The organism is Pseudoalteromonas sp. APAL1 (genome assembly GCF_021532475.1).
GTDB lineage: Bacteria > Pseudomonadota > Gammaproteobacteria > Enterobacterales > Alteromonadaceae > Pseudoalteromonas > Pseudoalteromonas lipolytica_C.
On record NZ_JAKGAW010000004.1, the window covers coordinates 113,456 to 166,387 of the forward strand.

The 52,932-nt window shown below is 41.0% G+C and carries 52 protein-coding genes and 1 rRNA gene (1 of these 53 running past the window's edge); 33 read left to right on the forward strand and 20 right to left on the reverse strand.

Annotated elements, in window-relative coordinates; all coding sequences use genetic code 11:
- Window positions 1-652 carry the 5' portion of a mechanosensitive ion channel family protein gene (locus L1264_RS03620; protein WP_199526645.1) on the reverse strand. The gene continues 422 nt to the left of window position 1, outside the view, so the window shows 652 of its 1,074 coding nt (coding positions 1-652); the start codon lies at window positions 650-652; the stop codon falls past the left edge of the window.
- Window positions 653-774: 122 nt separating this feature from the next.
- On the opposite strand from L1264_RS03620, the gene L1264_RS03625 reads away from it, so the two are divergent.
- The 4 genes from L1264_RS03625 to L1264_RS03640 all read left to right on the forward strand — a co-directional run bounded on the left by L1264_RS03625 (window position 775) and on the right by L1264_RS03640 (window position 5,527).
- On the forward strand, window positions 775-1,740 hold the full coding sequence (locus L1264_RS03625; protein ID WP_138556747.1) for a YihY/virulence factor BrkB family protein: 966 nt from the start codon (window positions 775-777) through the stop codon (window positions 1,738-1,740).
- Window positions 1,741-1,957: 217 nt separating this feature from the next.
- A complete protein-coding gene (locus L1264_RS03630) occupies window positions 1,958-3,577 on the forward strand; it encodes a sensor histidine kinase (protein ID WP_199526644.1) in 1,620 nt (539 codons plus the stop codon).
- A 126-nt stretch (window positions 3,578-3,703) separates the two neighbouring features.
- The gene (locus L1264_RS03635) at window positions 3,704-4,546 is read left to right on the forward strand and encodes a pirin family protein (protein ID WP_199526643.1); all 843 of its coding nucleotides are present in this window, start codon (window positions 3,704-3,706) and stop codon (window positions 4,544-4,546) included.
- Window positions 4,547-4,555: 9 nt separating this feature from the next.
- Window positions 4,556-5,527 carry a glutathione S-transferase family protein gene (locus L1264_RS03640; protein ID WP_199526642.1) on the forward strand — a complete coding sequence of 324 codons (972 nt, stop codon included), beginning with the start codon at window positions 4,556-4,558 and terminating at the stop codon, window positions 5,525-5,527.
- Between the two features lie 41 nt (window positions 5,528-5,568).
- Here the strand turns inward: L1264_RS03640 and L1264_RS03645 are convergent, their stop codons facing one another.
- The 4 genes from L1264_RS03645 to L1264_RS03660 form a co-directional block, all read right to left on the reverse strand.
- Entirely contained in the window at window positions 5,569-6,144 is a 576-nt protein-coding gene (locus L1264_RS03645) for an AAA family ATPase (RefSeq protein ID WP_199526641.1), read from the reverse strand.
- 89 nt (window positions 6,145-6,233) lie between these two features.
- Window positions 6,234-6,491: a hypothetical protein gene (locus L1264_RS03650; protein ID WP_138556744.1), complete on the reverse strand. Its 258-nt coding sequence runs from the start codon at window positions 6,489-6,491 to the stop codon at window positions 6,234-6,236.
- The gene (locus tag L1264_RS03655) at window positions 6,491-6,937 is read right to left on the reverse strand and encodes a hypothetical protein (protein ID WP_135923484.1); all 447 of its coding nucleotides are present in this window, start codon (window positions 6,935-6,937) and stop codon (window positions 6,491-6,493) included. Before L1264_RS03655 ends, L1264_RS03650 begins: the two co-directional genes overlap by 1 nt.
- A 1-nt stretch (window position 6,938) precedes the next feature.
- Complete coding sequence (locus tag L1264_RS03660) at window positions 6,939-7,277, reverse strand: DUF883 C-terminal domain-containing protein (protein WP_135923485.1); 339 nt, start codon at window positions 7,275-7,277, stop codon at window positions 6,939-6,941.
- A gap of 466 nt (window positions 7,278-7,743) precedes the next feature.
- Here L1264_RS03660 and mraZ point away from each other — a divergent pair, with 466 nt between their 5' ends.
- From mraZ to lpxC, 16 genes are all read left to right on the forward strand, one after another.
- Window positions 7,744-8,202: a division/cell wall cluster transcriptional repressor MraZ gene (gene mraZ, locus L1264_RS03665; RefSeq protein ID WP_135923486.1), complete on the forward strand. Its 459-nt coding sequence runs from the start codon at window positions 7,744-7,746 to the stop codon at window positions 8,200-8,202.
- Window positions 8,203-8,232: 30 nt separating this feature from the next.
- Entirely contained in the window at window positions 8,233-9,168 is a 936-nt protein-coding gene (gene rsmH, locus L1264_RS03670; protein ID WP_135923487.1) for a 16S rRNA (cytosine(1402)-N(4))-methyltransferase RsmH, read from the forward strand.
- Window positions 9,168-9,494, forward strand: a complete 327-nt coding sequence (ftsL, locus tag L1264_RS03675; RefSeq protein WP_135923488.1) for a cell division protein FtsL — start codon at window positions 9,168-9,170, stop codon at window positions 9,492-9,494. Before rsmH ends, ftsL begins: the two co-directional genes overlap by 1 nt.
- Entirely contained in the window at window positions 9,491-11,308 is a 1,818-nt protein-coding gene (locus L1264_RS03680; protein WP_135923489.1) for a penicillin-binding transpeptidase domain-containing protein, read from the forward strand. Before ftsL ends, L1264_RS03680 begins: the two co-directional genes overlap by 4 nt.
- On the forward strand, window positions 11,301-12,779 hold the full coding sequence (murE, locus tag L1264_RS03685; RefSeq protein WP_199526640.1) for a UDP-N-acetylmuramoyl-L-alanyl-D-glutamate--2,6-diaminopimelate ligase: 1,479 nt from the start codon (window positions 11,301-11,303) through the stop codon (window positions 12,777-12,779). The genes L1264_RS03680 and murE overlap by 8 nt, the downstream gene beginning before the upstream one ends.
- Window positions 12,776-14,164, forward strand: a complete 1,389-nt coding sequence (locus L1264_RS03690) for a UDP-N-acetylmuramoyl-tripeptide--D-alanyl-D-alanine ligase (RefSeq protein WP_199526639.1) — start codon at window positions 12,776-12,778, stop codon at window positions 14,162-14,164. Before murE ends, L1264_RS03690 begins: the two co-directional genes overlap by 4 nt.
- Window positions 14,158-15,240, forward strand: a complete 1,083-nt coding sequence (mraY, locus tag L1264_RS03695; RefSeq protein WP_135923492.1) for a phospho-N-acetylmuramoyl-pentapeptide-transferase — start codon at window positions 14,158-14,160, stop codon at window positions 15,238-15,240. Before L1264_RS03690 ends, mraY begins: the two co-directional genes overlap by 7 nt.
- Entirely contained in the window at window positions 15,241-16,566 is a 1,326-nt protein-coding gene (murD, locus tag L1264_RS03700) for a UDP-N-acetylmuramoyl-L-alanine--D-glutamate ligase (protein WP_138556738.1), read from the forward strand.
- Complete coding sequence (gene ftsW, locus L1264_RS03705; protein ID WP_199526638.1) at window positions 16,563-17,738, forward strand: cell division protein FtsW; 1,176 nt, start codon at window positions 16,563-16,565, stop codon at window positions 17,736-17,738. The genes murD and ftsW overlap by 4 nt, the downstream gene beginning before the upstream one ends.
- Window positions 17,735-18,808 (forward strand): undecaprenyldiphospho-muramoylpentapeptide beta-N-acetylglucosaminyltransferase, encoded by a 1,074-nt coding sequence (gene murG / locus L1264_RS03710; RefSeq protein ID WP_199526637.1) that lies wholly within the window; start codon window positions 17,735-17,737, stop codon window positions 18,806-18,808. Before ftsW ends, murG begins: the two co-directional genes overlap by 4 nt.
- A gap of 44 nt (window positions 18,809-18,852) precedes the next feature.
- Window positions 18,853-20,262 (forward strand): UDP-N-acetylmuramate--L-alanine ligase, encoded by a 1,410-nt coding sequence (murC, locus tag L1264_RS03715; RefSeq protein WP_206769127.1) that lies wholly within the window; start codon window positions 18,853-18,855, stop codon window positions 20,260-20,262.
- Window positions 20,259-21,179 carry a D-alanine--D-alanine ligase gene (locus L1264_RS03720; protein ID WP_199526636.1) on the forward strand — a complete coding sequence of 307 codons (921 nt, stop codon included), beginning with the start codon at window positions 20,259-20,261 and terminating at the stop codon, window positions 21,177-21,179. The genes murC and L1264_RS03720 overlap by 4 nt, the downstream gene beginning before the upstream one ends.
- A 1-nt stretch (window position 21,180) precedes the next feature.
- Window positions 21,181-21,960: a cell division protein FtsQ/DivIB gene (locus tag L1264_RS03725; protein ID WP_135923498.1), complete on the forward strand. Its 780-nt coding sequence runs from the start codon at window positions 21,181-21,183 to the stop codon at window positions 21,958-21,960.
- Window positions 21,957-23,189, forward strand: coding sequence for a cell division protein FtsA (ftsA, locus tag L1264_RS03730; protein ID WP_235403656.1), 1,233 nt, complete (start codon window positions 21,957-21,959; stop codon window positions 23,187-23,189). The genes L1264_RS03725 and ftsA overlap by 4 nt, the downstream gene beginning before the upstream one ends.
- 21 nt (window positions 23,190-23,210) lie before the next feature.
- Window positions 23,211-24,458: a cell division protein FtsZ gene (gene ftsZ / locus L1264_RS03735; RefSeq protein ID WP_135923499.1), complete on the forward strand. Its 1,248-nt coding sequence runs from the start codon at window positions 23,211-23,213 to the stop codon at window positions 24,456-24,458.
- 104 nt (window positions 24,459-24,562) lie between these two features.
- Window positions 24,563-25,474 (forward strand): UDP-3-O-acyl-N-acetylglucosamine deacetylase, encoded by a 912-nt coding sequence (gene lpxC / locus L1264_RS03740; RefSeq protein ID WP_135923500.1) that lies wholly within the window; start codon window positions 24,563-24,565, stop codon window positions 25,472-25,474.
- A 60-nt stretch (window positions 25,475-25,534) separates the two neighbouring features.
- On the opposite strand, the gene yjjG is transcribed toward lpxC, so the two are convergent.
- The 3 genes from yjjG to L1264_RS03755 are packed head-to-tail and all read right to left on the reverse strand — an operon-like array spanning window position 25,535 to window position 27,708.
- Entirely contained in the window at window positions 25,535-26,209 is a 675-nt protein-coding gene (gene yjjG / locus L1264_RS03745; protein WP_199526635.1) for a pyrimidine 5'-nucleotidase, read from the reverse strand.
- 11 nt (window positions 26,210-26,220) lie between these two features.
- Complete coding sequence (yjjX, locus tag L1264_RS03750) at window positions 26,221-26,760, reverse strand: inosine/xanthosine triphosphatase (RefSeq protein ID WP_199526634.1); 540 nt, start codon at window positions 26,758-26,760, stop codon at window positions 26,221-26,223.
- Window positions 26,761-26,808: 48 nt separating this feature from the next.
- The gene (locus L1264_RS03755; protein WP_135923503.1) at window positions 26,809-27,708 is read right to left on the reverse strand and encodes a phosphoribulokinase; all 900 of its coding nucleotides are present in this window, start codon (window positions 27,706-27,708) and stop codon (window positions 26,809-26,811) included.
- A gap of 228 nt (window positions 27,709-27,936) precedes the next feature.
- On the opposite strand from L1264_RS03755, the gene L1264_RS03760 reads away from it, so the two are divergent.
- Together L1264_RS03760 and L1264_RS03765 are read left to right on the forward strand one after the other, a co-directional pair.
- Window positions 27,937-28,806, forward strand: a complete 870-nt coding sequence (locus L1264_RS03760; RefSeq protein WP_199526633.1) for a hypothetical protein — start codon at window positions 27,937-27,939, stop codon at window positions 28,804-28,806.
- Window positions 28,807-28,870: 64 nt separating this feature from the next.
- Entirely contained in the window at window positions 28,871-29,236 is a 366-nt protein-coding gene (locus L1264_RS03765) for a hypothetical protein (RefSeq protein ID WP_235403657.1), read from the forward strand.
- A gap of 38 nt (window positions 29,237-29,274) precedes the next feature.
- Here the strand turns inward: L1264_RS03765 and L1264_RS03770 are convergent, their stop codons facing one another.
- From L1264_RS03770 to L1264_RS03795, 6 genes are all read right to left on the reverse strand, one after another.
- Window positions 29,275-31,845 (reverse strand): M1 family metallopeptidase, encoded by a 2,571-nt coding sequence (locus tag L1264_RS03770; RefSeq protein ID WP_199526631.1) that lies wholly within the window; start codon window positions 31,843-31,845, stop codon window positions 29,275-29,277.
- A gap of 112 nt (window positions 31,846-31,957) precedes the next feature.
- Window positions 31,958-32,635, reverse strand: a complete 678-nt coding sequence (locus L1264_RS03775; RefSeq protein WP_135923507.1) for a hypothetical protein — start codon at window positions 32,633-32,635, stop codon at window positions 31,958-31,960.
- Between the two features lie 117 nt (window positions 32,636-32,752).
- Window positions 32,753-33,103 carry a DUF2750 domain-containing protein gene (locus L1264_RS03780; RefSeq protein ID WP_054552718.1) on the reverse strand — a complete coding sequence of 117 codons (351 nt, stop codon included), beginning with the start codon at window positions 33,101-33,103 and terminating at the stop codon, window positions 32,753-32,755.
- Between the two features lie 17 nt (window positions 33,104-33,120).
- Entirely contained in the window at window positions 33,121-33,699 is a 579-nt protein-coding gene (locus L1264_RS03785) for a glutathione S-transferase family protein (protein WP_199526630.1), read from the reverse strand.
- A 60-nt stretch (window positions 33,700-33,759) separates the two neighbouring features.
- Complete coding sequence (locus tag L1264_RS03790; RefSeq protein ID WP_054552716.1) at window positions 33,760-34,041, reverse strand: peptidylprolyl isomerase; 282 nt, start codon at window positions 34,039-34,041, stop codon at window positions 33,760-33,762.
- A gap of 73 nt (window positions 34,042-34,114) precedes the next feature.
- The gene (locus tag L1264_RS03795; RefSeq protein ID WP_135923509.1) at window positions 34,115-34,690 is read right to left on the reverse strand and encodes a glutathione peroxidase; all 576 of its coding nucleotides are present in this window, start codon (window positions 34,688-34,690) and stop codon (window positions 34,115-34,117) included.
- 75 nt (window positions 34,691-34,765) lie between these two features.
- Between L1264_RS03795 and L1264_RS03800 the strand changes: the two genes are divergently transcribed.
- The 3 genes from L1264_RS03800 to L1264_RS03810 all read left to right on the forward strand — a co-directional run bounded on the left by L1264_RS03800 (window position 34,766) and on the right by L1264_RS03810 (window position 38,497).
- Entirely contained in the window at window positions 34,766-35,257 is a 492-nt protein-coding gene (locus L1264_RS03800; protein ID WP_199526629.1) for a GNAT family N-acetyltransferase, read from the forward strand.
- 144 nt (window positions 35,258-35,401) lie between these two features.
- A complete protein-coding gene (locus tag L1264_RS03805) occupies window positions 35,402-37,354 on the forward strand; it encodes a sensor histidine kinase (protein WP_199526673.1) in 1,953 nt (650 codons plus the stop codon).
- Between the two features lie 15 nt (window positions 37,355-37,369).
- Window positions 37,370-38,497, forward strand: coding sequence for a response regulator (locus L1264_RS03810; RefSeq protein WP_138556729.1), 1,128 nt, complete (start codon window positions 37,370-37,372; stop codon window positions 38,495-38,497).
- 1 nt (window position 38,498) lies between these two features.
- Here the strand turns inward: L1264_RS03810 and queG are convergent, their stop codons facing one another.
- The 5 genes from queG to L1264_RS03835 all read right to left on the reverse strand — a co-directional run bounded on the left by queG (window position 38,499) and on the right by L1264_RS03835 (window position 43,582).
- Complete coding sequence (gene queG / locus L1264_RS03815; protein ID WP_421967612.1) at window positions 38,499-39,653, reverse strand: tRNA epoxyqueuosine(34) reductase QueG; 1,155 nt, start codon at window positions 39,651-39,653, stop codon at window positions 38,499-38,501.
- A gap of 49 nt (window positions 39,654-39,702) precedes the next feature.
- Window positions 39,703-40,908 (reverse strand): methyl-accepting chemotaxis protein, encoded by a 1,206-nt coding sequence (locus tag L1264_RS03820; RefSeq protein ID WP_135923512.1) that lies wholly within the window; start codon window positions 40,906-40,908, stop codon window positions 39,703-39,705.
- A gap of 96 nt (window positions 40,909-41,004) precedes the next feature.
- Window positions 41,005-41,703 carry a glycerophosphodiester phosphodiesterase gene (locus L1264_RS03825; protein ID WP_135923513.1) on the reverse strand — a complete coding sequence of 233 codons (699 nt, stop codon included), beginning with the start codon at window positions 41,701-41,703 and terminating at the stop codon, window positions 41,005-41,007.
- Window positions 41,700-42,566: a DMT family transporter gene (locus L1264_RS03830; RefSeq protein ID WP_199526628.1), complete on the reverse strand. Its 867-nt coding sequence runs from the start codon at window positions 42,564-42,566 to the stop codon at window positions 41,700-41,702. Before L1264_RS03830 ends, L1264_RS03825 begins: the two co-directional genes overlap by 4 nt.
- A 107-nt stretch (window positions 42,567-42,673) precedes the next feature.
- Entirely contained in the window at window positions 42,674-43,582 is a 909-nt protein-coding gene (locus tag L1264_RS03835; protein WP_235403658.1) for a DUF350 domain-containing protein, read from the reverse strand.
- Between the two features lie 183 nt (window positions 43,583-43,765).
- Here L1264_RS03835 and L1264_RS03840 point away from each other — a divergent pair, with 183 nt between their 5' ends.
- From L1264_RS03840 to rlmB, 5 genes are all read left to right on the forward strand, one after another.
- The gene (locus tag L1264_RS03840) at window positions 43,766-44,470 is read left to right on the forward strand and encodes a tetratricopeptide repeat protein (RefSeq protein WP_171040380.1); all 705 of its coding nucleotides are present in this window, start codon (window positions 43,766-43,768) and stop codon (window positions 44,468-44,470) included.
- 74 nt (window positions 44,471-44,544) lie between these two features.
- Window positions 44,545-45,630 carry a sensor histidine kinase gene (locus L1264_RS03845; RefSeq protein ID WP_199526627.1) on the forward strand — a complete coding sequence of 362 codons (1,086 nt, stop codon included), beginning with the start codon at window positions 44,545-44,547 and terminating at the stop codon, window positions 45,628-45,630.
- Window positions 45,627-46,229 carry a response regulator transcription factor gene (locus L1264_RS03850; protein ID WP_054561025.1) on the forward strand — a complete coding sequence of 201 codons (603 nt, stop codon included), beginning with the start codon at window positions 45,627-45,629 and terminating at the stop codon, window positions 46,227-46,229. Before L1264_RS03845 ends, L1264_RS03850 begins: the two co-directional genes overlap by 4 nt.
- A 145-nt stretch (window positions 46,230-46,374) precedes the next feature.
- Window positions 46,375-48,858, forward strand: a complete 2,484-nt coding sequence (gene rnr, locus L1264_RS03855; protein ID WP_235403659.1) for a ribonuclease R — start codon at window positions 46,375-46,377, stop codon at window positions 48,856-48,858.
- Window positions 48,855-49,601 (forward strand): 23S rRNA (guanosine(2251)-2'-O)-methyltransferase RlmB, encoded by a 747-nt coding sequence (gene rlmB, locus L1264_RS03860; protein ID WP_135923516.1) that lies wholly within the window; start codon window positions 48,855-48,857, stop codon window positions 49,599-49,601. The genes rnr and rlmB overlap by 4 nt, the downstream gene beginning before the upstream one ends.
- A gap of 76 nt (window positions 49,602-49,677) precedes the next feature.
- Here rlmB and L1264_RS03865 read toward each other — a convergent pair whose 3' ends face one another.
- Window positions 49,678-50,538, reverse strand: a complete 861-nt coding sequence (locus L1264_RS03865; RefSeq protein WP_199526625.1) for a YicC/YloC family endoribonuclease — start codon at window positions 50,536-50,538, stop codon at window positions 49,678-49,680.
- A gap of 179 nt (window positions 50,539-50,717) precedes the next feature.
- Here L1264_RS03865 and rph point away from each other — a divergent pair, with 179 nt between their 5' ends.
- From rph to L1264_RS03880, 3 genes are all read left to right on the forward strand, one after another.
- Window positions 50,718-51,431, forward strand: coding sequence for a ribonuclease PH (gene rph / locus L1264_RS03870; protein WP_054554228.1), 714 nt, complete (start codon window positions 50,718-50,720; stop codon window positions 51,429-51,431).
- Window positions 51,432-51,453: 22 nt separating this feature from the next.
- Window positions 51,454-52,098, forward strand: coding sequence for an orotate phosphoribosyltransferase (pyrE, locus tag L1264_RS03875; protein WP_199526624.1), 645 nt, complete (start codon window positions 51,454-51,456; stop codon window positions 52,096-52,098).
- A gap of 609 nt (window positions 52,099-52,707) precedes the next feature.
- Window positions 52,708-52,932 (forward strand): 16S ribosomal RNA (locus L1264_RS03880); the annotation flags it as partial.

Sequence of the window (52,932 nt, forward strand, 5' to 3'; positions counted from 1 at the left end):
AACCAATGCCAACGTTAAAGTGACCTCGCATTTTAGGATTTGCGGTGAGGTTTTTTATGACATTTTTATACACAGTCGCATTCGGTATTTGAATGTGATTACCATCAAAATCAACTAAAGTTGTGGCGCGAGCCGTCACTTTTTTAACCACCCCTAAACGACCATCAACTTCTATCACATCGTCAATACGAAAAGGGCGCTGGACACTGAGCAGCATGCTTGAGATAAAGTTTTCGGCAATATCTCGAAAAGCAAAACCTAAAATAAGACCCACTAATCCAGTACCACTCATAATAGCTACAGCAAAATCGGTAAGCCCTGCAAGGCGCAAAAATAAGTACACCCCAAACAAAATGATAATGATGCTAAAAAATCGTCGTGTTACAACATGTAATAGCTTGCTTTCACTTACAAAACCAAGCGGCTTTATCAAGATATATGACAAAGGGCGTGCTAATAAATAGCAAATAATAACAGCTACGAGGCCCAACGTAAGGGCTGGTAACATTTGCCAAGTAGTGTGTAAAAACTGCGTAACTTGTAGGTTTAAGTCTTGCCAAGCAATGCTGTCGGTGGGTGTCTGTGTGGTAACAAATAATTTAGGTGAAACCAAACTAGCTAATTGATTTTTATATAATAAATATAGACTCATTGCACCACTCCATGGATGGTTGTTTTGTTACAGTAAGCTTAGCTTAGTGCAATTCAAGCGCCATTATTAATGGCAAGCTGTTTGCAGCTGTAAAATTAATAAAGCAATGTATTAGGTCAGATATGGCTCAAGATAAGCGCGGATTTCAGGCACATTCACCGTTGGAGATCCCAGTTAGAGGCTGGTGGGATATTATCAAACGCGTGTATCACAATTTATCACAAGACAATTTATCGTTTGTGGCGGCTGGGGTGGCATTTTATGCTTTGCTTGCGATCTTTCCTGCATTAGCCGCGACAGTCTCTGTTTACGCTTATTTTGCGTCCCCGACCGATATCCATGAGCAACTTGATAAAGTCACTGCTATTTTACCAACAAGTAGTCGAGACATTATTTTGCTACAGGTTGCAGAGGTGACTCAGCAATCGCAAAAGGTGTTAAGTGTTAGTGCCATAGGGACTTTATTGTTAACGATTTGGAGTAGCAGCAAGGGCTGTCAGGCGCTAATAACAGCCTGTAATATCACTTATCATCAGCATAACAAAAGACAATTTTTTATGGCGTTACTGGTGCGCTTTTTATTTTCGCTAGGTGCCATTGTTGTTGCGCTGGTTGCCTTGTTGATCATCGGTATTTTACCGATTGTGCTTAACCTAGTTGGTTTAACAGAGCTGATTGATTTGTTGATCAAGCTTATTACTTGGCCATTGCTTGCGATTATTTTTAATTGCGCGTTGGCATTCTTATATCGCTATGCGCCACATCGAACAGCAGCAAAATGGCGCTGGATCACACCAGGTTCAATACTGGCTACTTTGCTATGGATTATCGCATCAATTGGTTTTTCATATTATGTCTCACAATTTGCAAGTTATAACGAAACGTATGGCTCATTAGGTGGTGTAGTGATTATGTTGATGTGGCTCTATATCAGCGCATACATCATTATTTTTGGTGCTGCGATTAATGCCAGCATAGAACAACAAACTTTAGTCGATAGTACTGTGGGCCCCGTGAAAGACGTTGGAGAGCGAGGAGCAACAGTGGCTGATAGATTAACCGAAAAACAGCAACAGCAGAAAAAGTAACTTTAGCATGCCATCATTGCGCTTGTTGAGTGCCAATAAATTTTAGGCAAACGTAAGTCATAAATTGACTTTATTAGAATTGACTTCTAATTAGTTAGTTAATCCTAAAGTTTTACTTTTTGTTTGCCGTGGTTAGCGATGTGATTCTTATGCATCTATAAATCAGAAAGTTAAATTTTTTGAACAAAGCTAATAATCATAATTTCTAGGTTTTAGAATGCAAAAAGAGCTCCAGTCAAATATCAAAAGTTTGTCATTACTCAATTTGGTCGCTGTAATATTAGCAGGATTAACTGCTTTATCGGTTTACTTCATGTACGACAGTTTAAAAACCATAGAGTCTGAAACTAAAATGAGGTATCGATCTTATATTTTGGCGGAGCAAGTAAGGCAAAGTTCAGATCAGTTAAGTTTAATGGCACGAGCATATACGGTAACGGGTAATTCAAAATTCTTAGATTTTTTTAATCAAATTCTAGCTATTCGAAACGGCGAAGCTCCTCGGCCAGAAAATTATCACCGTGTTTATTGGGATATGCTAATGCCACAAAGTGGTAAGGCTCCATTTCCGGATGGTGAAAAAAAAGCACTCAAAGACATGTTGAGCTCAATAGGTATCACTCATGAAGAAATGCAACAAATTAAGCTTGCTGAAAAAGCATCAAATGATTTAACAAAAATTGAATATGCAGCTTTTCAAGCCGTTGAAAATGAAGCTGAACTTTCTCTAACGAATGAGCGGGTAGCAGCGATATTAAGTTTATACAGTGACGAGTATTTTACGGCTAAATCAGAAATTATGAGTCACATAAATAACTTTTTATTTATGCTAGATTATCGAACAGAGCAGCGCCTCAATTCTGTGACCCGCGAGCATTATTTAATATCGCTGTTTTCTTTTTGCTGCTTTATCACAATCTTAATAGTGCTGTTTTTTATCAGCCGACTTCGAAAATCACTTAATTATTTATATGTCTCCTCACTTGAAGCTGAAGTAGCAGAAAAAACAGCTTCCTTAACAGAGAAAAATCTACAGCTCGAAGAATCTATGGATTTGATGGCAAAAACTCAGAAGTACTTGATGGAAGCTGAAAAAACAGCCGCTTTAGGTCGACTTGTTGTGGGGGTCGCACATGAGGTAAATACACCAGTCGGAATTTGTATTACCGCTGTTAGTTACCTTGAAGATGAAAATAAGAGAATGGGAAAAGTGTTAGCTGACAAACGGGTAAGTAAGGGGTCGCTCGAAAAATACGTACATACCTCTGAAGAAATTAGCTTATTACTTCATTCAAACTTAGATCGTTTAGCTGAGTTGATCACAAGCTTTAAACAAATAGCTGCCGATCAGCATTGTGATGAACTAAGAGTTATTAAATTAGATGACCATTTAAATGATATTGTTAAGTCATTAAAGAGCGAGTCTAAACACAAAAACATAGAGGTGGTTTCTGCTATTCCTGAAGGCCTGCAAGTACAGAGCTTTCCGGGGACGCTTTGCCAAGTCATGACTAATTTATTATCAAATGCAATTTTTCATGCCTTTGATGGAGACTTTGACGAGCCTCGAATAGAGATCTCAGCTAAAAGCGAAGGATCAGCAGTGCTTATTACTGTAAAAGATAATGGCAGTGGCATTGCTGAAGATATTCAAGATAAAATTTTTGACCCTTTCTTTACGACTAAACGCGTGCAAAAAAATACTGGTTTAGGTCTTTACGCAGTCATGAACCTAGTGACCCAAAAGCTAAAAGGAACAATTACTTTCGAATCCAGTGAACAGCTAGGTACTACTTTTTATTTAACTTTGCCTAATCTAAATGATGAGCAAGTTTAATAACGTGATAATAGAAACGAACAGCTAAACATTCTTTTTTATAGAACGATTGACGCTAATTTTACTCATGGTTGTTAGTTAAATTAGCGCCTACAATCATTTCATACAATTTACGGGAGTAAAGTTATGAAAGTGATTCAACAATTAAATAGCCATGCTACACAAGATGGTGATGGTGTAAACATCAGCCGCATTCCCGGCTTTGACGGTAAGTATTTAGACCCTTTTTTAATGATCGACGAGCTTAAATCAGATGATCACAGTGATTTTATGGGCGGTTTTCCTGCGCATCCTCACCGTGGTATCGAAACCTTTACGTATATTATTAAAGGTGGCTTTGAGCACCAAGATCAAATGGGCAACAAAAAAGCGATTCGTGCAGGTGACGTGCAGTGGATGAGTACCGGCTTTGGTGTGATCCATAGTGAAATGCCATTAGCAGATGCGAAAGAAGGCATGCATGGTTTTCAGATTTGGCTCAATATGCCAAGTTCCGAGAAGCTCAGAGCACCACGTTACCAAGATACCACTGATGCCCCTGCGCCGACGACACGAAATGAACAGGGTGTTGAGCTTAAAGCATTAGCTGGAAGCTGGCAGTTTGCCGGTGAAGAGCAGGTATCAAGCCTTCAAGATCTTGCAGCTAATGGCATGCTGGCTGATGTGACCTTACCTGCAGGAACTGTATTTAACCATGCGCCTTTAGCGCAAACCAAAGTGATGCTTTATGTTCATACTGGTGAAATACACACAGAGCAAGGTGGTCCTGTAAAAGCGGGTAGCTTACTCATTCTTGAGCCTGGTAGTGACATTGAATTTAACTCACAAACAGGGGCTGGAGTTTTAATCCTTGCTGGAGAACCACTCAATCAGCCAATCGCGCACATGGGTCCGTTTGTGATGACTACCCAAGCTGAGTTACAGCAAGCGGTTCGAGATTATCAGTTAGGAAAATTTGGCACACTATAGGAGGTTATTGTGGGATTACTTGTAAACGGTCAATGGCAAGATAAATGGTACGACACCGATAACAACCAAGGTGAATTTAAACGTGAGGCGGCCCAGTTACGAAACTGGGTTACCGCTGATGGTAGCGCAGGTCCAAGTGGTGAGGCAGGCTTTAAAGCTGAAAAAGATCGCTATCACCTTTATGTATCTTTAGCCTGTCCTTGGGCTCATCGCACCTTGATATTTCGCCACTTAAAGGGGTTAGAAGATTATATCAGCGTGTCGGTTGTAAGCCCTGACATGCTAGAGCATGGTTGGACGTTTGATAAAGATAATCACAGCACCGGTGATGCTCTTTTCAATAGCGACTTTATGCATCAAATTTATACGCGTAATAAAGCTGATTATTCAGGCCGTGTTACGGTGCCTGTGCTTTGGGATAAAAAAACGCAGCGTATTGTTAGCAATGAATCTGCTGAAATTATCAGAATGTTCAATAGCGCGTTTAATGCACTCACAGGTAATGAGCGCGACTTTTATCCTACAGCATTACATGCTGAAATTGACGAAATTAATGAGTTTGTTTATCACAACATCAACAACGGTGTATACCGTGCAGGCTTTGCGACAACGCAAGAAGCTTATACAGAAGCCTTTGATGATCTATTTGCAGCGCTTGATAAAATTGAACAACGTTTAACAGAAAACCGTTATTTAGTAGGCGATACACTCACAGAAGCTGATTGGCGTTTATTTACTACTTTAATTCGCTTCGACAGTGTTTATGTGGGCCACTTTAAATGTAATTTGCGTACTATCGAGAGCTATCCGGCGATCAGCAACTATTTGCGTGAGTTATATCAAGTTGAAGGTGTAAGTAAGACGGTTGATTTTTATCATATAAAACGTCATTACTATTTTAGCCACACCATGATCAACCCAACTCAAGTTGTGCCAAAAGGGCCTGACATAGACTACGCTCGACCACATAACCGTGGTTAATAGACAATGATAACTAACAGTTTAATGACTTGATTAAACTGTTAGTTATAACTATCCATCACTTTGCGGATAGTGTCGATGCCAAACATTACCTTCTGAATAAATGATTTTGAGCTTTTCACTAAATTAAAATTAGGGTGTTGAGACCAAACAGCTTGTAGTTTGTCATCAAGTAATATGGCTTGTTGGTCAGACTCATTTCTTACTGGGTTATTAGAATGAATACTTTGTCCAGATTTAGCTGCAGTTTCAAAAAAGATCACTGCATCATATTGGTTAAGTTCGGTTTGTAGGTTGGTATTTAAGCATTGAAAAAATTCATCTTGCTCACCAGGCCAATAGGCTAGTCCATCTAAGCTACCACGATCGCAAAGCATTAAACGATCTGGATGCATGGTTCGCTGAATATGCTCTAAGTGTTTTTGTAGGTTATAAATAGCCTGTTGGTGAGCCTTGATAAGGTGAGGTTCGGTGCTACGTTCAATTCCTCCGCCAAATAACATGGTGGCAGATTCAGGAACGACAACAATTTGTTTTGAAAACTCGCGTCTTAGTAAATCGATGGCTGTAGTTTTACCACCTCCGGGGCCGCCAGTTAATACTATCCGTTTTTTCACTAATAATTCCCGAAATTAATTTCTGATACTTTAAGGTAGTGAAATTGCGACTTAATGAGAAGTAAAAACTCTGATTTTACTGATAAAGATCATAATAATCTAAGAAGCCAACTAAACTGACTAACTTGTTTTAATTTGCTTTTAGATTGGTCATTGCTTTGTAAAGCTTGATAACCCATCCCTGCGGTGAAGGCGCTAGCAAGGCCGACTTTAGTGACGGCGAATCGTTTTAAACGATAGTTGAATGCTTGGTGATGCTGACGTTTAAGTTCATCTTGCATGTCCATACTATGACTAAGATCAGTGACTTTTTTCAGTGGTTCGCGAATAAAGTAGTTAATTAACATTATTTTTCCTTATCAATGTTGAATAATTGGCGGGCACTTTTAACCGTTCGATCAAAACCAATTTTACTACTGATATAGCCAATATTTTTCCAAAGCCAAAACAAACAAAGCAGTTGCAAAACGATCAGCGATAGAGCGCAAAGAGCGACTGATCCACTTAAACTGAATATGGCAATACCTATTGTGGCTAACAAACCAGCCCAAAGTAAAACTAAACCACCTGCAAAGCAGACCAGCATGATGATAGTTAATGCCAAAGAGCGTGTCGATAATCGCCACTCAGCTGCAGCTACCTGTTTACACAACCCAGCTTGGGTACGGTAGTCTACGTAAAGTTGTTCAGCATATTGCGACAACTTGGCAAGGTGATCTTGCCACTGATCAGCATGCAAAGGCTGATCAGTGGCTGCTTGCGACTTCTCTTGTGAATGTTGAGAGTGCGGCATATTATTTACGGCGAATAAGTGCGCTAACTAACATACCTGCAGCAAACGCAATACCTGCTGTTGCAAGCGGATTCTCAGAGGCAAGCTGACGTGTTTTGCTACTGTACTCACCTAGTTTCTCGCGAGCTTGAGCTTGTTTCTCTGAAATAGTTTGTGCTGAATTTGATGCGCCTTCACGAACTGAATGCTCAGCTGATGCAGCACGAGTTGACAGCGCGTCAACTGCATGATGAGCTGCCTCAGTTGCTTTTTCCGTAAATGGCGCCTCTACTTCAGTTGGTTTCGGATTTGTTTTGCTGTTTGCAGTACTTGAATTCGATTTCGACGTTGCTGTAGCCATGATCATTCCTTAAAAATTGCCATTATTGGTATTCAATAACTCGCAACCTTTATACCAATTATTAAATCATTTAATTTCAGGGTGTTATATTTTTAGACTCTGAGATCAACATAATTTCTAGTAACTATTGCACAGTAGTTAAGTAAAAATTACAGGCTAAGAAAGATGTACGATTCATTTGTAACTATTCATTGGTTATTCATTAATCATTTTTCCCCAATTCGTCGCCAATAAAATAGTAAAAAAAATTTTTTTATTTGTTTTCCACTTTTTCCCACGTAATTCAGTGGCTTTGCTTGAAGCCTTATTTTTTCTGGCTTTAGAAGCCTATTATGATGATCAGCTTACTTGACAAAAAGCCTTGTCAAGCCCTAAACTGGAGCACTGTGGTAAAAAGTGGTTTTTAGTGGATCAAATTGGATCGGAAATAATCATTAACAATTTATAACCTATTTTAAGGCTAATTATGTTTAGGGGTGCAAGCTCGCTGAGTTTGGATGATAAAGGACGCTTTGCGGTACCAACCAAGTACCGAGACGCGATCTTGTCTGAAGATCAGGGAACGGTTATTTGCACAGTCGCACTGAATGAGCCTTGTTTGTGGTTATACCCACTAGCCGAATGGCTAGAAATTGAAGAACGATTATTAAAGATCTCTAACATGAATCCACGAGCACGCCGAATGCAACGTATGTTGCTTGGCAATGCTACAGAGTATCAACTAGATAAAAATGGCCGGATTTTGCTTGCTCCTTCTTTACGAGCTCACGCGGAACTTGGAAAAAAAATCATGTTGGTTGGCTTGATGAATAAGTTTGAAATTTGGGATGAAGATCGTTGGCATGAACAAATGCGCCAAGATACTGAAATTGAACGCTTAGGTGAGTTTGAGGCAAATCCCGAATTCGATAACTTCTCGCTCTAACCACAATAATAAAAAGGCAAAAAATAGCTAATGACAGCGCAATTTGAACATGTCTCTGTACTGATGGACGAAACCATAGACGCTTTGGATATTAAACCCGAAGGCATTTATATGGATGGCACGTTTGGTCGCGGCGGACATTCAGGACAAATTCTTGCGCGCTTAAATGAGCATGGTCGTTTACAAGCAATTGACCAAGATCCACAAGCTATTAAAGCTGCTGAAAAGTTTGCAGATGATGCACGTTTTTCGATTGCCCATACCCGTTTTTCCAACCTTAAAACAGTCGCTGAAGACAACGATTTAATTGGCAAAGTAGACGGAATTTTATTAGATATTGGCGTGTCATCACCGCAGCTAGATGATGCTGAGCGCGGCTTTAGCTTCATGAAAGATGGCCCGCTAGATATGCGTATGGACCCAACCAGCGGCCGCAGTGCAGCACAATGGCTAGCTGAAGCTGAACTTGAAGATATCACTCATGTTATTAAAACCTATGGTGAAGAAAAGTTTGGCCGCCGTATCGCTCATAAAATCATTGAGACTCGAGAGCATACTCCAATCACTAGTACAAAGCAGCTTGCTGATTTAGTTGATGAAGCTGTACCAGTAAAAGATAAATATAAACACCCAGCAACACGTACATTCCAAGCGATCCGAATTTATATCAACAGCGAGTTAGAAGAAATTCAAACGGCACTACAAGCTGCTGTTGAAGTGCTTAAGCCCGGTGGTCGATTAGTGGTTATTTCGTTTCACTCGTTAGAAGATCGCATTGTTAAGCAGTTTATTAAAAAACAGAGTAAGGGAGAGGCGATACCCAGAGGTCTGCCTTTAACTGATGCACAAATAAATAAAAACCTGACGTTAAAGGCAGTGGGTAAAGCCATTAAGCCAAGTAAGGCGGAAATTGATGCAAATCCTCGTTCACGCAGTTCTGTGTTAAGGGTTGCTAAGAGGTTGTAATGAAAGCAAAAGCGACGAATCGCCAACCTAATTTATTTGTTGAAGTGTTTAAAGGTCTTGCTGCTAATAAGCTGACCTTAGCCTTGTTGGTTGTGATTCTCGCGTCGAGTTTAAGTGTTGTGCAGGTGACGCATTTAGCGCGTCAGCAGTTGATAACACAAGATGAGTTATTGCAAGAACGTGATGAGCTTGATCTCGAGTGGCGTTACTTGCTTGTAGAAGAAGAGTTTTATTCGCAGCATGCGCGCATTGAAGAAATCGCGACCATGCAATTAGAAATGAAACGGCCGACTAGCCAAGACGAACAGGTGGTAGTACTGCAATGAGAAGCAGAGGGAAAAAGCCAACTAATACCTTGATCACATGGCGCTTTATGCTTGTGTGCTCTGTGCTGCTTTTAGTCTTTATGACACTGGTTGCACGTGCCGCATTTTTGCAGGTTATTGAGCCCGATAAAGCACGTTCTGAAAGCGATAAACGTACCGTTCGCGTTGAAAAACAACATGTACAGCGCGGAATGATATTTGACCGTAACGGCAAAGAGCTTGCGGTGAGTGTGCCTGTTGTAAGTGTGTATGCTGATCCCAAGGCACTGCATAAATCATTAACGAGCAAGGTGCTGCGTCAAGCGCGTAAGAATGGTGAAGATCAAAATGCACTTGCTGAAAATACGGCTGAACTAAATAAGCGCATCGCTACTTATTATAACAATGACATTCGTTGGCGTGAGCTTGCGGATGTATTACGCATTGAACCAAGTAAAATCAACTCCCGTCTTCGTGATAATCCCAAACGCCGTTTTGTTTATTTAAAACGTCAAGTAACACCTGCAGTTGCAAACTATATTGGTGATTTACGTTTACCGGGTATCCATCTGCTGGATGAGTCTAAACGTTACTATCCGGCAGGAGAAGTGACTGCACATGTGATTGGTTTCACAAATATCGATGGTCATGGTATCGAAGGTATTGAAAAGTTATACGAAAAATCGTTAACCGGTGTTGAAGGACAAAGAACAATCCGTAAAGACGCTCAAGGCCGAGAGGTCGAAGTGCTTGATGAGCGTGAACGTGTTGAACCAGAAAATATCCATTTAAGTATCGATCAACGTATTCAAGCGATTGCCTACAAGGCGATAAAATCGGCTGTGCTGACATATAAAGCGACCTCGGGCTCAGCTATGGTCGTGGATGTAAAAACAGGCGAAGTATTGGCTATGGTAAATAGCCCGTCGTTTAATCCTAATAATCTTAATGATGCTGCTCCACATAAGCGTCGAAATCGAGCAATAACTGATTTGTTTGAACCAGGCTCGACTGTTAAGCCGCTAGCCATTTTGGCTGGTTTAGACTACGGCTCAATTCAACCGGATTCAATTGTTGATACTTACCCTGGCTGGATGCGTGTTGGTGGCAGCCTTGTCCAAGATACGCGTAACCATGGTGAAATGACATTAAGAGAAATCTTAAAATACTCAAGTAACATGGGTGTGACTAAAGTTAGCCAAGACTTACCAAAAGACTATTTTGTCGGGCTTTATCAAAAAGTCGGATTTGGTAGTGATAGTGGAACAGGCATGGTCGGTGAAAGTAGCGGCTTGTTTTACCCTAATCGTCGTTGGTCAGATCACGAAATAGCGGCATTATCATTTGGCTATAACTTAGCTGTGAGCACCGCACAAATGGCACGTTTTTATGCCATGTTAGGTTCTGGTGGCGTGATGCGTCCTCTTACTGTACTTAAGCAAGAGTCAGTGCCTGAAGGTGAGCGCATTTTTCAGCAAAAAGATGTTGAAGCCGTCGTCCATATGATGGAAAGCGTGTTCGAAAAAGGCGGCACGGCACAAAAAGTTCACGTCGATGGTTATCGCGCAGCTGGCAAAACAGGTACCTCTAAAAAAGCCGCTGTAGGTGGTTATGGTGATGAGTATGTCGGCTACTTTGCTGGTGTTGCACCGGCAAGCAATCCACGTTTAGCGGTAGTAGTGTTGATCAATGAGCCGGGTGGAGATGTTTATTATGGCGGTGCGACGGCAGGCCCTGCATTTGCAGAGATTGTCTCCAATGCCTTAAGAATTTTAAACGTCGCACCGGATAAAGATGCGGTTGCGTACGTAGAAGGCAAAGATAACGATGCGTGATTTAAAACCAATTCTGAGTCAAATTGAAGTTGAGGCCACTAGTTTGCTGGTTAATCAACTACGTCTTGATAGCCGAGACGTAAAAACAGGCGATGTTTTTGTAGCTGTTAAAGGCCATCAACTAGATGGCGGACAATTTATAGATAAAGCCATAGAAAATGGCGCTGTAGCAATTATTGCTGATAGGTTATGCGAATTTGAAAGTGATTTTGAATCGCTTTACTTGGTCACAGACCTAGCGAAAAAACTACCTGCTTTAGCTGCTGCGTTTTATCATCAGCCATCAAAACAATTAGATCTGGTTGGCGTTACTGGAACAAATGGTAAATCAACCACAACTGCGATGATCGCGCATTTAGCACAGCAATGTCATAAATCAGCAGCGGTCGTGGGGACGCTTGGCTATGGGCATCCAGAGCAATTAACTCCATTAGTTAATACCACACCATCAAGTGTTGATTTGCAGCGAATTTTGTTTGAATTACATGAACAGCACACCGATGTTGTTGCAATGGAAGTTTCATCACATGGCCTTGTGCAACAGCGTGTTGACCATTGTCAGTTTAAAGCAGCCGTTTTTACTAATTTATCTCGCGACCATTTAGATTATCATGGCACTATGGATGCTTATGGTGATGCAAAGCTGATGTTGATGCGTGATCACAATCCTGAGATTGTAGTTCTCAATCAAGATGATACACAAGTTGAGCAGTGGTTAGAAAAATACGACTTTAACAACTTAATTTGCTACGGCCATAAAAACTTAGCACCAGAAGGTGCGCGCTATGTTTACTTTAGCGATGTTGTTTATAGCAACACCGGGATTTCGGTAACATTCGAAACAAGCTGGGGTCAAGCACAGGTGCAGTCTGCATTATTTGGTGAGTTTAACTTGTATAATCTGGCTGCGGCGATGGCCACTCTACTTGGTATGGGGTATCCGCTGGCACAGTTAGTTGCTGCCTGCAAAGCACTGCAACCAGTGGCTGGTCGTATGCAAGCGTTTAGCGTACCAGGGCAGCCAACCTGTATTGTTGATTACGCGCATACACCCGATGCGTTGGCATTAGCATTACAGGCTTTACAAAAGCATGTACCTGGAGGCGTAAGCTGTGTGTTTGGCTGTGGTGGTGACCGTGATAAAGGCAAGCGCCCAATGATGGCAAAAGCCGCTGAAGGCAACGCAGACCGTATTATTATTACTAGCGATAATCCGCGCAGTGAAGACCCTAATGTCATTATTGCTGATGTGGTGGCAGGTCTTGAGCATGCTGAAAAAGCCCATTGTGAAGCTGATCGCGCTAAAGCAATTAGTTATGCAATAGAGCAGGCCGGTGCTGATGATGTGGTTTTAATTGCCGGTAAAGGCCATGAAGATTATCAAATTATTGGCGATACACGAATCGACTTCTGCGATCGCCAATATGTACAACAACAATTAAAAGAAAAATCGCAAGGGGCGCAGTTATGATCCCTATGGATTTTGATTGGCTAGCAAAAGTTCTAGCAACTGATTACCAAGGTGGTAATCAAACGGTAAAAAATATTAACACCGACACCCGTACTCTGTGCGAGGGTGAAGTGTTTTTAGCGCTACAAGGGCCTAACTTTGATGGTCATAAATTTGTTGCGCAAGCAAAAGAGAAAGGGGCGATTGCAGCTATTGTAGCGCGTCCTGTTAATGTTGATATTGTGCAGTTTGTGGTGAGTGACACACGTATAGCGCTAGGCCAAATTGGCGCAGCTGTGATGGCACAGGTTGCACCAAAAACAATCGCTATTACAGGTAGTGTGGGTAAAACCACAGTAAAAGAAATGTGCGCGGCGATTTTATCAGGTCATGGTGAAGTACTGGCAACCAAAGGTAACTTTAATAATGACATTGGTGTACCTCTGACCTTGTTACGTCTTGAGCCACAGCATCAATATGCGGTAATTGAATTAGGCGCCAATCACATTGGTGAAATAGCTTACACAGTCGCGATGACTAAACCTGATGTTGCTGTGGTTTGTAATGTGGCTGAATCTCATTTAGAGGGATTTGGATCATTACAAGGTGTGGCTACCGCAAAAGGCGAAATCTACGACGGCCTGAAACCTGACGGTGTTGCAATCGTTAACAGCGATAGTGATTTTGCAGATTACTGGCTCGAAAAACTAACTGATCGTAATGTAAAACGTTTTTCTACTCAGCAAAAACTAGATTACTGGGCAGAAGATGTGGTGCTTGACGAGCAAGCGCGTGCGTCTTTTGTGCTTTGCAGTAAACAGCAAAAAGTTCCTGTTACTCTCGCATTGCCGGGCAAACATAATATTGCTAATGCATTAATAGCGACAGCATTAACCACTGAGCTGGGTGTAAGCCTAGAAAGTGTTGCTAACGCATTAGCTGGCATGGGAGAAGTTAAAGGTCGTGTTAATGTACTTAAAGTATCAGACACTCTAACCGTAATTGATGATACTTATAATGCCAATGTGCAGTCAGTAAAAGCGGCGATTGATTTATTAAGCGACATGCCGGGACGTCGAATTTTTGCGTTAGGTGATATGGGCGAACTTGGCGAAGAAGCTCGCTTTTATCATCAGCAAGTAGGCGAATATGCAAAACAAAAAGGCATTGATGAGCTATACAGCCTAGGCGTATTAAGCAAATCGGCCAGTGATGTATTTGAAAAACCAAATCGTCACTTCTCGAACCGTGAACAACTATTACAACAATTACAAAGTGTGCTTACTGAATCTCAGCAAAAGACCACCCTTGTAGTAAAAGGATCGCGCAGTTCTCGTATGGAACTAGTGGTAGCAGATTTAGTTAATAGCCAGCAAGATGGCAACAATGGAGTATCGTCATGTTAGTTTGGCTGGCAGAGTATTTAACACAATATTATAGTGGCTTTAATGTTTTTTCTTACCTTACGCTGCGTGCGATTTTAGGTATTTTAACTGCGCTGCTTATCTCTCTTTATTTTGGTCCTAAGCTTATTCGTGGCCTACAAAAAATGCAAATTGGTCAGGTGGTACGTCACGACGGCCCCGAATCTCACCTATCTAAAAAAGGCACGCCTACCATGGGGGGCATTTTGATTTTAGGGGCGATTTTTACCAGTACATTACTGTGGGCTGACCTTTCAAACAAATATGTATGGGCAACCTTATTTGTGGTGGGGTCATTAGGTGTAGTTGGCTTTATTGATGACTACCGTAAAGTGATCCGCAAAGACCCTAAAGGCCTAATTGCGAAGTGGAAATACTTTTGGCAATCAGTGATTGCATTAGTGGTTGCCAGTGCGCTTTATTTTACTTCGCAACAAGGCAGTGAAACCTCGTTAGTTGTGCCGTTTTTTAAAGATGTGTTACCACAGCTTGGGCTGTTTTATATCGTGATGACCTATTTTGTAATTGTAGGTACTTCAAATGCGGTAAACCTAACGGATGGTCTTGATGGTTTAGCAATTGTACCAACCATTTTGGTTGCTGCGGCGCTTGCTATTATTGCTTACTTAACCGGTAACGTTAACTTCTCAAGCTACTTACATATTCCGCATTTGCCATTAGCAAGCGAACTTGTGGTTGTATGTACTGCCATAGTTGGCGCAGGACTGGGTTTCTTGTGGTTTAACACTTACCCAGCACAGGTATTTATGGGTGATGTAGGCTCATTAGCACTCGGTGGTGCACTGGGTATTATTGCGGTGCTTGTTCGTCAAGAACTGGTACTTATCATCATGGGTGGTGTGTTTGTAATGGAAGCATTATCGGTGATTTTACAAGTAGGCTCTTATAAATTACGTGGTCAACGTATTTTTAGAATGGCGCCTATTCACCATCATTATGAATTAAAGGGTTGGCCTGAGCCGCGCGTAATTGTGCGCTTTTGGATTATTTCAATCGTGCTAGTTCTAGCTGGCCTTGCGACATTAAAGATCAGGTAAATGACAGTTATTAACGAGATAAAAAACAAACAAATCTCAGTGCTCGGACTCGGTGTAACCGGTCTGGGCATTGTGCGTTTTTTATTGTCTCAGAATATTAAACCAATTGTTGTTGATAGCCGCATGGCGCCTCCGGGTGCGGATTGGCTAAACGAGCATGCCAGCGAGTTAACTACGTTTTTTGGTGATTTAGAACAGGCAGACTTAGCCAGCAATGACATTATTATCATCAGCCCAGGTCTAAGCCTTGCTACACCGGCTGTTGCAAACGCCATTGCTGCGGGCGTTGAAGTGATTGGTGACGTTGAGCTTTTTGCCCGTTTAACCGATAAACCAATTGTTGCGGTAACAGGCTCGAATGGTAAGTCGACAGTAGTTACCTTGGCGTTTGAAGTACTGAAAGCCGCTGGTTATAAAGTAGGGCTTGGCGGTAATATTGGCACAGCAGTACTTGATTTATTGTCGCAAGATTACGACGTTTATGTACTTGAGCTATCGAGTTTTCAGCTTGATACCACGCACAGCTTAAAAGCGAAAAGTGCCTGTGTATTGAATGTTAGCGAAGATCACCTTGATCGCTACTCAAGTTACCAAGCATACATTGACTCAAAGCAAAGTATTTATAACGGCTCAGAGCTTGCTGTTGTGAATGCCATTGATGTGGCAACCCATACAGCAAAGCAACCACAAGTAAGCTTTGCACTTGCAAATGCAGACTTTGCCTTAGTAGAGCATCAAGGTGAGATGTACTTTGCAGCACAAGGTAAACCTGTGTTACCTGCAAGCTGTTTGAAAGTTGTTGGCTCACACAATCAACAAAATGCACTAGCAGTTATGGCGCTACTAAGCCCGTTTAGCATTTCTAAAGAGCATTATCAGCAAGCGTTTAGTACGTTTACTGGGCTTGCACATCGTTGTCAGTTTGTCGCTGAAATTAATGAAGTGAAATACTTTAATGATTCAAAAGCGACCAACGTTGGCGCAACCATCGCTGCTATTGAAAGCTTAGCTGATCAAGCAAAGCAATTAGTTGTGATTGCTGGCGGTGATGCAAAAGGGGCTGATTTAGATGCCTTGAAACCCTATTTGAATGACAAAGTGAAAGCTCTTATTTGTTTTGGTAAAGATGCTAAAGCACTGGTGTCATTAACTGAAAAAGGTCATTTAACCACGAATATGCATGAAGCTGTGCAATTGGCAAAGCAGTTAAGTAGTAGCGGTGACATCGTATTGCTTGCTCCTGCGTGTGCCAGCATTGATATGTATAACAACTATATGCAACGTGGTGATGACTTTGCGCAGTGCGTATTGGCGGAGGCAATATGATCGCATTTGCCGACATTCGTGAAGCATTAACCCCTAAGCAATCGCCACAGCTTTATGATGTGCCGTTGTTGTATTGTATGTTGATGTTGATAGGTGTTGGTTTTGTGATGGTTACAAGTGCTTCAATGCCAACCGCAGAACGATTATTTGATAATCCGTATCACATTATTATTCGCCATAGCATGTTTTTAATCATGGGCTTTTTTCTATTTTGGATTGCCACAAGTGTGCCTATGGACTGGTGGAAACGCAGTAATGCCTATTTATTGTTATTGGGTTTAGGTTTACTGGTGTTGGTACTTATTGTTGGCCGCGAAGTGAACGGTGCTAAACGTTGGATCCCCATAGGCCCTGTAGGTTTTCAGGTGGCAGAAGCCGCTAAGTTGTTCTTTTTTAGTTATATTGCCGGCTATTTAGTTCGTAAGCGCGAAGAAGTACAAGAAAACCTAAAAGGCTTTTTTAAGCCACTCGTTGTCTTTGGTGTTTATGCATTGCTTATTTTAATGCAACCAGATTTAGGTACTGTTGTTGTACTTTTTGTAACCACTGTCGGTTTATTATTTTTAGCCGGTGCTAAGTTATGGCAGTTTTTTGGACTGATCTTAACGGGCATTGCAGCCATTGTGGTGCTAATTATCGCTGAACCATACCGTATGGCCCGTGTAACTGGCTTTTTAGAGCCATGGGAAGATCCGTTTGGTAAAGGGTATCAGTTAGTACAATCACTAATGGCCTACAGTCAAGGCGGTTGGTTTGGCCAAGGCTTGGGGAATAGCGTACAAAAACTGCAATATCTACCAGAGGCGCATAATGACTTTATCTTTGCCGTAATTGGTGAAGAGCTTGGCTTTTTTGGTGTACTGAGCATTTTGATAGTACTAGGTGTATTCGTATTTAGAGCCTTGTTAATTGGTCAAAAAGCCCTGAAGTGTAGCAAAGAGTACGAAGGCTATTTTGCCTTTGCAATAGGTATCTGGTTTGCGTTTCAAACCATGGTCAATGTTGGCGCAAGTGCCGGAATATTACCTACAAAAGGCTTAACATTACCGTTTATTTCTTACGGTGGTTCTAGTTTATTAATTATGACCATAGCAACAGGTGTACTTTTGCGGATCGATTTTGAAACAAAAATGGCGACTAAGCAGGCAACCTCACGTGGAGGTAAGCGATGAGTAAAAAATTACTTGTTGTTGCAGGCGGTACTGGTGGCCATATTTTTCCAGGTATTGCCGTCGCTGATTTTTTAAAGCAGCAAGGCTGGCAGGTCAGCTGGATTGGCACGCCTGACAGAATGGAAGCGACAGTAGTACCTAAGCACCACATTGATATTGACTTCATCAATGTCAAAGGAGTTCGTGGTAACGGTATTAAACGCTTGATTAAAGCCCCGTTTATGGTGATGAATGCTATTTTTCAAGCGCGTAAAATTTTAAAAGCACAAAAGCCCGATGTAGTGCTTGCTATGGGTGGTTATGTGACCGGACCTACTGGAATTGCAGCTAAAAGTTTAGGCATTCCTTTGGTTATTCATGAGCAGAATGCAGTTGCAGGCATGAGTAACCGCTGGTTAGCAAAGTTTGCCAATAAAGTGCTTGCCGCTTTTCCATCTGCTTTTGCAAAAGAACACTGTGAAGTGGTGGGTAATCCGGTCAGAGCAAGTGTTGCAAATGTTACTGCTAAACAGACGACTACGCCGATTAATGTGCTTGTGGTGGGTGGTTCGTTGGGCGCGCAGGTACTCAATGAGACTTTACCAGCTGTATTCAGTGAACTTTCAGCGCTAACAACGCTTAATATATGGCACCAAACGGGTAAAAATAATGAACCGAATGTGACTGCCAGCTATCAACAGTTAGGACTAGCTGAAAATAGCAAAGTTGCTGAATTCATTGATGATATGGATAGTGCATATCAGTGGGCCGATTTGGTAATTTGCCGCGCTGGTGCGCTAACGGTTAGTGAGATTGCCGCAGCGGGTCGAATGGCGTTATTTGTGCCTTTTCCACATGCAGTGGATGACCACCAAACGGCTAATGCAAAGTATTTAGTGACTGAGCAAGCCGCGCTGATTATGCAGCAAAGTGAGTTTAATAAAACAGCGGTCGTTGAATTATTAACACCGTATATAAACGCACCAGAGAAAATTTCAACAATGGCAAGTAAAGCAAAACAGCTTGCTATTTTAGATGCCACAGCCAATGTTGCCAAACGCTGTGAGCAACTAGCAGATAGAAGAGATTAGTAGTGAAAGAAAGCACGAAGAAAGAAAACAACACTCGTCCTGCGATGCGTCGTATCGACACCATCCACTTTGTTGGTATTGGTGGTGCAGGCATGGGTGGAATTGCCGAAGTACTTGCTTTTGAAGGCTACCGCATCACGGGTTCTGACATTGCGCACAGTGCGATGACTGAACGCTTAATTCAAGTGGGTGCAGAAGTATTTATTGGTCATGACGAAAACAACGTAAAAGATGCCAGTGTTGTGGTGGTATCAAGTGCTATTAATGAGCAAAACCCTGAGATTAAAGCAGCTAAAGCGGCGCGAATTCCTATTGTTCGCCGCGCAGAAATGCTTGCTGAATTAATGCGTTTTCGCCACGGTATCGCAGTGGCCGGCACCCATGGTAAAACCACAACAACCAGTTTAATTGCCAGCATTTATGCACAAGCCGGTCTTGATCCAACCTTTATTATTGGTGGCTTGTTAAACAGTGCTGGTAGTAATGCCAAGGTCGGTAAAAGCGACTTCTTAATTGCAGAAGCTGATGAGAGTGATGCGTCATTCTTACACTTACAGCCTATGGTTTCGGTGATCACAAACATTGAAGAAGATCACATGGATACTTACGGCGGCAGCTTAGAAAAAATGAAAGACACCTATGTTGATTTCATTCATAACTTACCGTTTTATGGTTTAGCAGTGGTGTGTATTGACTCTGAAGTTGCGGCAGAGCTTATTCCGCGTTTTGGACGCCCTGTTATTACCTATGGTGAATCGGCTGAAGCTGATTATCGCATGCTTGATTTTAGTCAAACTGCGAATACTTGTTCATTTAACGTAGTAAATAAACAAGGCGAAAGCTTAGCTGTAACGCTTAATATGCCTGGTAAGCACAATGCACTTAACGCGACAGCGGCGATTGCAGTGGCAAAAGATCAAAACATTGCCAACCACGCCATTTTAGAAGCGTTAACAAAGTTTGAAGGGGTAGGCCGTCGTTTTCAGCATTACGGTACCTTTGAAAATGAGCGTGGCAGCGTGATGCTAGTTGATGACTATGGACACCATCCATCAGAAGTAGCAGCAACGATTGCAGCGGTTCGTGAGGGCTGGCCAGATAAACGTTTAGTGATGGTTTATCAGCCTCACCGTTATAGCCGTACTCGTGATTTATACGAGGAGTTTGTCAAAGTACTGGCTGACGTTGATCAGTTATTACTGTTAGATGTGTATTCAGCAGGTGAAGAGCCTATTGTGGGAGCTGATAGTAAGAGTTTATGCCGTAGTTTACGCCAACGAGGTAAAGAGCCATTACATATCGCTAGCAGCTCTGAGCTTGCGGGGGTTCTTGCAGATACCCTGCAAGATAATGATTTAGTTTTAACACAAGGCGCTGGTAACATAGGCCAGTTAGTGAAAAAGTTAGCAGCAACCAACTTGTCAGTTGAACAACTAAAGCAGGTAAATATATGAGCCAGTTAAGCGACAAATTTGGCAAAGTAGCGGTACTTTTTGGTGGCACATCTGCCGAACGAGATGTCTCGCTAAAATCAGGCCAAGCCGTATTGAACGCTTTGCAAAGCGTTGGCGTTGACGCCATTGCTTTTGATCCAAAAGATAACTCATTATGGCAATTAAAGGATTTAAATATAGAACGCGTATTTATTGCGCTTCATGGTCGTGGTGGTGAAGATGGCACCATTCAGGGCGCACTTGAATTTATGGGTATTCCGTATACCGGTAGTGACGTTCTTGGCTCTGCGCTTGCGATGGACAAAGTTCGCTGTAAGCACTTGTTTAAAGCAATGGGCCTGAGCACTGCACCATATACTGTTGTTGATAGCCGTAATGAATTTGATAGCCAAGCAATTATTAATGAATTTGGCAAAGTGATGGTAAAACCGTCACATGAAGGCTCAAGCATTGGTATGGCAGAAGCAAGCAGCGCAGAACAGCTAGATGCCGCTTTAAACGCTGCATTTAAGTTTGATAGTCAAGTGTTGGTAGAGCAGTGGATCACAGGGCGTGAATTTACTGTAGCGGTACTTGGTCAAGATGTTCAGCCTGTTATTGAGATGACCACGCCAAATGGTTTTTATGACTACCAAGCTAAGTATCAATCGAACACAACTCAGTATCATTGCCCAGCTGATTTATCAGTACAAGAGACTGAGTTATTGCAAGATATGGCATTAAAAGCATTTGATTTAGTCGGTGCAAGTGGTTGGGGTCGTGTTGATGCAATGCGTGATCAGCAAGGTAACTTCTATTTATTAGAGGTTAATACTGTGCCAGGAATGACAGAAAAGTCGTTAGTACCTATGGCTGCAAAAGCAAACGGCGCTAGCTTTGAACAATTAGTGGTTCGCATTTTGGAGCAAACGCTTTAATATGCATCCGGTTTTAGAAAAAGCAAAGCAGTTAAAACAACAACTTAATTGGTCGTTGATATTTGGTGTGAGCTTTTTTTTAGTCGTGGTTTTTGGTCTAGTAAAAATCACGACAGGTGTGTCTGACTGGTTAGTTGAAAATAAAGATGCGCAAATAAAGCATTTATCGGTATTAGGACAACCCAAATATACAGATGAAAAAGCGATTATTGGCGCAATAAAAAAAGCGGATTTATCGAGTTTTTTTGAATTAGACGTGAAACATGTGCAACGCTTGGTACAAAGCTTACCTTGGGTTGCGACAGCTTCAGTAAGAAAGCAATGGCCAGATACTCTGCAAGTTTACGTAGTAGAGCATCAAGCAGTTGCGCACTGGAACAGTGGAGCGCTTTTAAATCAATCAGGTGAGGTATTTGAAGCAACTAGCGATAAGCTACCTGATACACTTCCTCAGCTTTATGGCCCAGAGGGAAGTGAAATTGAAGCCTGGACAGCATTTCGTCAATTTCAAGAAATGCTTAAGGTCAATAATTTAGAGCTGACAAGTTTAGCGCTTTCAGAGCGCTTTTCATGGCAGTTATGGCTTGATAACGGCATTCGCCTGAATTTAGGTCGTAAAGAAAAAGCAAAGCGTGTACAGCGTTTTATTGATGTGTATCCGCGCATGGAACAACGTGCAGATGCACAAATTGATGTTGTTGATTTACGGTACGATACCGGTCTTGCAGTGAGCTGGAAGCCACTTCAAGAAGAGCAATTAGAAAATAAGAGTAAGGCATGACTAAGTCAGCAGAAAGAAACCTAGTGATTGGATTAGACGTTGGCACATCAAAAGTAGTAGCCACCGTTGGTGAGATCACCGCAGATAATAAACTCAGTATTGTGGGTGTTGGCAGCCAAGTATCGCATGGTATGGATAAAGGCGGCGTTAACGACCTTAACCTTGTTTCTGAATCGATTCGTCGTGCTATTGACGAAGCGGAGTTGATGGCTGATTGCCGTATCAGCTCTGTTTACTTAGGTATATCTGGTAAACATATTCAATGTCAGAATGAAAGCGGTGTGGTTGCAATCAATAACACTGAAGTGACTGATGAAGACATCGAGAATGTAATTCATATCGCGCGTTCAGTGCCTATTTCGGCTGAACGCAAAATGTTACATGCTCTGCCACAAGAATACAGCATCGACATGCAAGAGGGGATTAAAAACCCATTAGGTATGAGCGGTGTACGTATGGAAGCCCGTGCACACATTATTACTTGCTCGAACGATATGGCAAAGAATATTGAAAAGTGTGTTGAACGTTGTGGCCTTGAAGTCGATCAGTTGATCTTTACGGCTCTGGCATCATGTTACTCAGTACTAACGGATGATGAAAAAGAGTTAGGTGTCGCTGTATTAGATATTGGTGGTGGTACAATGGACATCACTATTTATATCAATGGTGCGCTGCGTCATTCGGCTGTTATTCCGGTTGCTGGTAACCAAGTGACTGGTGATATTGCAAAAATATTTAGAACACCTATATCACATGCAGAGTCACTCAAAGTACAATACGCATGTGCAAGCAGCCAAATGGCAAGCAATGAAGACACTATTGAAGTACCAAGTGTAGGTGGACGTCCAGCGCGAATCATGTCGCGTCATACTTTATCTGAGATTGTTGAACCTCGTTTTAGAGAATTATTTGAGTTGGCGATGGAAGAAATACGCCGCTCAGGTTTAGAAGACCAGATTGCTGCAGGTCTCGTCATTACAGGCGGAACAGCAAAAATGACTGGCGCAATGGAAGTGGCAGAAGACATTTTCCAAATGCCGGTCAGAATTGGCAAACCAATCGGGATTGTTGGTTTGACAGATTATGTAGATGATCCTTCGTACGCGACCGCGGTTGGTTTGTTACAATACGGCCGTACAATGCAATCGATGAATGCACAAAAGTCGAAAGCGGAAGGTGATAATAATTGGTGGAACCGTATTACTAAATGGTTCCAAGGTGAGTTTTAAGACTCAAGTCGGAGAGTAAACATGTTTGATATGATGGAACAGCACAGCGAAGAAGCTGTCATTAAAGTAATTGGCGTGGGCGGTGGCGGCGGTAACGCTGTTGAGCACATGGTAAAACAACAAATTGAAGGCGTACGTTTCATTGCTGCGAATACGGATGCACAAGCATTACGTAATTCGTCGGCTGATGTAACTGTACAGCTAGGCACACAAATCACCTCAGGTTTAGGTGCGGGTGCGAACCCTGAAGTAGGTCGAAACTCAGCAGAAGAAGACGCTGAGACAATTCGTGCCAGCCTTGAAGGTGCTGACATGGTATTTATCGCTGCAGGTATGGGCGGTGGTACAGGTACCGGTGCTGCACCAGTGGTTGCTAAAATTGCTAAAGAGTTAGGTATTTTAACGGTTGCTGTAGTAACTCGTCCGTTTGACTTTGAAGGTAAGAAACGTGCGGCAGCAGCTGAACAAGGCATTAATGAGTTGTCAGAAATTGTAGACTCGCTTATTACAATTCCGAACAATAAATTGCTTAAAGTTTTAGGTAAAGGCACTACACTATTAGATGCCTTCGCAAAAGCAAACGACGTTTTATTTGGTGCGGTACAAGGTATTGCAGAGCTAATCACACGTTCAGGTCTGATCAACGTGGATTTCGCCGACGTACGTACAGTTATGTCAGCGATGGGCACTGCAATGATGGGCACTGCATCAGCGTCTGGTCCTGACCGTGCACAAGAAGCGGCAGAAGCAGCTATTTCAAGCCCATTACTTGAAGATGTCGATTTAACCGGTGCTAAAGGTATCCTGGTTAATATCACTGCAGGTATGGATATTGCGATTGAAGAATTTGAAATTGTAGGTAATCACGTTAAGGCACTTGCATCAGAAAACGCAACAGTGGTTGTTGGTGCGGTAATTGACCCTGAAATGAGTGATGAACTACGCGTAACAGTTGTTGCAACAGGTTTAGGCGGCGATCGTCGTCCACAGTTTGGAATTGTTGATAATGGCTTTAAGAAAGCATCAGGCTCTGATGTACATAGCTCAATGAACCAAACGACTAGCAGCATGTATGTACCAAGCTTTGCAAGTCAAGGCAGCAGCGATGATGTAAGCATGTCTGCTGCACCTGAAAAGCAAGAGCCAGTACAACAAAGTACAGCGAGCAGCTCAGTATCTAGCAGCACTGAGAGCAGCAAAAAGTCTGATAAATCAGAAGGTGGCGATTATTTCGACATTCCTGCTTTCCTAAGAAAGCAAGCTGACTAAGACAGGTTTTGTTGGTAATTTTGTTCGATAAATAAACAAATTGGCAGCTGAATGTATTTATGATACAATTTGCCGTCTAACTGTAACTATAAGTGAGCGAACCTATGATTAAACAGCGTACGATTGCAGAAGTAGTCAAAGCCATAGGAATTGGACTTCATAAAGGTGAGAAGGTCACTATTACTCTCCGACCTGCGAGCGCAAATACTGGGATTGTATTTCGTCGCGTAGACCTTGATCCGGTTGTTGATTTTGAAACAACACCTGAAGCCGTTGGTGATACGCAATTGTGTACCTGTTTAACAAACAAAGATGGCGTTCGCTTATCAACGACTGAGCACCTTATTGCGGCGGTAGCGGCAATGGGTATTGATAATCTAATTGTTGAATTAGACAGCTCAGAAGTACCTATTATGGATGGTAGTGCATTACCATTCATCTACTTGTTACAAAAAGGCGGCATTAAAGAAGTAAATGCAGCTAAGCGCTTTATTCGTATTAAAGAAAAAGTACGTATTGAAGAAGGCGATAAATGGGCTGAGATCGAACCATACGATGGTTTCCACATCGATTTTGAAATTGCGTTTGATCACCCTGCAATCAATGAAAGCCGCCAACGTATCGGTTTAGATATTACGACGCAAAGCTTCACAGAAGAAATCAGCCGCGCACGTACTTTCGGCTTTATGAAAGATATTGAGTATATGCACGCTAACAACCTAGCATTAGGTGGTAGCATGGATAACGCAGTTGTATTGGATGAGTTTAAAGTACTAAATCCAAACGGCTTACGTTATAGCGATGAGTTTGTTAAACACAAAATCTTAGACTGTGTGGGCGACATGTTTATGACTGGCCACAACATTCTAGGTAAAATCACGGCTTATAAATCAGGCCATGATTTAAACAATAAACTACTTCGTAAAATTATGGCGACTGAGTCAGCATGGGAATGGGCAACATTCGATACCCCAGTGACTATGCCAGCACCAGGCTTAGAAGTAGCAACAGCTTAATCGCAAGCATATTACAGTTATAAAAAATGACGCTTTAAGCGTCATTTTTTTTTGCTTAGCTTATAAGCCTAGAATCGCTTCAAGCTCGACCAACTGATTGATTTGATAAGTTGGTTTAATATCTTCTGGTAACTCAACCCCAGGATGTTGCAACCAGCAAGTGTCGATACCAACATTATGACCGCCTAAAATATCGCTAGCAGCGGTATCACCCACCATTAAAATCTGCTCTTTTGGTGGATTACCCATTAATTGGAAAGTATGTTGAAAAATTTCTGGAGCAGGTTTGGCTTTACCGACTAACTCTGAAATAACCAGCCAATCGAACATATCCTGTAAACCTGTATGCTCTAAACGCTTTTGCTGTAGTTTAGCAAAGCCATTGGTAATAATGCCTAACTTGGCGTGTGACTTTAATTTAGTCAGTAGTTCAACCGCACCAGGTAGTGGCACACAAATAGAGGCCATAGCGTCTAAAAAGCCATCATTTAAGGTTTTTGCTGGCACATCTAGTCTATTAGCCCACTCTGTAAAGCGGGTGATCTGTAGCTCACTGGCAGTAATTTCGTGCTTTTGATAAGCAACCCAAAGCGGTTTATTAGTTGCTTGGTAATGATGATAATCTGACTCAGTAAATTCTACGCCATAATTGGCAAACATTACCCTGAGGCCTTCAAATGCATTAAAACTAAATAGTGTTTCGTCGGCATCGAATAATACGTGGCTATACTTCATGGTTATCCTAATTACTGATTAAACAGGGTAGGGTGTAAAAATGGTGCCATTGCAAGCGTTAGCGCTTGTACATAAGTACTTTCGCGTGTCGCTAAGTGATTGGTCAATAAACCAATAGCGCCACCTTGCTGCTTGATATTAACAGTATTGAATGCATCATCCATTACATCTCCCAGCTCTTTACCGGCCAGTAAGGCATCATAAAAAGGTTGAGGTAAAGGTAGGTTGCTACTGCGGCCAACGCTAAATTGCTGCTGGTTTGCAATCACCACAAAGGCAAAGGTTGCTGCGCCATAACTAAATTGTTCTGCGCCTCCCTCCATTGCGGCATAAAAGTCGGCATCAAAGTGGTTTTGGCAATACTTAACACGGTTTTCAGCGCCGATACGGGTTTCATCTTCACCTAGTGGCTGATCAGGCACACCCGATGGTGCATGCTCACCTTTGCATTCAATGGTATATTCTGGGAAATAAAGACTAAAGACATGTTTAGCCGCGTTAATTTTTACAGGGTTCTTTGAACCGACAATAACACGTAATGTTTTTTTCAAGCTGGCGACTCCATTATTTCGGTTGAGCCAGCAGTGTACCCGAGTGAGTTAAATCGGCAAGTCAACTGGGGCTAAATTTTCAAGTGCGCGCTTTTTCAAAATAATATCTTTGATCAACGGTGTTAAGACCAATTCCATTGCAAGGCCCATTTTACCGCCCGGCACAACAAGCGTGTTTATGCGTGACATAAAACTGCCTTCAATCATGCGCAAATAATAGGGGAAATCTACGTCTTCTATGCCTCGAAAACGGATCACAACAAAACTTTCATCAAGAGAAGGAATATCTTTTGCACTGAACGGGTTAGAGGTATCAACCGTTGGCACCCGTTGGAAGTTTATATGTGTTCGTGAAAACTGAGGGGTAATATGGTTAATGTAATCATCCATACTGCGCACAATTGAGCCCATGACAGCTTCGCGCGAGTGACCTCGTTCAGAGGTATCGCGGATCAATTTTTGGATCCACTCAAGGTTGATAATTGGCACCATGCCAATTAACAGGTCAACATGTTTGGCAACATCATGATTTTCATCAACAGCACCGCCATGCAGACCTTCATAAAACAACATATCGGTATTGGGTGCTAAGTCTTGCCAAGGCGTAAAAGTCCCCGGCAATTGGTTATAAGGAACTGCTTCATCAAAGGTATGTAGGTAGCGCCTTATTTTTCCTTGGCCGGTTTCACCATAATGATAAAAAAGCTCCTCAAGGGCACCAAAATCGTTAGCTTCTCGGCCAAAATAGCTAATATGCTTGCCTTCTTGTTGTGCTTCACGGACCTTTTTATCCATTTCTGGACGTGTATAACGATGAAAGCTATCTCCTTCAATAAAGGCAGCATCAATATCTAAGCTTCTAAAAATATGCTTAATGGCATTGGTTGTGGTGGTGGTGCCAGCACCAGATGAGCCTGTAATTGCGATGATAGGGTGTTTAGCTGACATAATTATTCTCGTTATTTGTTGATACCAATCGACTTAAATATTGAAACATTCTAGCGCGCAGAATGGTCAGTAACTTAACACGATTGGTGTAGCGTGCATAAAATCAATCAGTCGAAACTGATAAAAAACGAACACTCCCTAGTTATAAAGGTCGAGCATGGTAAGGTCAAGTGACTGTCAGATTAATTAGCGCTATCATGGCATATAAAAATTAAAAGAGAGAACCCTATGAAATTGATTTCGTCTTTACTTTTCGTCGCCGCAGGGACATTTTTTACTAGTCACGTAAATGCTGCGATGCCAAAAAGCGAAATACTACTTGCTGATTTTGACACTCCTTACGGCATGAAAGTCTCGCGGATAACCGATAATAAAAGTTACAACAATCAGCCATTTTTAGTTGATACAGGGCTGTATTACACCCATGAGGTTATTGCTGAAACTGGACAGTCACAAACAGATATTGTGTTTTATAACTTTGCTACAAAAACTAGCGTGAATATAACTAATACGACTGTTAGTGAATATTCACCAACTTTAATGCCAAATCAGCAGGCTCTCTCAGCAATCGTTGTCGAAGAAGATGGCAAACAAAAGTTATGGCAATATCCGCTTGCTAATGAGCAAACTGCAAGCCGTATTTTTGAATGGATTGAACCAGTTGGCTACCATGCATGGGGCGCTGAAAACGACCTAATTATGTTTATTTTAGGTGAACCACATACCTTGCAGTACACGAGTATTGCAGCCGCTAAACCGCGAGTAATTGCAGCTGATATTGGCCGTACGTTAGTTTTTGATAAACATACAAACAGTTATTTATTTAGTTATAACAAAGATAATCAACATTGGGTTGCACGCTTTGCGCCGCAAACTGAAGAGGTCAGTGACTTATTTAGGTTACCTGACTCAGTGCAAGATTTTGCTTTAATTGATCAAAAAACTTTGGCATATGCGGTTAATAACCGAATTTACAAGCGCAGCCTAACAGAGCCTGAAGTGGTATCACAATGGCTTGATTTAAGGCGTTTTTGTGAAGGATCAATTTCGCGTTTAAATTATAAACATAACAAACTGGCATTTGTGTGTAATAAATGAGTAACGGTTTTACACTGATTGCTGTACTGTGACTAATAATTAACGCTATTGATAAGGGACGAATTTGTCTTTTTCTGCCGAACAACTTAGTGTACAGCTGGTTAAAGCGGGCTGTCGCAGTAATTTTAAAATTAAGAATATTAACGAATTTATGCCAGCAAACTCAAAAGAAGCTTTTTATGTTCATGAGCAAAGTGGCCAAGCTAAAATCGTTATTAGACCAATTTTTGAAGTATTTAGTGCTGACTTTGATGCAATCGAAGGTATTACGCGTGTTAAAGACTATTTTCACAGCAGTGAGATGACACGCTTTCCATCGCGAATTTATAAAAGTGCGCATCCCATTCATTATGGTATCGCATTTAAAGTCACTTCCTCTGAAGCGGCTGAGCAATTTATAAATAAATTAAGCGCTATTTTGGCGCAATAAAAAGGGCCACATAGTGGCCCTTTTTGCATCTAGTAGGGTTAGCGTTTAAGGAAGCTATTTACTGAACTTAACTCACGTTTTTTCAGTGCAATACAATCATTAACGCTTTCTTCAAGCTTACTAAGAGAGCGTGCATACCCTGGTACTTCAGTGATTTTATCATTGAAGAAGGTTTTGGTTTTCTCTAGGCTTTGTGCATCACAGCTTGCGGTAGTGAAGAACGGCAAGTTTGGTACAAAGAACGGTGGTAAGTTCTTAGTGATCGCATCGTAATTGTTGTAAATCCATTCAATAAACAGTGCTTCACGTTCTTTACCATAGCCTAAACCACCTAACAGCGTGCGCATATCTGAGGCTGTTACGTCATCAGTTAAGCTGTATTCAAGTACTGCTTTTTGTAGCTCTGGTTTACCAAAGTAACCCATTGCTGCCAGCATCTTAGTACGTACTTGTGGATCTTTGGTGGTTTTAAAGGTTTGCTTGTACTTTTCAAGTAACTTCGCATCACCATGGTAAGCAGCAAGATTTAAGTAAGTTGATGCTAAGTATGGGTCTACATTTTCAGGATTATTTAAGTAAAGTGCTGCTTGCGCTTTTGCGGTATCAATTACTTTTTGATCTTCACCATCAAAACCTAAACGCGTAATCACTTGCGCACGTAATTGTGATACTGCCGCGTCTTCATCTGCTTTTGCTGTTAAACCATACTGCTTGGCAGCAGGTGAAATGCTGTTACGGATAAACTTAGGCCATAGCTCACGGTTGCTGTCGTCTTCGAATACACGTTTTTGAGAAGCAAGGTAACCTAATGCTGTATTTGCGACTAATGGGTGCGCATCACTTACGAAGGCTTCTAAAGTTTGCATTAAGTGAGCGGCAGAAATAACACCTGCATCAAGTAATGAATCAACAGCAGAAAGCAGCGCTAAGCGTTCACGAACCGTTAGTTTGTCAGCAGCGTTATCGAGCAGGGCATTGAACTGTGCGTCATCTAATACCCAGCGGTAATAGCCCATTGCACCTTGATCTGGGTAGATCCACTCAGGCTCAAAGTCGAGAGTCAGTTGCTGTGTTTCTTTGTTAAGCAGTACACTTGCGGTTTTAACTTTGTCGCCCGCACCATACTTAATCGCAACCGGAACATTCCAAAGTTGTGCAGGTGCATCAACGCCAGCATTTACAAAACGGCTTTGGCTGATATTAATTTTTTTACCATCTTGCGTTACTTTAATAAGTGGGAAAGATGATTGTTCGATAAACGATTTTAGAACACTGGCTACATCTTTATTAGACGCTTCGCCTAGTGCTTGCCATAGATCCGCGGCTTCTGCATTCTTATACGAGAATTTCTTCAAGTAAGCGCGAATACCTTGCTGGAATGCATCTTCGCCAATCCAGTTTTCAACCATAGATAAAACTGCACTACCTTTGCTGTAGGCAAGGCCAAGGCCATCCATAATGTCAGCTTCAGTTTTGATTGGTTTACGAATAGGCTTGGTACTTAAACGTGCATCTAAGGCCATTACATAATTTTGTGGTAAATCTAAGTGCGACTCAAACTCAGGGTTAATTTGTGCTGTGATTTTCGCTGCCATCCAGCTTGCGAACGCTTCGTTTAACCATAAGTCATTCCACCATTTCATGGTCACTAGGTTACCGTACCATTGGTGGGCTAACTCATGGGCAATAATTGATACATTACGCTCTTTTTTGCTGCGCGTTGCTGTCGATAGGTCTACCAGTAAAATGTCTTCACGGTAAGTCACTAAGCCTGCATTTTCCATAGCGCCAAATGGGAACTCTGGTACTGCCACTGAGTCTAGTTTTTTGTAAACGTAAGGAATGCCAAAATAATCTTCCAGTGCTTTTAACACGCGAGGCATATTTTCTTTTGCGTAATCAGCAAGGTGAATTTTACCTTGTGGAGTCACCACACGGCCAGGGATCGGCATGCCTTTAATTTCAAGCTCTTCAAACGGGCCTACAGCCATGGCGACTAAATAAGACGGAATAGGCGGCGTTTTATCAAAAAAGTGTGTTGTCATATCGCCATCAACTTTGGTTTTTAATACCGGTGTGTTGGCATACACTTTTTGTGATGTTGGCGCTGTGATTGTTAGCTGAAAAGGTATTTTATAACTAGGCTCGTCAAAAACGGGGAATGCACGACGAGCATCACTCATTTCAAATTGGGTGAAAAGGTAAGGCGTACCTTGGTCTAAGGTTTTATATAAACCAACACTTTGACGGTTATAAGGTGCGGTAAAATCAACTTTTAAAGTGTATTTACCAGGCTGAATTTTTTCTTCACACGCGAATTTAACTTTGCCTGTTTTTAGCATTTCAGCGCTTAGGTCGCAGTTTTCTGCACCTAAAATTTTCGCCATACTAACGGCATAATCAATACCGTTTAATTCGATGTAATTCGTTGCTTTTAGAACTTCTAAAGCAATTTCGGTATGACCAGAAAAATTGTCTTTTGCAGGATCAAGCGTTAGTGCTACTTGTTGTGAGCTAGGCTTGGCAAGCTTTTCGATAACATATTCATTGGCATGGGCAGAGCTAACAGCAAGTGCAACACTTACCGTTAATAGGCTTTTTAAGAACATAAATATCCCTGATTTTTTGTTGTTAGAAAGGCACCTGCTATGAGGGGCGAATCACCATGCTATCAGGTTTTAATTTGAACAGTAATAAATAGTTAGTAACAAAGTTTGTCAGTTAATTATGGCGGTCGATGAAACGTTGCCAATGCAGTTGCGGGTTTATTTGTCGGACGTTTTGTAACACGGCATTTAATAACGGCATATCAGTAAAGCGTTGCTCGTTGAAATCTTTAAAACCAAGTAAGTAGTTAAAAGCATCTTTGCTGTTTGCTTGCAGGGCATGAATTCGCACTTGTTGTTCGAAGTTAAGCCGTAAGCTGCTAATTGCGGTTTTCATACCTTGTTGATCAACATTTGGAATCGCGCATTTTTGTAAATAACCAGCTCGCTCACCTTCGCCAGAAAACCAAATACGTACTTTTTCGCTATAGCGACCTGATTTAGCGGGTAAATCAAACATTAGTCGTTGCTGGTTTTGCTCGTTTAAAAAGTCTAAGTACTGATCAAGTCCTGCATCGAGTAATGCATTATGAATAGGCACATAGCGGGGCTTGATCTTGCCATGCGTATGAAAATCAAAGCAGCGAATTCCGTCAAGGGTGACGATGTTATCTAGGGTTAAGTGGCCAATTTCATCGCTGTAGGCACCAGTATAATAAGCAAATAAAGGTAGCCAAAAATGCCAATGCTTAGCTTGTTCACGAACTAAACGCTGATCACCATAGATGTAACCATTATACAGGGTATGTAATTCCATGGCCGAAAAGGGCCTACGACCAAGATGGGACTTCAACCTAAAACCTTGATAATAAAGATGTGTCCAGAAGAGTATACCTGATAAGTATCAAGTTTCCAGCTTAACGACACAGCCATAAAAGTAGCCGTGTCGTTGTAAGCTCAAGGATTGGAGTTAATCGCAAAGTGCTTTAGCTAGACCAACAGGTTCGATTTCAACGCATACTTGATCATCGTTCCAGTTTAAACCAACTAGCGCATCATCTTCGTTTAGGTCTTCAACCCATTCGTCCAAAAATTCATCTAGGCCAATTTCGACTGGCGTATAGTCTTGCCACTCGTCTTTACATTGTGCTTTTGCTGCGTCTTCAGTGCCCCAAAGTAATAGCACATCAGTGTCGCTAAATTGGTTTGATTCACAGACAACAAAACCACCATCTTCGGCACCCAGTGCCCACATAGATTCGTTCAAGCGAACTTTTTCAACAAAGCTAACTAATTCTGATTCAATTTCGATATCGCTCATTTGCGTAACCCTTATCTTTATTTTCGTGGATCTGTTTGTTGTACCGCCGCGTTATCTGCAAATTTATGATAAAACTCTACTAAGTGTGTTAGTTGACTAAAATCAGTTAATTCACGAAAGCGGATCCAATCTAGCAAGCAGTATAAACTGATGTTGAGGTATTCACAGCTTTTAAATACTGGCTCAGATAAATGATCATTTAAATAGGCTAATGTTTCAGCAATTCGTTCGTTTTGTAAATTAAAAAACAATTTATCGTCGTGGGTATTAAATCCAGAGCGCTGGCAAAGTAACATTTCTACGAGTGAATCATTGCAAGCATTAATAATGGTTAAATAATTTTCTTGTTGCCAACTGAGTAATGTTTGATCTGTATTTTCTAACAAGTAGCGAATAATTGAGTTTGAGTCAAAAACATGAAAGCCTTTATCAATTAACACAGGAATTTTTCTAGCCGGATTATGAGCAATCATGGTTTTACGGTCTTGCTCAGAGAAAATATCTAGGTTTATAAATTCAAGAGCTTGCTTATTGAGTGCAGACCAAATACGAATACGGCGCACAAAAGGTGAGGTGGTCGAGCCTAAAAGTTGCATTTTGAGATCCTTCGCAAAAAAAAGCCGCTGGTTAGGCGGCTTTCAAATATTCGTATGAAATCAGTCAGTACGGCTTGTTACTTCAAGCAGGTGGTAACCGAACTGTGTTTGGACCGGACCTTGTACTTGGTTAATGGGAGCTGAAAAAACCACTTTATCAAACTCAGGTACCATCATGCCTGGACCAAACTCACCTAGTGCGCCACCATCTTGCCCCGATGGGCAATTAGAGTGAGCGCGCGCAAGTTCTGCAAAATCAGCGCCCTGTTCAATTTGCTGTTTTAAATCTAAACAGTGAGCTTCACTGTCTACGAGAATGTGTCTTGCACTGGCTACTGCCATAACATCTCCCTACTATGTGTTTTAGTATTAAATTACTAGTTTAGTTCAATATTTACTGAACGAAAAATTAAATTTATTTTGCAGCTAATTCTGCTTCAATCGCATCACGTAACTCTTTAGATTCTGGCTTGGTTTTACTGTTGAAGCGCTGCACTGTCTTACGGTCTGCAGACACTAAGTATTTGTAAAAGTTCCAGTTAGGTGAGCTGGTTACTTCGTTTAAGTGTTTAAATATAGGGTTTGCATCACTACCGCGAACAGCACTGGTAGCCATCATATTAAAAGTCACCCCATAGTTAATAAAACAAACTTTTGCTGTGTCTTTTTCATCGTCTTCTTCTTGAAAGAAGTCATCAGAAGGAAATCCTAATACAACTAACCCGCGGTCTTTGTATTCCTTATGGATGGCTTCTAAGCCTTCAAACTGACCGGTAAAACCACAATTACTTGCGGTATTGACGATCAATAGCGGCTTGTCTTTAAATTCACAAAAGTTAATTGATTCTTTTGAGCGCAATTTTCGTAATGTAACGTTGGTGAAATCGTCGCATTGGCTAGTTGATTTTGCTGTTGGCGTGGCTTCTGTGGTTTGTGCTGCAAGGTTTGTTGTAATTAGACCTGCTGCAAGTAACAAAGCATATTTATACATACTAATTTCCCGCTAGTTATTTGTGATGAATATACGCTAATATGCGAAAAAGTGATCATTTAATTTCAGCTATTTATGACGATTCGTACAGCAACTCAAAACGATTTAACTGATATTGTCGCGATTTACAACGAGACAATTCCTGGACGTATGGTAACCGCAGATACCGAAGAGGTGACGGTTGCGGACAGGCAAGTATGGTTCGATAGCCACTCAAAAAAACGACCTATTTTTGTATGTGAACAGGCAGGGAAGGTGGTTGCATGGATGAGCTATAAATCTTTTTATGGCCGCCCCGCTTATGATGGTACTGTTGAAATCAGTATTTATATTACCCAGCGAGCACAAGGACAAGGGCTAGGAAAACAATTGCTTACATTTTCAGAGCAACATGCAAAAACGCTTGGAATTAAGGTGTTGTTAGCTTTCATCTTCAGCCATAACATGCCGAGTATAAAACTGTTCAAGCGCTTTGATTACTTGGTGTGGGGAGAATTGCCTGAGGTGGCTATTATGGATGGAAAACCTTATAGCTTAACCATTTTAGGTAAGCATATTGACGCATAACATACGGTAAAACAGATAAAAAGTGCTAAGTCATTTGTGATGCTTCGAGTTTTTAGACTACGCTAATATAGGTAATTATTCTTATAGTGGGTGTGGTTTACAGTGCGCAGAATCTTAATTGTTGATAGCAATAGTGTTTTAGCGATGCGAGTAAAAGTGCTGCTGGAGCTGATCGGCTGCAGGGTTGAGCTATTACACTTTTCTATGGTTGATGATTCAGTAGTAGAACAAGACTTTGATCTTGTGGCTGCTTCTCATGGTGTACCAACGACAGTTATTCGAAGATTAATGGGCGGGTTTTCGCATGACCGCTTTTTATTGCTTGCTCCAAAAGCACAACGAAGCGACCTGCTTGAGCACTTCAGCGTGGTCAATCGATTACTGCCAAATGCAGTCGTTATTTATCCTTTTTTTGCCAATAAGGAAATTAGCTCTTTACTAGAAGAGGTGCTTGAGCTCGATAGTGACAATATTCTTCAACTTCCTAAAGTGCTACTTGTTGATCACTGTGCAGAGCGTCTAGAAAAAATAGCGCTTAATCTCAAAGGCGCACATATAGAGACGTTAACTGCTGACAACTCACCCTCTGCAATAGAACTTATCAAAGAGCATGATATTGATCTATTAATCAGTGATTTTACGTTTGCTGATGGCACGGGGCTTGAGTTATTCATAAAGCTTAAAGCGTTACAACCGCATAGCCGTTGTTTATTGTATACCTCAAAACCGGATCAGGTTTCTATGGTTGCTGCAATTCGACAAGGGGTTGAGGATGTCTTGATCAAGCCTGTTGACGATAATAGCTTATTGCAGTCAGTGCATAAGCTTTGGCAAACCGAGTTATTAAAGCGTCACAATGCTGAGCTTGTTGAGCGATTACAAAATACCGTTGATGCTCTTATCGAAAAAGACAGCTTACTGCGGGTTATTTTCAAACATACTCCCGATGCCATTATTTTATTTGATCGCCATGGCAAGATAATCGAAACCAATGATGCATGTGAACAGCTATTCGATAAGCCCTTGAAGGAGTTTGAAAACTGTTCAGTATTCGATTTTTTTGATGCAACATCCATTTTACGTATCAAAGAAAAAATAGCGACGCTAAATAAAAATCGTCAGTTTAGTTGTGATTTAAGGCTACTTAAAGAAAACGGTAACACAGTTCCTTTGGTGGGATCGTTCAATGAGATAGACCATCATGGTGAAATAGCGCTTGCGGTAATCTTTAAAAATGTAACGCACTTAAAAGAAAAAGAAGACCTACTTTTAGAAGCGAAAGATATGCTTGAGGAAGAAGTCAAAGCGCGTACGGCACAACTAGAGCATGCAAAAAATGTAGCAGAAGCAGCAAGCCTCAGTAAATCTGAGTTTCTAGCGAATATGTCTCACGAATTAAGAACACCAATGCATTCTATTTTAAGCTTTGCTCGTTTTGGCTTAGAAAAAGTTGCTAATGACGACTTAAGCAAAGATAAATTAAATAAATATTTGTCACGAATAGAGCAAAGCGGAGAGCGGCTTTTATCTTTACTTAATAACCTTCTCGATCTGTCAAAGCTTGATGTCGGTAAGTTTCCTTTTAATCCGCAAAAACACAACCTCAGTAACATTATAAAAACCAGTATTGATGATGTTTCGGGCACCGCGCTTGAAAGAAACATTATTATTCGTTTATCGGGAGGAGAACAAGGTATTACCCTTGATTGTGATGAAGAGCAGATCAACCAAATCATGCGTAATTTATTAGGTAATGCTCTGAAGTTTAGTGAGCCTAATAGTGAGATTGAAATTAGTTTGTCGTCACAAGAAAAAATGGCCGAAATCGCTGTTATTGACCATGGTATAGGTATTCCTGAGCAAGAACTTGAAAAGGTATTCGCTAAGTTTGAACAAAGCAGTAAAACTAATAGCGGTGCCGGAGGAACTGGGCTTGGGCTTGCTATTTGTCGCGAATTTGTCACTTTGCATCAGGGCACAATTAAGGCACTTAATAATGAACATGGCGGTGCGACAATTATCGTTCGGCTGCCCCTGCAGATAGATTTACCAAAACACTTAACGAATGACACTAAACCAATAACACTTAATTCATAAGACGGAAGAAATAACATGGCCTTAAAGCGAATTTTAGCCGTAGATGATGAACCATTTAACTTAGAAATCATTGAAGAGATTTTTGAAGATCTCGATTTTGAGCTGAAGATGGTAAATAGCGGTCCAGAATGTTTAAACGTTGTTGAAGAATTTGCTCCACAAGTCATTCTGCTTGACGTAAGTATGCCTCAAATGAGTGGTTATGAGGTTTGTCGCAAACTAAAAGAGAATCCAAGTACAGAAAAGATTATTGTCATGTTCGTATCGGCAAGAGGCACTGTAGAAGAGCGAATGGAAGGCTATTCCGCTGGTGCTGAAGACTATATTGTGAAGCCATTTAGCCATCAAGAGCTAAAATTAAAATTATTGAACCTGAATCAAGTCCTTATTGAAAAAGAGGCTCTAGAGCAGCAAGTAGAAGATGCCACATCAACTGCGTTTAATGCGATGGCTAATAGCAGTGAAATGGGGCAAATAGTTAATTATATTGAACATATAGGTTTGATTGAGAGTGAACGTGAGTTAGGAAAAGCCTTTTTAAACTGCCTAAAGTCATTCGATTTACAAAGTAATGTCGAGTTTAGATTAGGTACGCATGTTGAGCATTTTTCTGTAACGGGTGTGTGCTCACCGATCGTCATTGAATTGTTCGACATGTTAAAAAGAAAAGGGCGACTTCATGAGTTTTCGAACCGCATTTTAGTTAATTACGACATGATTAGTCTGCTTATCTTAAACATGCCAGAGCAAGACCCCGATAAACATGGTCGAATTCGCGACCATATTTGCTTTCTAGTGAGTGTTACAGAGCAACAATTAAAAGCGATCATTACTAAAAAAGAATTATTAAAACAGCAGCAACAACTAAATGAAGCTGTGAGTAATGTACATAGAAAATTTACTGGCTTAATCAAGCTGTTAGATGACAACCGAATTAGTAATGAGGCAGTATTTAAACAGCTACAAGAAGATCTTGAGCAGCGAATACCCACTATGGGCTTAGATGAAGACCAAGAGATATTTATTTATCAAAAGGTGGATGAAACGATTCAAAACTCGGTAGCCAGAGAAGAGTCTGTCAAAGGAGTTAAATCAGCGTTTCATGAAATCGAAAATGATTTATCGCAACTATTAACACGTTAATTTAGGCATCCCGCGGCAATCCTTTTTCAACAATACGAATTAGCCGCGCAGTTTTGCGTAACTTAATTTGTCGCTTGTTTTGCTGTTGCTCGAGCGCCCATTCGATATGCTCGGCAACTAAAGGGCTGGCATTAACAAGCGTATCGCTCAAAGCTTGGATGATGTTGTCGTTGTAATCGGCATTACCTAATCCTACAGCGAGGTTTCGTTGCCAACGTTCGTGACCAATACGGCGGATAGGGCTGCCTTCGGTATTTTTTAAAAACGTCGCTTCATCCCATGCAAAGAGCGTCAGTAAATCTTGGTCTTTAAGCTGTTGTCTGGGATGAAAGTCAGCTTCATCGGTTATTTGTCCGTAACGATTCCACGGGCAGACTAACTGGCAGTCATCACAGCCATACACGCGATTACCTAAAAGTGGGCGATACTCTTCAGGGATTGCACCTTGCAACTCAATAGTAAGGTAAGAGATACATTTACGCGCATCAACAACGTAGGGCTCAACAATGGCACCGGTAGGGCAAAGGGTCATACAGGCTACACATTTACCACAGCCTTCAAAGCTATTTTCTTGATCAATAGGCAGCGGTATATCAACAAACAATTCACCTAAGAAAAACCATGAACCCGCTTCTTTGTTGATTAATAAGCTGTGCTTTCCACGCCAGCCTAGACCTGCTTTTTCGGCCAGTTGTCGCTCAAGTACAGGTGCAGAGTCAACAAATGGACGAAAGCCTAACTGGCCAACATGTTGTTCAATTTGCTGGCCTAACTTTTTTAGGCGGTTGCGAATTAACTTATGGTAATCACGACCTAGTGCATAGCGACTAATATAGGCTTTATCGGTCTGTTTGAGATTTTTAGCAAAACTTGCATCAGGTGGTAGGTAGTTCATTTTTACTGAGATGACTCGCTGCGTGCCAGGCACCAGCTCAGCGGGGCGCGCTCGCTTCATTCCATGGGCTGCCATATACTCCATCTCACCGTGATAGCCTAAATCTAACCAGCGCTGTAATTGTGCCTCGTGTTTAGTAAGATCAATATCAGTGATCCCGACTTCTGCAAAGCCAAGGTCTTTACCCCATTGCTTTATTTGCAGTGCGAGTTGTTCATAATCAGTAGCAGGTGTTGTCACGGTCAATAAAAAAGTAGCCAAGAAGTGGCTACTTTATCATAGATTAGCTACATTCAGCAGCTAAAAGAGACTATACAAAGCGTTTAAGCTGCTCTTGGGTTTGTTGGCTGAGTAGATGAGATTGCTCACAATCAGCCAGGGATTCATCTATTTGCTGTTTAGCTTGCTCACCTAACGCCACAATTTGCTCAACACTTTGATGAGTTTGGGTTTGAGTTTGCTCTAATAAACGCACCGCACTAACAATTTGTTGCAGTTGCTGTTGATTTTGCTCAAATTCAGAGAGCATGTTACTAAATCCAGTTGATGTGTTGCTAATTGCTGTTTCGGCTTCACTTGAGTGGCTAATGAGCTGCTCAGATTCTTTATTGGTTTCGCTTACTAGACTATTCATTTGATTGATGAAATCGCTAATTTGGCGGGTTGCATCATTGACTTTTACTGAGAGGGTTCTTACTTCATCGGCAACCACGGCAAAACCACGGCCAGCTTCACCAGCACGGGCTGCTTCAATGGCCGCATTGAGAGCAAGTAAATTAGTTTGATCTGAAAACTCTTCGACCATTTTCAAAATAGCGCGAATGTTTTCGCTGTTCTCTTTCAACCCTGATACGGTAGCTGAGAAGTTACCGAGTATTTGGCTGATCATTGCTACTTTTTTAACGAGGGATGACAGTTCATGAGCTGAGTTTTGTACAAAACTCAGGTGCTCACTGTTAACATGATGCACGCTGTCAGTATTTGCTGATATATTTTCAAGGCTCGAGGTAATTTGATTGCTTGAGTCAGTAATTGTTTGACTGAACTCAATTTGCTGGTGGCTCAATTGCGCTGTTTGCTGCATTGACTGGGTCATTTTTGAGCTACTATCAGCACTCGCTTGGGCACTTTGATATGTAGTGGCTAACAACTGACTCAAATGGGTAGTAAAAGTGTTGTATTGTTCACTTAAATCTCGAAATTCATCGTAAGTAAAGTGGGGTAACTTTGCAGACAAGTCGGCATCATGTTGATTAATTTTTTCTAATGTATCGCGCATTGCCTGCACCGGGCGAACAATTAAAAAGCGCATATAAAACACAGTAAAAATAAAGCTGGCAAAAATGATAAAAGTCATCAGCCAAAATAAACCCATACTGGTTTGTTGTTCTGAAAGACTGCTGTAAAGCCAGATAAGCGTGATCGCTTGAAACGCAAACACAAAACCTAAATTACCGACAATCTTACGTGTTAGGGTGTAAAAGAAAGTTTGTTCGATAAAATTATAAATGCGCATATAGCTACTCAATATGGTGTTGTGTTGATTCATTTTGGCGTATTTTAGTATTGTTCATTTTCACATAATTCAACAGTATAGCTTAGTTTTGTTGAGTTACAGTGACTGTAGTGTCATTTGTGTATGACATGGAAAATTAGTGAAAATACCATCTACGCCATACTCTAGCATAAGCTCTATATCTTCTACCTTATCGACCGTATAGGCATAAACTTGAAGACCGCGTTGCTTAGCATCCGCAACAAACTCATGGTTTATAAAGTTTTTATCTACATGAATGCTATAAGCATGCAGTTTTTGCGCAAATTCACTGTAATTAATTGGGATAGAGGCGGTGAGAGCACCAATCTTTACCCAAGGCAGTTTTTGTTTAAGCCACATTAGTTGGTGATGATCAAATGATGAGACTAAAAGGTTATCTCTAGAAATTTTCCCGGTACTGACATTTGACTCAATAAGCTCAACAAACTTGTCTAATGAAAAGGTATGCTTTAGCTCTAAATTGAGCAAAGTTTTATCATCGACCCAATCAATGGCTTGCTGTAAAGTCGGCACTACTTCGCCATTACCCGCATCGTACTGTTGAATTTGCTCTTTTGAGCAAGCATTCACTTTACCGCGACCTGAGGTTGTGCGATCAAGCCAGGTGTCATGAATAATCATGTAGTCATCAAGGCAGCTTTGTACATCAATTTCGATACCATCTACTGCTAAATCAACGGCGGCGAGAATGGCGCTCTTGGTATTTTCTGGGTAGGTACCGCTGGCACCTCTGTGAGCGAATACTTTTATCATTGCTTATGTTTCCGAGTCACTGACCATGTTTCATAAAAAGCGGCGCTTATCACTAACGCACCGCCCAATAGGGTGCTAATTGAAGGTTGCTCATGCAAAATTAAAAAAGCGAAAAACGTGCCATACAAAGGTTGCAAACAAGATATTAAACCAGCCGTTGAAGCCGATAAGTTTTGCAGACTTGCCGCAAACAATGAGTGGGGCGCTGCTGTAAAAATAACCCCAACGGTAATTAATAGCAGCCAATTAATTGTATCAACTTGTAATGGCGGCACTTCAACAAAGGCACAGAGCATGATACTGGCAATCCAGGTTTGATAAAGCATGGTTTGAGGACCGCCATATTGGCTAAAGTAACGCTTGTGAACAATATTCCTAAAAGCAAAAAATAACGCCGATAAAATGCCAATGACAATGCCCATAGTTACATCATTGCCTAAACTAGCATCAGGAATGAGCAAGTAAATGCCAGCCATTACAACCAAAGCACTAAAAATATCTTTCAGTTGTGGTTTGTTACCATGAAAAAAAGGTTCTAAAAACACTGTGATAACAGGGTAGGTAAAAAAGGCAATCATACCTACAGCGATACCAGCCAATTGCATACCAGCAAAGTAGGTGAGCCAATGAATCCCAACCGTTACGCCAAGCAATAAGGCGATGAGGTAATCACGACGAGAGCGGAGCTTGATGGCTTTGTGTTGAATTGTGAGTAAGATCACTAATGCACAGCCTGCAATCGCTGTTCGGTAAACGGTAATATCTAATGCACTTAAGCTGACTAACTTTGCAAATAATGCCGTTCCACCAAATAGCAGTACTGCAATGTGCAAGTATATTAGGCTTTGTTTGTGTGCCTGCATTACTGACCTTATTATTGTTGTTATTAACTCTCTTTGTAACGGTAATCCTTTACTTTGTAAACTCCCCAAATAGGCTAATCCATTCGTTTAATTCCAAAATTACAACTTTAAATAGCGATAGTAATAATAACGGCAACACAGATAGCAATGCTGCTTTCTATTACAGCGACTGCCGTGTTTTTATCCTGCATTGCTTGATCAATCGAAATTTTACTGAAAATAATTTTATCAACTAAGTAACGAACAACCGGTAAAATTAAAAAGCCAAATAATGCGTCAATAAAGAATAAACTTAAGCTTTGCTGCCAAGAGTGAAAGCCACCAATAAGCGCATGACATAAAATAATAGCCAATGCCAACATGGTGCCCGAAAAACTCAGCGCAACAGCTTTATTACCTTTTTCTAGTTGCTCATTCAAGTTAAAAGCTGTGAGGTGATCATAGCCTTTAGCGAAAATAATTAGCATAAGTTGACCTAACAAGTAGAACACTATTGCTGATAACCAAGTACCTTCTCCCGTTAAAGCGCCTCCAATGATCAAGGCTGCAGCCATGTAATTAGCGGCTTGAACCAAGCCAACCGCTTCATTTTGTTGGTTTATTAGCTGCTCTTGGTTGCAAAATAAACGAAGTAATAATTTGTCATTTAAAATACGTGAACATGTTAACAACACCATTCCTAGTAAACTGTAGAGCGAAACATTTATTAAATCGGTAATTAAGCCTTTACTTGGGCCTGTTAAAACAAAACCATAGATAATAGTGATTGCTCCCAAATACCCTCCAATTGAAAGACCCAGAGCGCTATTTGCATTATCGGTTAATTGACTGGTGGTGTTATAAGGAGTTGCTAAGTTATACGACAGTTTTGCAACGGCTATAATTGCAATGAATAGAGCTATGTAGGCGCTATTGTAAGCCATGCTTGAAAGATAGTGAGTTAAGTTAATATCCATAACGGTTGGGTTATTTTGTTGTTCTTTTTCGAAAATCTTATCATAGAGTGTTTGTTGCAAAGAATATCAACGCTTCATTTTTGGCAGAATTAATCAATTTCTTAAAAGTTTCATCGCTTTTTTATGACAATTGTCATGATGTATTGCTTACAAATGTCGTTAAACACTCATTCTTTTTTAAGTAACACTATACCTGTACCGATACATGCCGGTTTGTCATTCATTAATATAAAGGGTATAGCTATGAATCTAATTACTAAAAATATTTACTCGTTATTCGCTGCGGCAATTACATTTAACACAAATTACGTATTTGCTGAACAAAGTACTATAGATAGTATTGAACTTGCATCTCAACAGCATAACTTGTCAGAACTTACCGAAATAGCAAAAAATGCAGCAGGGTATGATGCAGCGCTTGTGAATTATCGCCTTGCTATTGCACATAATATCATGGGTGAAACTGAAAAAGCGCTTGCCTTACTTGATATTGCACAAGCAGTGCTTTTAGACGATAAACTTGGCGCAGATAAAAGTGAGGCAAACGCATTGCTTGCTCAAGTGTATGGTTATCGTATTTCGATTAAACCTATTACAGGTTTTTACTACGGCATAAAATCGAACAATGCGTTAAATAATGCGGTGCAAATTGACAAAAGTAATCCTCGTGCTCATCTAGTTAAAGGTATAATTGCTTTAAACACACCTAGCATGTTTGGTGGAAGTAAACAGCAAGCGCTAAGCTCATTGAATGCGTCTCTTATTCACTATCAAAATGATAATAATGATGGTTATAAATGGGGGCAGGCGGAAGCATATGTCTGGCGTGGGTTAACATATTTAGCACTAAATGATGTGCAAAAAGCAGTGCAAGATTGGCAAACATCACTTGACCTTGCACCAAACTATACATGGCCTAAAGTTTTGATAAATAACAATAAGCAGTAACTAATCGTGGGCAGCCATATGCTGCCCAAGTTTAGATAAGATTTAAAAAAGCCAAAAAATGGGATTGAGCATAAATGAAAAGTGATAGTTTTAGACAAAGCTTAGCAATTGAAAAAAAGCCTTACTGGGTCTGGGGTCCACTTGTTTTTTCAAGTTTTTATTTTTTACCGTTGATTCTAAGTTTTGAGCAATTCGCAGCTTTAGATATTTTTATTATAGTTATGATATATATAACTTTTATTTTTTACTATGTTAAAGCTGCTAACGCAAAAGGTGAAGATGCACTCATTCCAGTGTCTATAATTGTTATTATCGCAACTTTTGGTACATATTTAACTCTTGGAACACAAACTTTATTTGGCTTTGCTTGCTATTTTTTTGGGTTCAACTTTAGACAAAAAAAAGGCGTTTTAGGGCTAGTTGCTGTTGCTTTAAGTATTTTTCTCGCGGTGTATTTATTTGATTTGAATAATCCATATTTTATTGCGCCAGCACTCATCATCAGCATTGCACTTTATTTTATGGGACGTGCTGAGAGGCGTGAACGAATACATCAGTTAAGTGAACAAAAAAGTCAACATCAAATAGAACAGTTGGCAATGATTGCTGAACGTGAACGCATTGCACGAGACCTTCATGATTTAGCTGGTCACAGTCTATCGTCGATTGCTCTAAAAGCAGAACTAGCCGAAAAGTTAATTGTTAATGATAACGTTGAGCAAGCACAGAGTGAAATAAAGCAAGTGGCGGCCATTAGCCGAGATTTACTCAGTGATATTCGTAAAGCAGTAACAAATATGAAACAGTTTAACCTCACTAAACAGTTAGAGTTTTTGCAAGAAGAGCTAACACAAAATGGCTTTAATGTAATAGTAAACAATGAATTAACAAACTTATCGACAGCAACACAAAAAACCGTATCGCTTATTGTTACTGAGGCTTGCACTAATATTTTAAGGCATAGTAAAGGGAATGAAGTTTTAATTGATATTAGTAAGGAACTAATATCAATTAAGGATAACGGTATAGTAACCACATTTAAAAGTGGCAATGGCATTAATGGCATTAAGCAGCGTACTGAAGCACTTGGCGGAGAGCTTATTGTGGAAAATAAAAAAGGGTTTAACCTGACTATGAATTTTCAAGCGAATTTATCATGATTAATTTACTCATTGTTGAAGATCAGCAAATGGTTAGGGAAGCAATTAGTGCGCTTGTTGGACTTGATCCATTTATTAATGTCGTTGGGCAAGCAGAGGATGGCAAAGCTGCACTTAAATTTATTGAACAAAATAAGATTGATATGGTGTTATCAGATATTGAAATGCCCAATATGTCAGGCATCGAATTGGTAGAAATACTGAGTAAGCGCCATTCTGATATTAAAACCATGATAATAACTACATTTTCAAAGGCAGGTTACATAAAACGTGCTATGAAAGCAGATGTTCGCGCCTTTATTTTAAAGGAAGCGCCATCAGAGCATTTAATTAATGCAATAAAATCAGTCAATCAAGGCCGAAGAGTCATTGATCCCGAACTTGCTTTACTTGCATTATCTGACACTGATCCATTGACTAATAAAGAACGCAAAGCATTAAAATTAGCCGGTGATGGCTTAAAAACTCAAGATATTGCAAAAACATTGTTTTTATCAGAAGGGACGGTTAGAAATTATCTTTCAGAAGCAATGAGTAAACTAAATGCGGTAAACCGAGTAGATGCTGCTCGCATAGCAAGACAAAAAGGGTGGTTATAAGGTCCTTAATTTTGCTATTAAATTATTGAACAATTTGAGTGCGAAAACTGGTTTAATCAATTTCTTAAAAGTTTAATAGCTTTTGCCTGTCTCATTGTTAGGATATGGGTTAAAATAACCACATAACCAACTAACAAGATAGTGAATGTCAAAACAGGATCCAAATCTCAGTCGAGAACAAGAAAAGTACGAAAACCCAGTCCCTAGCCGTGAGTTCATACTTGCTCACTTAGAATCACGCGCAAAACCAGCTAATTTCACACAACTTTGTGACGAATTACACGTGAATGATACTGAACGTCAAATAGCGTTCAAACGTCGTTTGCGTGCAATGGAGCGCGATGGTCAATTGTATTTCAATAAATTTAAATGCTATGCATTGATAGATGAATCAGGCTTGGTAAAAGGTAAAGTCATAGGTCATCGTGACGGATTCGGCTTTTTAGAAGTTGAAGGCGAGAGTAAAGATTGGTTTATCGCGAAACATCAAATGAGTATGGTGTTGCACGGTGACATTGTGCTTGCTAAAGGTAACCGTAAAGGTTCAAGTGGCAAATGCGAAGCACGCATCATTAAAGTGCTTACCAATGAACGCGCGCCAATTGTTGGCCGCTATTTTGTAGAGCACGGAATTGCCGTTGTGGTAGCGGAAGACCCGCGTATTACGCAAGACATTATGATACTGCCGGGTAGTGAAAATGGCGCACGTCATAATCAAATGGTACAGGTGCAAATTACGCAAAACCCTAGTCGACATATGAATGCTGTGGGTAAAGTGACAGAAGTACTTGGTGAGCATTTAGCTCCCGGTATGGAAATTGAAGTCGCGCTGCGTAATCACGATATCCCTCATGTATGGCCTGAAGCGGTTGAAAAACAAGTTGCTCATTTAGGAGAATTTGTTGATGAGCAGGCTAAACAAGGTCGAGTTGATTTACGTGACTTACCACTCGTTACTATTGATGGCGAAGATGCCCGCGACTTTGACGACGCGGTTTATTGCGAGCGTAAACCCTCTGGTGGTTGGCGCTTATGGGTGGCAATAGCCGATGTGTCGCATTACGTTGGTATGAACACGCCACTGAATAAAGAGGCAATTGAGCGCGGTAACTCAGTGTATTTTCCTGAACAAGTTATTCCGATGCTACCAAAAGTGCTATCGAATGGCCTGTGTTCATTAAACCCAGAAGTCGACCGTTTATGTATGGTCGCAGAAATGACAGTGTCTGATGCAGGCAAGTTATCAGGGTATAAATTTTACGAAGCGGTAATGAATTCGCACGCTCGTTTTACCTACACTAAAGTAAATGCAATTTTACAAGGTGATGAAAAACTGCGTGAAGAGTATGCCCAGATGGTGCCACATTTAACTGATTTGCACCAAATGTACATGGCACTTAAAGCTGCACGCCAAGAGCGCGGTGCGATTGAGTTTGAAACCTTAGAAACGCGCTTTGTGTTTAATGCGCATCGCAAGATTGAATCAATCGTTCCTGTGGTTCGCAATGATGCACACAAACTTATCGAAGAGTGTATGATTCTAGCGAACGTATCAGCAGCCCGCTTATTAGAAAAACACGAAGCAAGTGCGCTTTATCGCGTGCATGATGAGCCTGATGCTGAAAAGTTAGGTTTTTTCCGAAACTTTTTATCAGAGCTTGGTATTGAAGCGGCGATTTCTGATGAGCCAACACCAAAAGAAATCACTCAAGTGTTAGCTAAATTAGGCGACCGCCCAGAAGCAGAGCTTATTCAAACTATGTTGCTCCGTTCAATGAAGCAAGCTGTTTATCAGCCTGATAACATTGGCCATTTTGGGTTAGCCTTACCAGCTTATGCGCACTTTACATCGCCAATTCGTCGTTATCCAGATTTAGTCGTGCACCGAGCTATTAAAGCGGTACTTAAAGCGCAAGGCCAGCAAACTTCGGGTGAGTACGCTTACACTGATGACGAAGTAGATATTTTAGGTGAGCAGTGTTCAACCACTGAACGCCGTGCCGATGATGCGACTCGCGAAGTGGCAGATTGGCTTAAATGTGAATTTATGCAAGATCATGTTGGTGACGAATTTGGTGGGGTGATCTCATCGGTGACTAACTTTGGTTTATTTGTACGCTTAGACGATTTACAAATCGATGGCATGATCCATGTGACCAACTTAGGCAACGAATACTTCCATTATGATGGCGCTAAGCATTGCTTAATTGGTGAGCAAACGCACACAGTGTATCGTTTAGGCGATAAAGTGACGGTTCAGGTGTCATCTGTAAGTCTTGATGAGCGCCGTATAAACTTAGTATTAGCGGGTGAAGCACCACAAGATCGTTACACTCGTCGTCGTGGTCGCAGTGAACCTGCAAAACCAAGCGTTCGCGCGCAGCTTAAAGCTGGTAAAATTCCCGGTAAAAAAGGTGAATCAAATCGCTTTGAAGCAAAGTCAGGTGACAAAGATAATGAAAAACGTGGTAAGTCTTCTCATGCTAAAGGGCGCAAAAAGCCCAGCGGCAAACAGGCTGATGCTGTAAAAGCCAGTAAAAAGAAGAGCAAGAAAAAAGCCACTAAAAAGGCAAAAAGGCCGGGCAAGAATGCCCGCAAACAAAGTAGCCGAGGAGCAAACAATACGTGAGTAATGAATTAATTTTTGGTTTTCACTCAGTTGAAGCAATTTTAGAAAAAGAGCCGGAGCGCTTTTTAGAAATTTATGCTTTAAAAGGGCGTGAAGATAAACGTTTAAATCCGGTTATTGACCAAGCACGTAAATTCGGTATTTCTGTTCAGTTTATGCAGCGTAAAGCGCTAGACAATAAAGCAAACGGTGAGCAACACCAAGGCATTATTGCTAATGTTAAAGCTGCACGTATGTATAGTGAAAAAGACCTTGACGAAATTATAGCCCGTGAAGAAACCCCTTTCTTATTGGTGCTAGACGGCATAACGGATCCACATAATTTAGGTGCGTGCCTACGAAGCGCTGATGCTGCCGGTGTACACGCTATTATTGTTCCTAAAGATAAATCAGCTAAATTAAATGGTACCGCGCGCAAAGTAGCGTGTGGTGCTGCTGAAACAGTGCCACTTGTGCAAGTGACAAACTTAGCGCGTACTTTACGTGAAATTAAAGACGCTGGTGTTTGGGTCGTTGGTACTGCTGGTGAAACCGACACTGAGTTATTCGATGCAAACCTCACTGGGCCAATGGCTGTAGTAATGGGAGCTGAAGGTGACGGAATGCGTCGCCTTACCCGTGAACATTGTGATTTACTAGTAAAAATTCCAATGGCAGGGACGGTATCGAGCTTAAATGTATCTGTTGCCACGGGTATTTGCTTATTTGAAGTACTGCGTCAAAGAAATGCGACGCAACTTTAATGTCAGGTCGTTAATTTATGCATAAAAAAGCCAGTGAATATTCACTGGCTTTTTAATGGCCTAGAGCAAATAAACCTTATTCGATATTCTGAATTTGTTCGCGCATTTGCTCAATTAGCACTTTTAATTCTACTGCTGCATTGGTGATGTCACTGTTGATAGACTTCGATGCTAATGTGTTTGCTTCTCGGTTAAACTCTTGCATCATAAAATCTAAGCGTCGGCCACATGCACCACCTTTGACTATAATTTTCTTTGTTTCTTTAACATGCGACTTTAAGCGATCTAGCTCTTCAGCTACATCTTGCTTTTGCGCTAGGTAAATAAGTTCTTGCTCAAGACGTGATTCATCAATGTCTGTTTTCAGTTCTTCAAGTTTTTGATTTAGCTTTTCACGTTGCCATTTAGCGATTTCTGGTAAGTGGCCCTCAACAATGGCAACTTGCTCTAAAATTGCATCAAGGCGAGTGGTGATCATTTCTTGTAGGTTTGCACCTTCATCACTGCGAGCTTGTTTGAAGTCTTCAATTACTTTGTCAAAACCTGCAATCAGCGCTGTATTAACGCTATCCATATCGAGCTCTTCGGCTTCCATAACGCCAGGCCAACGCAAAATATCAACAGGATTAATGTCACCATTACTCTGTTGTTGCACCCATTGTGCGCTTTTAATTAGCTGCTCAGCCAGTGATTCGTTAATCGTTAACTCACCAACATGAGCTGGATTTGCAGCAAACTTTAAGAAAACTTCAACTTTACCGCGTTGTAAGTGTTTACGTAAACGCTCACGAATAACAGGTTCCATGCCACGAAATTGCTCAGGTGCGCGGATAAAAGTCTCAAGGTAACGTTGGTTAACTGAACGAATTTCCCAAGTGCCAGTGCCCCATTCGCCTTTAATTTCGCGACGCGCATAAGCTGTCATGCTGTGGATCATGGATAATTTCCTAGTGTTATTTATATTCAAAGTTGCTTGATTATACCGTATCAGCTTTTAACCTCTAGCGTAAATTTTCTGAAATCGGCTTTTCAGATACAGTTAATTATGTAAATCACATGGCATCTGCCACCACATCGACTTATAATGTGGCAAATTCAGAATTAAGGGGATCGTTAATGCGTCCAAGCGAAAGAACACCTAATCAAATTAGACCGGTTACATTTACACGTAATTACACTATGCATGCTGAAGGCTCAGTATTAGTAGAGTTTGGAAACACTAAAGTTTTGTGTACAGCAACTGTTGAAGCTGGTGTACCACGCTTTATGAAAGGCCAAGGTAAAGGTTGGGTTACGGCTGAATACGGTATGTTACCTCGTTCAACACATACTCGTAATGGTCGTGAAGCGTCGCGCGGTAAGCAGGGCGGTCGTACAATGGAAATTCAACGCTTAATTGCACGTGCACTTCGTGCTGCAGTTGATTTAAAAGCGTTAGGTGAAAACACCATTACTATCGATTGTGATGTTATTCAAGCTGATGGCGGTACACGTACAGCATCTATTAGTGGTGCGTGCGTTGCGTTAGTTGATGCACTCACTTACATGCGTAGTAAAGGTATGATCAATTCAAACCCACTTAAGCATATGATTGCTGCAATTTCAGTCGGTGTATATAAAGGTCAACCAATTAGTGACCTTGAGTACCTAGAAGATTCTGAAGCTGAAACAGATATGAACGTGATTTTGACGGAAACGGGCAAAATCATCGAAATCCAAGGTACAGCTGAAGGCGAACCTTTCTCATTCGACGAACTAGATGAGCTACTTACATTAGCTAAGCACTCAATTCGTGAAATTATCGACGTTCAAAAGCAAGCATTAGCTTAATAAAGAAGTAGGTTTATTAGTTATGAAAGATTATCAAAAAGAGTTTATTGAATTCGCACTTGAAAAGCAGGTGCTTAAATTTGGTGAGTTTACTTTAAAGTCTGGCCGTACTAGCCCTTATTTCTTTAACGCTGGTTTATTTAATACTGGTCGTGACCTTGCACGTTTAGGCCGCTTTTATGCAGCTGCACTTGAAGATGCTGGCATTGAATACGATGTAATATTTGGCCCTGCTTATAAAGGTATTCCAATTGCTACGACTACTGCGGTTGCTTTAGCTGATCACCACGACAAAGATGTGCCTTACTGTTTTAACCGTAAAGAGAAAAAAGCACACGGTGAAGGTGGTACATTAGTAGGTTCTGAACTTAAAGGTAAGATCATGTTAGTCGATGACGTGATCACTGCGGGTACAGCGATTCGTGAATCGATGGAAATTATTGCAGATAATGGTGCAGACTTAAGTGGCGTTTTAATTGCTCTTGACCGCCAAGAGAAAGGCAAAGCTGAGTTATCGGCTATTCAAGAAGTCGAGCGTGACTTTGGCACTAAAGTTATCTCGATTGTAAAACTAGCTGACTTAATTAGTTACCTAGAAGCGAAAGGTACAATGGATGAGCATTTAGCGGCTGTAAAAGCATACCGTGATCAATACGGCATTGCATAACAACTAAAAACGCGAATTTTTTAAAAGCCCAGCTATGTTGCTGGGCTTTTTTGTTTTTAGAGCGTTGTGCTTTTATAGCCTTAAATACAGCTAAAAAGTTACTAAAGCGTTAATAAAGTTTCTCTTTTGTACTGTTTAGACTAAAAAGGATGCAAAAGGTAGTTTTTTTAAAGTTTTCTCAAAAAAGTGCTTGCGTTAATTCGCTGCATCCCTATAATGCGCATCCACCGACACGGCGGACTGCTTACAAACAAGCGAAACGACGAGTTGGTTGAGTCAAGTAAGACTGAGTTTTGAAAAATTAAACTTTTCTCAAAATTAAGTGTTGACAAAAATAACGGCTTGCGTAGAATGCTCAGCCCTTGAGACGCAAAAGTATCTCAAAACGTTCTTTAACAATATAAAGCAATCATCTGTGTGGGCACTCGTACAGATTGAGTTCTAACAGCAGATTCTAGTTCGCTAGATGACGCAAACAAATTTAGAGTCTCAATTGAACTGAGTGACCAACGGAAACAAGTTTACTTGTTTCAGCACAGTCAATTCGATATCGAAAGATATCAAAATTCAGAATTCATTGAGCATGTCCTTCGGGACAGAAAAAACTTTTAATTGAAGAGTTTGATCATGGCTCAGATTGAACGCTGGCGGCAGGCCTAACACATGCAAGTCGAGCGGTAACAGAAAGTAGCTTGCTACTTTGCTGACGAGCGGCGGACGGGTGAGTAATGCTTGGGAATATGCCTTATGGTGGGGGACAACAGTTGGAAACGACTGCTAATACCGCATGATGTCTACGGACCAAAGTGGGGGACCTTCGGGCCTCACGCCATA

Excerpts from the sequence above, each read along its gene's own strand:
- L1264_RS03625 (WP_138556747.1), top strand. The coding sequence starts at position 775 with ATGGCTCAAGATAAGCGCGGATTTCAGGCACATTCACCGTTGGAGATC.
- L1264_RS03630 (WP_199526644.1), top strand. The coding sequence starts at position 1,958 with ATGCAAAAAGAGCTCCAGTCAAATATCAAAAGTTTGTCATTACTCAAT.
- L1264_RS03635 (WP_199526643.1), top strand. The coding sequence starts at position 3,704 with ATGAAAGTGATTCAACAATTAAATAGCCATGCTACACAAGATGGTGAT.
- L1264_RS03650 (WP_138556744.1), bottom strand. The coding sequence starts at position 6,491 with ATGTTAATTAACTACTTTATTCGCGAACCACTGAAAAAAGTCACTGAT.
- L1264_RS03655 (WP_135923484.1), bottom strand. The coding sequence starts at position 6,937 with ATGCCGCACTCTCAACATTCACAAGAGAAGTCGCAAGCAGCCACTGAT.
- L1264_RS03660 (WP_135923485.1), bottom strand. The coding sequence starts at position 7,277 with ATGGCTACAGCAACGTCGAAATCGAATTCAAGTACTGCAAACAGCAAA.
- mraZ (WP_135923486.1), top strand. The coding sequence starts at position 7,744 with ATGTTTAGGGGTGCAAGCTCGCTGAGTTTGGATGATAAAGGACGCTTT.
- rsmH (WP_135923487.1), top strand. The coding sequence starts at position 8,233 with ATGACAGCGCAATTTGAACATGTCTCTGTACTGATGGACGAAACCATA.
- ftsL (WP_135923488.1), top strand. The coding sequence starts at position 9,168 with ATGAAAGCAAAAGCGACGAATCGCCAACCTAATTTATTTGTTGAAGTG.
- L1264_RS03680 (WP_135923489.1), top strand. The coding sequence starts at position 9,491 with ATGAGAAGCAGAGGGAAAAAGCCAACTAATACCTTGATCACATGGCGC.
- murE (WP_199526640.1), top strand. The coding sequence starts at position 11,301 with ATGCGTGATTTAAAACCAATTCTGAGTCAAATTGAAGTTGAGGCCACT.
- L1264_RS03690 (WP_199526639.1), top strand. The coding sequence starts at position 12,776 with ATGATCCCTATGGATTTTGATTGGCTAGCAAAAGTTCTAGCAACTGAT.
- mraY (WP_135923492.1), top strand. The coding sequence starts at position 14,158 with ATGTTAGTTTGGCTGGCAGAGTATTTAACACAATATTATAGTGGCTTT.
- murD (WP_138556738.1), top strand. The coding sequence starts at position 15,241 with ATGACAGTTATTAACGAGATAAAAAACAAACAAATCTCAGTGCTCGGA.
- ftsW (WP_199526638.1), top strand. The coding sequence starts at position 16,563 with ATGATCGCATTTGCCGACATTCGTGAAGCATTAACCCCTAAGCAATCG.
- murG (WP_199526637.1), top strand. The coding sequence starts at position 17,735 with ATGAGTAAAAAATTACTTGTTGTTGCAGGCGGTACTGGTGGCCATATT.
- murC (WP_206769127.1), top strand. The coding sequence starts at position 18,853 with ATGCGTCGTATCGACACCATCCACTTTGTTGGTATTGGTGGTGCAGGC.
- L1264_RS03720 (WP_199526636.1), top strand. The coding sequence starts at position 20,259 with ATGAGCCAGTTAAGCGACAAATTTGGCAAAGTAGCGGTACTTTTTGGT.
- L1264_RS03725 (WP_135923498.1), top strand. The coding sequence starts at position 21,181 with ATGCATCCGGTTTTAGAAAAAGCAAAGCAGTTAAAACAACAACTTAAT.
- ftsA (WP_235403656.1), top strand. The coding sequence starts at position 21,957 with ATGACTAAGTCAGCAGAAAGAAACCTAGTGATTGGATTAGACGTTGGC.
- ftsZ (WP_135923499.1), top strand. The coding sequence starts at position 23,211 with ATGTTTGATATGATGGAACAGCACAGCGAAGAAGCTGTCATTAAAGTA.
- lpxC (WP_135923500.1), top strand. The coding sequence starts at position 24,563 with ATGATTAAACAGCGTACGATTGCAGAAGTAGTCAAAGCCATAGGAATT.
- yjjG (WP_199526635.1), bottom strand. The coding sequence starts at position 26,209 with ATGAAGTATAGCCACGTATTATTCGATGCCGACGAAACACTATTTAGT.
- L1264_RS03755 (WP_135923503.1), bottom strand. The coding sequence starts at position 27,708 with ATGTCAGCTAAACACCCTATCATCGCAATTACAGGCTCATCTGGTGCT.
- L1264_RS03760 (WP_199526633.1), top strand. The coding sequence starts at position 27,937 with ATGAAATTGATTTCGTCTTTACTTTTCGTCGCCGCAGGGACATTTTTT.
- L1264_RS03770 (WP_199526631.1), bottom strand. The coding sequence starts at position 31,845 with ATGTTCTTAAAAAGCCTATTAACGGTAAGTGTTGCACTTGCTGTTAGC.
- L1264_RS03780 (WP_054552718.1), bottom strand. The coding sequence starts at position 33,103 with ATGAGCGATATCGAAATTGAATCAGAATTAGTTAGCTTTGTTGAAAAA.
- L1264_RS03785 (WP_199526630.1), bottom strand. The coding sequence starts at position 33,699 with ATGCAACTTTTAGGCTCGACCACCTCACCTTTTGTGCGCCGTATTCGT.
- L1264_RS03790 (WP_054552716.1), bottom strand. The coding sequence starts at position 34,041 with ATGGCAGTAGCCAGTGCAAGACACATTCTCGTAGACAGTGAAGCTCAC.
- L1264_RS03795 (WP_135923509.1), bottom strand. The coding sequence starts at position 34,690 with ATGTATAAATATGCTTTGTTACTTGCAGCAGGTCTAATTACAACAAAC.
- L1264_RS03800 (WP_199526629.1), top strand. The coding sequence starts at position 34,766 with ATGACGATTCGTACAGCAACTCAAAACGATTTAACTGATATTGTCGCG.
- L1264_RS03805 (WP_199526673.1), top strand. The coding sequence starts at position 35,402 with ATGCGAGTAAAAGTGCTGCTGGAGCTGATCGGCTGCAGGGTTGAGCTA.
- L1264_RS03810 (WP_138556729.1), top strand. The coding sequence starts at position 37,370 with ATGGCCTTAAAGCGAATTTTAGCCGTAGATGATGAACCATTTAACTTA.
- L1264_RS03820 (WP_135923512.1), bottom strand. The coding sequence starts at position 40,908 with ATGCGCATTTATAATTTTATCGAACAAACTTTCTTTTACACCCTAACA.
- L1264_RS03825 (WP_135923513.1), bottom strand. The coding sequence starts at position 41,703 with ATGATAAAAGTATTCGCTCACAGAGGTGCCAGCGGTACCTACCCAGAA.
- L1264_RS03830 (WP_199526628.1), bottom strand. The coding sequence starts at position 42,566 with ATGCAGGCACACAAACAAAGCCTAATATACTTGCACATTGCAGTACTG.
- L1264_RS03840 (WP_171040380.1), top strand. The coding sequence starts at position 43,766 with ATGAATCTAATTACTAAAAATATTTACTCGTTATTCGCTGCGGCAATT.
- L1264_RS03845 (WP_199526627.1), top strand. The coding sequence starts at position 44,545 with ATGAAAAGTGATAGTTTTAGACAAAGCTTAGCAATTGAAAAAAAGCCT.
- L1264_RS03850 (WP_054561025.1), top strand. The coding sequence starts at position 45,627 with ATGATTAATTTACTCATTGTTGAAGATCAGCAAATGGTTAGGGAAGCA.
- rnr (WP_235403659.1), top strand. The coding sequence starts at position 46,375 with ATGTCAAAACAGGATCCAAATCTCAGTCGAGAACAAGAAAAGTACGAA.
- L1264_RS03865 (WP_199526625.1), bottom strand. The coding sequence starts at position 50,538 with ATGATCCACAGCATGACAGCTTATGCGCGTCGCGAAATTAAAGGCGAA.
- rph (WP_054554228.1), top strand. The coding sequence starts at position 50,718 with ATGCGTCCAAGCGAAAGAACACCTAATCAAATTAGACCGGTTACATTT.
- pyrE (WP_199526624.1), top strand. The coding sequence starts at position 51,454 with ATGAAAGATTATCAAAAAGAGTTTATTGAATTCGCACTTGAAAAGCAG.